This is a genomic window from Halomonas sp. AOP22-C1-8 (genome assembly GCF_052378905.1).
Lineage (GTDB): Bacteria > Pseudomonadota > Gammaproteobacteria > Pseudomonadales > Halomonadaceae > Vreelandella > Vreelandella citrativorans.
On record NZ_JBQSYD010000005.1, the window covers coordinates 113986 to 160306 of the forward strand.

The following is a 46321-nucleotide window of genomic DNA, read 5'->3' on the forward strand; positions in this document are numbered from 1 at the left end:
AAAATGCGTATGGAGTAGTGTTGTGTCTGAATCCCCGTTGATTATCGCGCTTGATTACCCGTCACTTGACGCCGCCTTGTGCATGGCGGACCAGCTAGACCCCGCCCGGTGTCGTTTAAAAGTAGGTAAAGAGCTTTATACCCGCAGCGGCCCGGCTATCCTTGAAGCGCTGCATGGGCGCGGGTTCGACGTGTTCCTTGACCTCAAGTTTCATGATATTCCCAATACGGTGGCGGGGGCTGTTCAGGCCGCAGCAGAGCAAGGCGTCTGGATGGTGAATGTGCACGCCAGCGGTGGCCGCAAGATGATGGAGGCAGCCGCCGAGCGTTTGGTTAGCCAAGGTTTAGACACGCACCTTATCGCTGTGACCGTATTAACCAGCCTCCAGGAAAGCGACCTGTGTGAAGTGGGGTTAAACGTTTCGCCCGCCGAACAGGTGGAGCGCTTGGCGCAGTTGACCCAACAAAGCGGCCTGCACGGCGTTGTATGTTCAGCCCAAGAGGCGTCACATTTAAAGGCCGTGTGTGGTGAGTCGTTTTTAAAAGTAACGCCCGGTATTCGGCCGAGTTTTGCCGCCGTTAACGATCAGCAGCGTATTATGACGCCGAGCGAAGCGATGCAGGCAGGGAGTACACATTTGGTGATAGGGCGGCCTGTTACTCAGGCGTCTGACCCCATGGCGGCGCTGGCGGCTATCGAAGCAGAGCTTCAGTAGCACGATATGTGTGCGGGTTTGTTTACTCGCCCTCTACGCCGGTAATCGGCTTGGTAGTGCCCCAGCGGCGGCAGCTGGGGCATTGCCAGGCAAGGGCATCACTCGTAAAACCACAGCGCCTGCATTGATGGCGTGGACGATCTTTTAAAAGCGCATCCGTGTGGTATTTCAGCAGTGATAAGCGAGTGTCCGGCGCCGCTCTTCCACTTAGCTTCTGGCTTTCGACATACAGATCCAGCAGATAGTCCAACCCGCCAAGGCTCGGCGCATCACGTAGCCAGTTTCCGGTTAACTCAATGGCGGTATCCACGCCATCCCGCTGGTGAATAAGCTCGCCAAGCATCACGATAACGCTGGTGTAAGGTGCCTGGCCCAGTAGACGGTATAAGTGCTTCTCCAGACCTGCTATATCGTCGTTACGCGCATAGGCCCGCTGAAGGGTTGGCAGCATGGTTGGGATATGCGCGGCATCCTGCTCAGGAATATGGTCAAGACGTTCTATCGCGCGGCCATAGTGGCCGTTATCCATCTCAAGATCCGCCAACAGTAGTGTGGCGCGAATGCAACGTTCATCCAGCAGTAAGGCTTTTTTTAGATGCTTTTTCGCGAGCGCACGGCTGGACTGTTGGATCTCTTCTATGGCCAGCTCGCATAGCCAGTGTGACGCTGGGCGTCGCATACCTGGGTGCTGCTTTAGCAGGGGTTGGATTACCTCTAAAGCGGTTTGCCACTCCTTTTCGCGCTCCAGAAGATCCACCAGTAGCTGCTTGGCAGCATAGCGGCGATCATCGTCGGTGGATTGCTCAAGCAGCGAGTGCAGCAGTCTCTGGGCACGGTCATGAACACCTAGCGCTATAAAATCGCGCGCAAGCTCAAGCTGGATGCGCTCGTTGGTGCCATGCGATAGGGCCGGGCGTGCAAGCAGGTTTTGGTGAATACTGACGGCTTTGTCTGCCTCGCCACGCGTGCGAAAGAGTTTACCCAGCGCGATATGGGTATCTACCGTATCGCTATTAACATCAAGTGCACTGATAAACGTGTTAATGGCTTCATCGGGTTGCTCATTCAGCAGGTAATTTAACCCAACGAAATATTCGCGCGACAGTTGAGAAGGCGGCGCTGTTGGCGCTTGCCGGTGGCGCCGGGCGGCGTATCGAATACCTAGCCCGAAGCCTATGGCAATCGCTACCAATAGTAGCCCTAGCAGCATGACATCATGCATTTACGCTAGTTCCTTAAACTCCTGGGTGCGTAAACGATCAAGCTCTTTGCGCTGCTGTTTGTTATGGCGCTCGCTGCGTGCAAGACGTGCTTTCAATCGTACGTATACCCCCATCATTGCGAGCATGCCGAGTATGACGCCAAACGTTAATGTCGCCAGCAGCCATACCGAGAGTGTGATGGGGGGGAGTTCAACCCAGATCAGATTCAAGGCAATGGTTTGCTGATTGTTGACGGCAAACAAGATGCCTACCAGTAAAACAACCAGCAAAATAATGGCGAGAATCAGCCCTTTAATCCAACGCATGAGAGTTTCCTAGTCAGTGACGTTCGCAGTATGACCCTATTGTGTATGAGTCTTGGCGCGACGTCATCCCACAGTCACAGATTATCAAAGTATGGCGGCTTCGGGCTCTGTGTTAGTAACCCAGCGCACGGCTGGCATCTACCTGTTCGCGCAGCTCTTTGCCGGGCTTAAAGTGCGGTACATATTTACCGTCCAGCTCGACCGGGTCGCCCGTTTTGGGGTTGCGGCCAGTACGCGGCTCACGGAAATGCAGTGAGAAACTGCCAAAGCCACGTATTTCTACACGACCGCCGCTGGAAAGAGCGTCCGTCATATCATCCAGTATAATACGTACCGCCGTCTCGACGTCTTTGGCGGATAGCTCCGGTTGACGCATCGCGATTTGTTCGATTAGTTCAGATTTTGTCATCGGTTGGCTCCCTGTAAACGGTGAAGGCTGCCGTTAATAATAGCGGCTGACCTTGATAACCTCGAATTCAGCATACTGTGCAAATTGATATTAAACAATTCAGATAAAACAAGGTACTAGACTGAATAACAGCATAGGCGAAGCTTGGCGCTGGCGCGACCCTTTAGCTTAGGTATACTGACGCTTCATTTTTACCAATGAAAGAGGCTGACCTTGAACGACGATACATCCCCAGCAGCCGTGCTACGTAAGCGACTCTACTGGCATTCGCGTCGCGGTATGTGGGAGCTTGATCTGTTGCTGATCCCGTTTTTAGAAAAACGCTTTGACACACTGAGCGAAGAGGAGCAGTTGACTTATCAGCGCCTAATTGAAGAAGAAGACCAAGACTTGTTTGTTTGGCTCATGCACCGTGAATGGCCTGAAGACCCAGCGTTAAAGCATATGGTGAAAATGATCGTTGAGCATGCAGAAAACACCGATAATTCTGCCTATCGTACCCTCTAAAACGGCAGGCCTGCTTCACTCGGGTTTGGCGATGGGGCTCTGTTCGTTGAGCTACTGGGTATTGGGGCTTTGGGTAGGCAGCGGCATTACCTTTGTCATCAGCCTTTTGCTATGGCGTACTCTCCATAGGCAAGTCCATGGCGTGCTTTATCTAAGCAAGCGTGATACGGCTATTTATGGCCGTTGGCGAAAGCCCTATGGAGAGCTGAGCGATGAAGTGGTGGTTCGCTGTGATTACCTGGGGCCTTGGTTGGTGGGCTTGTGGGTGGGGCCACAGCGGCTCTGGCTGTGGCCCGATAGTTTCTCTCGTCATCATCACCGTTTGTTGCGCCGCTTATACCACCGTGCCGGGCATTAAATCCGCCAGCGTTAAACAAGAAACCGCAGGGGCGGGAAGGTGAGATGGCCAATCCATAGAGTAATGTAACCCGCGTGATTCATGCCGTTTCGATGCAGCGATAACGGTTAGTTGAGCCAGCCTGATTGCTTGACGTAACTGCATGTACTCAGGTTGAAACTGGCCGGCTCCTAAGCGTTCCAAACGCTTATCCAATAACGCCAACTGCTCATGGGCGGCAGCTAATCCTGAGTTGCTGCGTACAATCGACACCTGTTGGCTCATCGTGGTTCGTAGCTCGTGGCGCCATTGAGCCAGTAGGTCCTGCTCTTCAACGCTTAATAACCGGGCGGACGGTGGTAGGGGCGTAATGGGCGGCGTGTGCCATTCGTTGAGATGTTGTTCTCGAAGTGCGCTTGCACAGCTACGCGCATACACCAGGCACTCCAATAGTGAGTTGCTGGCCATGCGGTTGGCACCATGTAGGCCGGTACAGGCAGCTTCACCGACTGCATAAAGCCCCGGTATGCCTGTCGCGCCCTGATGATCGGTGGCAATGCCCCCGCAGCTATAATGGGCGGCGGGGACGACAGGGATGGGTTGTTGGGTGATATCAACCCCGCGCGAGGCGCAGTGTGCCAAAATGGTTGGGAAGTGGTGGTGAATAGCTTTTTCACCAAGGTGGCGGATATCCAGCCATACGTGCCCTTGGGTGCCTTGCTGAATTTGAGCATCGATGGCTCGCGCAACAACGTCCCTGGGAGCAAGTTCTGCGCGAGGATCAATGGCTGGCATAAACCGCTCACCGGCTTCATTGAGCAAGTAACCACCTTCGCCACGTACCGCTTCGCTAATTAAAAACGCGGGGCCGTCAGGATCATACAGGCTGGTCGGGTGAAACTGCTGGAACTCCAGGTTCATTAATCGCGCGCCAAGCTCCGCAGCCATCATCATGCCTTCGCCGCTACCGGGGGTAGGGGTTGTGGTATGGCGATAAAGGCCGCTAGCGCCACCGGTGGCTAGCGTGGTGTAAGTCGCGGTGAGTGTTTGCCGTTGTCGCTCTGTATCGACGCCATAGGCACCTGTGCAGTGCCCGTGGCAGTTTTGGAGTAACCCTAAAATAGTGATATCGCGGCGCAGGGTAATATTGGCATGCGCGGCGACTTTGTCTTGCAGGGTGTCTACCACAGCGCGCCCCGTGGCGTCGTCGGCATGAATAATACGCCGGGCGTTATGGCCGCCTTCACGGGTCAGGTGATACGGATAGCAAGCGTCAGGGGCGGGGTCCGGGGTAAAGTGTACCCCTTGATCAATTAACCATTGGATGGCCGCCGGGCCGTGGGTAACGGTAAAACGTACAGCCTGCTCATCACATAACCCGTCACCAGCGACAAGTGTGTCACGAATATGCGCTCCTAGGTTGTCTTCGGGGGAGAGCACCGCTGCAATGCCACCCTGGGCCCATCGACTGGCGCCTTTATCATTGTGGGCTGGATTTACCAGTGTCACCGACAGGTGGTCGGCAATGTCCAGGGCGAGGGTTAACCCGGCGACGCCGCCGCCAATAATTAATACATCCGTTGTTGGCGTGCTCATGCGGCCCGCTCCTTGTTTTTGCTATCTGGCGCTATGGCGCATAAAAGGTAAGTGCATCGCGTAGTCATTAGCCGTTGACGATGTATAGACGCAAAAAAATCCGCGTCGATCAAAATGATCTCGCAGATAATAAAGTCATAGGGGGAGATAAAAACAATGGTGCCCGGAGCCGGACTTGAACCGGCACGGAGTTACCTCCGAGAGATTTTAAGTCTCTTGCGTCTACCAATTTCGCCATCCGGGCAGTGCAATTGGTGTATCGTTGCACTTAACACAAAAGTGGAGGCTGGAGTCGGAATCGAACCGGCGTACACGGAGTTGCAGTCCGCTGCATAACCACTCTGCCATCCAGCCTAAAGAGTCGATGGAGTGGGAAGATAGATTCGACCGGGCTGGCGTTCCAGCTCTCGACCTAACCTGCTTGCCGCACAATCCAAGTTGGAGCGGGAAAAGAGATTCGAACTCTCGACCCTCGCCTTGGCAAGGCGATGCTCTACCACTGAGCTATTCCCGCTCGACTCGAGGGCGAATTATACGCATCGTTGAGCGGTTGTCAATCATCAATGATGCAAACATCCCCTTCGAGGAATCAACTGCTTACATGGAGCGGCTAAGGTGCGGCCAGGCAGCCTTTAAATATTGGATCATGGACCAAAGCGTTAAGGCCGCAGCGACGTACAGCACTACCACACCCAGTAGGGCGATCTCGTGTGTGGGCGGCAGCGCCAAAAGGATCAGCAGGGCCACCATCTGGAGCGTGGTTTTAAGCTTGCCTATCCAGGAAACCGCGACCAAACCCCGCTTGCCCATTTCTGCCATCCATTCGCGCAGGGCCGATATGACGATTTCACGGCCAATAATGACAAGCGCAGGCAAGGTCAGAATGAGTGTGTCGTAGCGCTCAATCAGCAGCGCGAGTGCCACAACGACCATTAGTTTGTCGGCCACTGGGTCTAAGAAAGCGCCAAAGGGTGTTGACTGATTCCAGCGGCGGGCCAAATAGCCATCTAGCCAATCGGTCATCGAGGCTAGCGCAAAAAGGCCAGCCGCCAGCGGCATGCTCCAATTAAAAGGCAAGTAGAACAGCACAACGAGCAAGGGAATAAAGGCAACTCTTGCCAGTGTAAGTACGTTGGGTATATTCATCGCGACTGGCGATCCTTACCGGAGAGTCATTAAATTCGAAATGTAGTAAAGGCTATTCTATCCGCCTTAGCGACTAGCATCTATGCCCAATGGTGGTTTATCCATTCAGGGCCAAATAAATACTCTCTGCAAGTGCGGCGCTAATGCCAGGGACTCTTGCCAGCTCGGCGCGGCTCGCTTTCTGCACACCTTGCAATCCGCCAAAAAAACGTAACAACTCACGGCGCCGTTTAGGACCAATGCCGGGAATGTCTTGCAGAGTAGAAGTGCGCCTGGCCTTGTCGCGCTGGGCTCGGTGGCCTGCAATTGCAAAACGGTGCGATTCATCCCGGATATGCTGAATTAAGTGCAGAGCAGGGGACGCGGGATCCAAGGGAAGTGGGTTATCCGATGTTTCCAAAAAGAGTGTCTCAAGCCCGGCTTTGCGTGTGGTGCCTTTGGCAACGCCTAGCAAAATGATCGTGGTAATGCCGAGTTGGTTGAGCACCTCTCGGGCCATATTAAGCTGACCTTTGCCGCCATCGACAATCAAAATATCCGGGGCGATGGCTTCGCCGCTTTCTACGCGTTTCAGCCTTCGCGTCAGCGCTTGCTGCATGGCGGCGTAATCATCGCCCGCCGCCACGCCTTCTATGCGGAAATGGCGATAGTCGCTCTTGCGCGGTCCTTGATGGTCAAAGACCACGCAGGAGGCCACGGTGGCTTCACCCTGGCTATGGCTGATATCGAAACACTCAAGCCGTTCGGGCATGGATTCAAGGCCCAGTGCTTTCTGAAGCGCTGCAAAGCGTTGGGTGAGCTGCGTATGGTTCGCCAATTGAGACGCTAACTGCTGCTCAGCATTGGTCATCGCCAGTTGCTGCCACTGGGCGCGATGCCCGCGTACCTGGCTTGTCACACGAATACGCTTGCCCGCTTGCTGTGTGAGCGCCTCGGCAATCAGGTCGCTGTCATCCAGCGCATGGCTGGTAATGACTTCACTGGGCACGTTATGCGGCTGGCCAAAATAGTACTGGCTCACCACCTCGGTCAGTAGGGTTTCTGGGGAAAGGTCTAGACCGTTTTTGGGCGCATGGTGGCGGGCGCCGAGCATGCGCCCATCGCGAACGCTTAACACCGAAACGCCTAGCGCGCCTGGCCGTTGGGCGAGCGCGAAAATATCGGCATCGCCGTTCTGGTTATCGACAAACTGGCGCTGCTGTAGCTGGCGTAATTGCTGTATCTGGTCACGGAAGCGGGCAGCCTCCTCAAAATCCAGGTCTTGGCTGGCGGCTTCCATCGCCTCGGTCAGCGCTTGGGTTACGTGCTCACTTTTGCCTTCCAGACACATAACGGCGTGTTCAACGTCGCGGCGGTAATCCTCTTCTGCAATGTAGTCTACGCAAGGAGCGCTACAGCGCTGGATTTGATGCTGTAGGCACGGACGAGAGCGATGGGCAAAAACACTGTCTTCGCAGTTGCGAATGCGGAAGATTTTTTGCATGAGTGACAGGCTTTCGCGTACCGCGCCGCTGCTGGGATAGGGGCCCAAATAGCGGCCGTCGTCACGCCGTTGACGTGCGCGTTTATATTCAAGTCTGGGATAGTTGTGGCGGTCGGTGACGAAGATAAACGGGTAGGACTTATCATCCCGTAATAAAATATTGTAGGGTGGGCGAAGCTCCTTGATCAGGGTTTGCTCAAGGAGCAGTGCCTCGGTTTCGCTGCGGGTTACGGTGATTTGAATATCCGCAATCCGTGCCACCATCGCCTGCGTTTTAGTGTTCAGCTGGCCACGAAAATAGCTGGCAAGGCGGGCTTTTAAGCGTTTCGCTTTGCCTACATAGAGCGTATCGCTGTGTTCATCAAGCATACGGTAAACGCCGGGGGAGGTGCTTACCGAGCTTAAAAACTGTTTTGCATTAAATGTCATTGCACCGTATCGAACGCCGAGGAGTGGCTAAGGATGTTAGGTTTATCCCTGACTGGCGTCAAAGCCATCCACTAGCCCATGACGTAGTGCCAGGTGTGTCAGTTCGACATCGGTGGCCACCTGAAGTTTATCAAATAGCCGATAGCGGTATGTATTCACGGTTTTGGGACTCAAATGCAAGCGGTCAGAAATATCCTGAACGCGCTGACAGTTGACGATCATTAATGCAATTTGTAGCTCGCGATGGGAGAGATGGCTAAACGGGTTGTCTTCGTTAGTAAAGTGAGACAAGGCCAAGCGCTGGGCTATCTCTTGGCTGACGTAGCGACGACCATGAAATACCTGGCGGATCGCATCGGTCATTTCTGTTGCGCCGGCGCCCTTGCTTAAAAACCCTGATGCGCCAGCCTCCAACATGCGGCGTAGTACGCTGTCTTCCATGTGCGCCGTTAAGATCAGTACCTTGATATCTTCCATCGTACGATGGATGCGGCGCGTTGCTTCCAGCCCGCCTATCCCCGGCATGCGTATGTCCATCAGGACAATGTCCGGTTTTAAATGACGGCACTGGGTGACTGCGCTTTCGCCATCGTCGACCTCACCGACAATTTTGATATCGCTCTCTTCATTTAGCAGATGAGCAATACTGGTTCTTACCAGATGATGATCATCGGCGATTAGAACGTTGATCAAGGGGGCTGGCTCCTGCGTGGAAACATAGTGGGCTCAGAAGGTAGCCTCTGACGCTGACCCATAGAGTGCCACAGCTGACTATAAAGTAGAATTAGCAAATGCGTATTTGAATGGGTTCTTGACCTTGGTCCGGTTTCATAATAGCATGCGCCTCGCTTAGTCCGTAAGGGCGACGGCATTGGGGCCTTAGCTCAGCTGGGAGAGCGCAACACTGGCAGTGTTGAGGTCAGCGGTTCGATCCCGCTAGGCTCCACCAGAATTAATCGAAAAAGCCTCGCTATTCATAGCGAGGCTTTTTCGTATGTGTGTATCAATGGCTCTTGGGTGATAGTTGCCTAAAACTCGCCATCTGATGCAAAACATCAATATCAATAGCCACCAAACAGGGTTCTTTGGTGGCTATTGATGCGGGTTTATTCGCTAACCTGGCCAAGCAGTAAAAACTCGATTAACGCCTTTTGCGCGTGCAAGCGGTTTCCAGCTTCTTGCCACACCACTGCGCGGGGGTCATCAAGCAGCGTATGGCTGATCTCTTCGCCACGGTGTGCAGGCAGACAGTGTAAGAACAGTACATCGCTTTGCGCCTGATCCAGCATGGTTTCTGTGACCTGGAAGCCGGAAAAATCCGCTTCACGCTTGGCCTGCTCTTCCTCTTGACCCATGGACGCCCAAACATCGGTGGTCACCAGGTCTACGCCCTGAATGGCTGCCTGCGGGTCGTGCATTAGTGTGACATGATCCCCAGCGGCCTCCATGATGTCGGCGCGTGGTTCGTAGCCTTTCGGGCAGCAAATGCGAAGATGGAAATCAAACTGGCGCGCCGCGTTAATCCACGAGTGACACATGTTGTTGCCGTCGCCAATCCAGACGGCGGTGCGGCCCTTAACGCTTCCGCGTAGCTCGGTCCAGGTCATCACATCGGCCAGTAGCTGGCAGGGGTGATAGTCATCGCTTAACGCGTTAATGACGGGAACGCTGCTGGCGCTGGCATAGGTTTCAAGGCCCGCATGAGAGAAGGTGCGGATCATAACGGCATCGACCATCTCGGAAAGCACGCGAGCGGTGTCTTCGATTGGCTCGCCGCGCCCTAACTGAGTGTCGCGCGGAGATAAGAACAGCGCGTGCCCGCCAAATTGCGCCATGCCGGTTTCAAACGATACGCGTGTACGTGTCGACGATTTTTCAAAGATCATCGCCAGCGTTCGGTTCGCCAGCGGCGCATACTCCGGCCCGTTGGCTTTAAGATCTGTTTTAATTTTAATGGCACGCTGAATCAAATAACTCAGTTCATCAGGCGTCAAATCCAGCAGGGTAAGGAAATGGCGTGTCGCCATGGTTGCTTCTCTCCGCGTAAAAACACCATCCTAGCGAGGCGGCGGGGGATGCGCAACGCGAACGGCACGCGTAGAATGGCCTCCAAAGATTAAGGCCGAGTACCGTACTCAGGTATTAAGGCAGGCGTCAGGCGCCTGGGTGATCTACGGTTTATTTCGTGCGTATACTGACCTTCGTTGCGCTAGTTCTTTACTTAAGGAGTACTTTTATGAGCACAACAGCCGAAAATATTCAGCGTCAAATTAGCGAAAATCCCATTTTGCTTTACATGAAAGGCTCGCCTCAGCTGCCGCAGTGTGGCTTCTCAGCCCAGACGGTCCAGGCCTTGATGAACTGCGGTGAGCGCTTTGCGTTCGTTAATATTTTGGATAACCCGGATATCCGTGCTGAGCTGCCTAAAATCGCCAATTGGCCTACTTTCCCGCAGCTGTGGGTTGAAGGTGAGCTGGTCGGTGGCTGCGATATCGTCGTGGAAATGCATCAAAACGGCGAGCTCGAAAAGCTGGTTAAAGAAGCTGCCCAGCGGGCAGGTGCGGAAGACGGTGCAGATAACGCCTAACGATAACGCCCGAGTTCCCCGCTCGGGCGGTTGGCGGGCTGCGGCGTAGCCGCTAGAATGGCGTTTTATCACGCATTGTGGCACCTGCTGTTATTGAAAGATGCATCATCAGGACAGCCCGCCGAAGGAAGTATTGCTCAATGAGCTATCAGGTTCTGGCCCGCAAGTGGCGACCACGTACATTCCACGAACTCGTGGGTCAGGCCCATGTTCAGCGCGCCTTGGTCAATGCGCTTGACCAGGGGCGTCTTCACCACGCCTATTTATTTACCGGCACCCGCGGTGTCGGTAAAACCACACTTGCCCGCATATTGGCCAAATGCTTGAACTGCACAGCTAACGGGCGCGGCGATGAGGGCATTACCTCAACACCGTGTGGTCAGTGCGATAGCTGCGTAGCCATTGATGAAGGGCGTTTTGTCGACTTGATCGAAGTCGATGCGGCGTCGCGCACCAAGGTAGAAGATACCCGCGAATTACTGGATAACGTGCAGTACGCGCCCACCCAAGGGCGTTACAAGGTGTACCTGATTGATGAGGTGCACATGCTTTCAACCAGCAGTTTTAACGCGCTATTGAAAACGCTGGAAGAGCCGCCTCCTCACGTTAAGTTTCTGCTTGCCACTACTGATCCGCAAAAGCTGCCTGCAACGGTGCTGTCGCGCTGCCTTCAGTTCACGCTTAAACACATGCCGCCTGAGCGAGTTGTTGAGCATCTCACCTATGTACTGGGTGAAGAGGGCGTGGCCTTCGATGAAAGCGCGCTATGGCTATTAGGCAAAGCAGCTGAAGGCTCAATGCGTGATGCCATGAGCCTGACCGACCAGGCGATTGCCTTTGGGCAGGGCGCCGTCCGTCATGCCGATGTAGCGGCGATGCTGGGAACCCTGGATCACCGGCATATTTTAGCGCTGGTAAGCGCGCTGGCGGATGTAGATGTGCAGCAACTGCTGGCTGAAGTAGCACAGTTGGCAGAACAGGGCCCTGATTTTGCTGCCGTGCTAGACGAGCTGTCGGCTATTTTGCACCGTCTCGCCGTTGCCCAAATGGTGCCGGACGCCGTGAATAACAGTCATGGTGATCGAGAGGCTATTTTACAGCTCGCCAGCCGCTTTACCGCTGAAGATATTCAGCTCTACTACCAGATAGGGCTTCAAGGCCGAGGCGATATGGCACACGCGCCTGACTTGCGCAGTGCGCTGGAAATGACGCTACTGCGCATGCTGGCGTTCCGGCCGCAGGGCGTGCCCAAGCCGCCCCGCACGCCGCTACCGCTGCGTGCTGAGCCAACAGGGTCGGAGGGCAGTCAAAGCATGGGGCAGGGCGCAGCGCCAGCCAGTACGGCGCCTCAGCCACCTGCTTCAGCCTCGGCCAGCAATTATGTTCAACCAGCGCCCGAAACGTCTGCCGCGTCTGCGGTTAGCTCTTTACCCGCTGCTCCCGTACCAGGGACTGGGGATCAGCCAAAGGCAGACACAGACTATATAGACACGCCGCAAGCAGAGCTCGAAAAAAAACATGCCCAGCAGCCAGCGTCTGATACACGTGTTGAAGGGGAAGCACCTGGCGATAGTCCTGCTATGCAAATGGATTCAACGGGCTTTAAGGTAGGCGGTAACGAGGTGCCTTCTGCGGATAGCCCAATGCCGCCGCCATGGTCGCTTGATGACGTAGAGCAAGCCGAAGCACATGAAAGCGGCCAAGCGGAAGTGCCTTCGCCAAGTGTTCGCAAAGCACCCGCTTCAGAGGCTGTGTTGGCTTCAGCGCCGGTATCAACCTCTGAGTCAGAAGCCGTGCCAGCCCCTGGGCAGACAGCGCCCATCGCTGACGTCGGCAATGAAGTGCTGGACCATGCAAAATGGCTGCTATGCTTTGATTCTTTAGGCTTGGGCGGCTTAACGCGCAGTTTGGCGGCGAACTGTCTGCTGGAGAGCGACGATGGCAATACGTTGACGCTGCGCCTGGATCCAAGTCAGGCGGCCATGCAGGCAGAGATTCATAAAACGCGCATCGAGCGCGCATTAAGTGAACAAGGGGTGCCGCGCCGGGTCGAATTCGTGGTGGCCGAGCTGTCGACACAGAGTGAGACACCGCGTCAGCGTGAAGAGCGGTTGAATCAAGAGCAGCATGCGCAGGCTGTTGATCTCTTGAACCACGATCCCAATATACAGAAGTTACAGCAGGCGTTTGGTGCGACGCTGATAGAATCAACCGTCAAGCCCGCGGCCGCCAAGCGTTAGCATTGCACCGGATACTCGTTTTTTAACAACCCCGTCTTTAATTAGCCAGGAGAGCACACCATGTTGAAAGGTGGAATGGGCAACTTGATGAAGCAAGCCCAAGAGATGCAGGAAAAAATGCAGCGCATTCAGGAAGAAGCCGCTCAGTCAGAAGTATACGGTGAAGCCGGCGCAGGCATGGTTAAAGTCACCATGAACGGACGCCATGACGTGAGTCAGGTCAGCATCGATCCAAGCGTAATGGAAGAAGATAAAGAGCTGCTTGAAGATCTTTTAGCCGCCGCGGTGAATGATGCTGTACGTAAAGTTGAAACAAACTCTAAAGCTCGGATGGAAGAAGCAACGGCTGGATTGAACCTGCCGCCTGGTTTCAAGATGCCGTTCTAAGTAATGCGATTTTCTCCTCTTATTGAACAACTGATGGATGCGTTTCGTGTGTTGCCAGGGGTTGGGCCGAAGACGGCCCAGCGTATGGCAATGCATTTGCTTGAGCGTGAGCGGGCAGGCGGTCAGCGTCTTGCTTCGGTCATTCAAAAAGCGATTGACGAGGTCGGCTACTGTCAGCGCTGTCGCACGCTGACCGAAGCTGATATTTGCGCGATATGCGAAACGCCTCGCCGCGACGATGCCTTATTGTGTGTGGTTGAGTCACCCGCTGATCAGCTGGCGATTGAGGAAGCGGGTGGCTTTCAGGGCCGCTATTTTGTGCTTCATGGGCACTTGTCGCCTTTGGATGGTATCGGTCCTGACGCGATTGGGCTTGAGCAGTTGGAAACGCGTGTAGCAGAAGGCCATATCGAAGAAATTGTACTGGCGACCAACCCAACCGTCGAAGGTGAAGCAACCGCGCACTATATCGCCGCTCAATTGGCCCACTACGGCGTGAAGTTTTCACGTTTAGCTTATGGTGTGCCTATGGGTGGTGAGCTTGAGTATGTCGATGGCGGTACCTTAAGCCGTGCGTTTAATGGCCGACAGCCCTTTACCAGCGATTAACCCATCAACATTGCAAGCGCAATCGCGGTTGTAGCAACCTGGAAGTATGCTTTGTCTTCTCTAGCCTCCCCCGTATACCAGTGGATTGACAGCCCCGAGGCGCTTGACGCGGCCTGCGCACAAGTGGCCAACGCCCCTGTCATCGCGCTGGATACAGAGTTTTTCCGTGAAAACACGTTTTTCCCCGTCCCTGCATTAATTCAATTTGCTGCCGGGGACGTTGCGTACTTGGTTGACCCGCTGGCCACGTCCTGCACGCCTGCCTTTCGGCAGTTACTGCAAAATAGCGCCATTAAACTGCTGCATGCGTGTAGTGAAGATTTAGAAGTTTTTCAGCATTGGGCCGGGGTGTTACCAACGCCATTGGTGGATACGCAGGTTGCTCAAGGGTTTCTCGGTGAAGTGCCCTCGATGGGGTATCAAAAGCTGGTGGAGTTTTGGATAGGCGAAACGCTGCCCAAAGAGGAGACGCGCTCCAACTGGCTAGAGCGGCCTTTGACGCCCTCTCAGTGTGACTATGCGGCGTTGGATGTTATTTACCTGCTTCAAGTATGGGCGCATCAGGCTGAACGACTGGAAGGGTTAGGCCGCGGCCAATGGCTGCATGAAGAGTGTGCCAGTTTGATCGAACAGGCCGGGCGCAGCGTTGAAGCGGATGGCCAGTGGTACGCCCGTCACCGTCAGCTATGGCGGCTTGATCCGCGCCAATTAGAGGCTTATCGGCTGATGACCATTTGGCGGGAAGGCGAAACACGGCGGCGTAATTTGCCGCGCAATTGGCTTATTAGTGACAAGTTGCTGTTTGCAGCTGCTGACGCCATGCCGAAAAATCGCTATGAGTTGGCCGAGGTGGAAGGCTTTAAGCCAGCGTTGGTCAAAAAAGAGGGCGACACGCTATTGGCAATGGTTAAAAAGGCCCAGCACTGCGACGAAAATGAGCTGTTGGCGCGCTGGCCGGACCCGATGCAGCCCGCCTTTAAACAACGTTTCAAAGCCCTAAAATCCGTTATTAACACGAAAGCGGCCGGGCTTGGCATGGCGTCTGAAGTGTTGATGCGCCGCCGTGATATTGAGGCGTTGGTCATGCAGGACATGGCAAGCCAGCCGTTAACTCTGCCACAAGGATGGCGGGGCGAATGTTTGGCCGATGAGCTTGAGCAGGCATTAAAGGAGTTGTCTAAATGAGTGACAAGCTGCTTTGTGAGATTTTTAAAAGCTCGCGAAAAGATGAAATGTATTTATACGTTGATAAGCGCAAAGGGCTCACGCCCGTTCCTGAGGCGCTGCTCGCAACGTTTGGAAAGCCCGTCGCGGTATTCACCATGATTCTCACCGCCGATAAAAAACTGGCCCGAGTAAATGTGGATGACGTTATAGCCGCTATTGATGAGCAGGGCTTTTATCTGCAGATGCCGCCTGCAAAAGAGGATTACTTGCTTGATGTACATCGCGCGCAATTAAACGCGCGCGATGCGGCGCAGTAGCCGCTACCGTGAATTTCCTGGCCCATGCCTGGCTTGCCTGTGAAGGGAGTGATGATTTTCTTTACGGCAACCTGATTGCCGATGGTGTTAAAGGTAGCCATCTGGGTGATTGGCCAGCGGATGTCGCGAGCGGCATACAGCATCACCGTAAAGTGGATGCCTGGGTCGACCAGCATCCAAGCGTGCTAAATGCGAAACATCGGGCGCCTGCAGATAAGCGACGCTACGCTGGTATTGCGCTGGATATTGTGTGGGATCATTTTTTAGCGCGAGATAAGGCCGGCTTGCTTGAGCAGCAGCAAATGGTAGAGCGCTGTTATCGCCTGTTGTCAGCGAGACCGGCGCCCAATCGGCTGGAGGCGATGATGCCCTTTATGATCAAGCACGATTGGCTAAGAAATTACGCCGATTTTGATTTTACCTGCAAGGCAGTTGCGGGTCTTGGTCAGCGCTTGTCAGGACCAAATCGGCTTGCTGAACTCATCCCTTGGCTGCAAAGCGACTATCGTTTACTGGAAGCGGATTATCATTCGCTATGGCCAGCGTTAAGCGCCACGTTAAGCAGCGATGGGGCTGTAAATTACGCGTATAACCCGCAAGAGGAGTAAGGATGGAAACCGGAATGCGCGAGCGCTTTTGGGAGCGTTACACGCTGGAAGAGCTTACCCCGCAAGAGTGGGAGGCACTTTGCGATGGCTGCGGGCAGTGTTGCCTGTTAAAGCTACATGATGATGAAACGCAGGAGCTGGCTGTCTTGAACGTCGCCTGCCGCCTGCTGGATATTCAAAGCTGCCAATGCAGTGATTACCCGAATCGCTTTGATAGTGTGCCTGACTGCACCCAACTGACGCCTGCACTGGTAAAAGAGTTTACCTGGCTGCCCGCTTCGTGCGCGTATCGCCGAGTATCCGAAGGGCGGAAATTAGCTGGCTGGCATCCGTTGCTGAGTAATGATGCCGAGCGCGTGCACCGTAAAGGCATCAGCGTGCGTAGCTTTGCGGTCTCTCAGGATGATGTGCCTGAACGAGAACTTGAATCCCACATTATTGCTGTACTGCCCATGTAAGTAACCATCCTGCAAGTGGCAGCCCCAGCCCTCTCCTTTTTGACGACATTAAGCCGGTCCACACAAATATCCAGCCTGACGTGATCGTTAGGCGACGGGCTTGTGCTTGGCTATATTTCTTAAGGCAAGCATTATGCCTTTGAACAAGGATGGTTGAGCCGCTGTGTTTTTAGCTGCTCTGTTTTTATTCGGCTTGGCGGACGGTTGCTTAAGCGGCATGTCCCAAATGGTTGGGAAGTGGTCCTGGTGCTTCATTGCTTGCTCCAATAGTAAAGATAAAAGCATTCGACTAAAGTTGAGTATGAAGCAAAATGGTTTTTGTGGAAAGTATTTTCAAAAAAATAAAAGGCAGCGCGAAGGCTGCCTAACGGTGGGAGGTTTAAAGCAGTGGGCTGCTTAGATGGCGCTATCCTTGAAATCGGCGGCTAACCCCAATGCCCAAAGGATAAACGCGTCCTGCCTAGCGGTATCTTGCCACGCTTTAAATCGGCCGGATGCACCGCCATGCCCGCTGCTCATATCGGTATGCATCAAAACAGGGGCGCTGCCTAGCTGCTGTTGGGTGACTTGCGCGTAATATTTGGCAGGCTCCCAGTAGCTCACCCGTGTATCAAACCAACTGCCTTCAATCCAAAGCGCGGGATACTCTTGGGCCGTTATATTGTCCATGGGCGAGTAGTGACGAATGCGTTCGGCCACTTCGGGTGTTTCGGGGTTTCCCCATTCGCTGTACTCAGCGGTGGTTAGGGGAAGTTCGGGGTTTTGCATCGTGCGTAAGACATCCAAAAACGGCACATCAAGCACAGCGGCACAAAAAGCCCTGGGAGCACGATTAACACACGTGCCGACCAATAAACCGCCAGCGCTGGCGCCGTAAGCGACTACTCGCGCAGGATCACTTACTCCGCACTCCACCAGCGCATCCCGCGCGGCCAGAAAGTCGTTAAAGCTATTCTCCTTATGCGCCATTTTACCCTGCAAGTACCAGGGTTCACCCCGCTCGCCACCGCCGCGCACATGGGCAACTGCAAACGCGGCGCCGCGTTCAAGCAACTCCAGGCGGGCAATAGAAAACCACGGGTCAAGCGCTTCCCCGTAAGCACCGTAGCCATAAAGTAGCGTGGGTAATGGCTCGCCGACCAGGTCCGCACGCATTACGATAGAGACCGGTACTTGCTCGCCATCTGCGCTGGTGGCCCATATTCGGCGGCTTACCAACTGCTCCGGTGTTAAACCACCATAAACGGGAACGCGCTTAAGGAGTGTTCGCTCGCCACTGGCAAGATCAAGCGCAAACCAGCTGGGGGGCTGTGTAAAGGACTCCTCGCGTAAGCGTAATTCCTGGGTGTCAAAATGCGGCGCATCTTCAAGTGATTGGGAACAAGGTTGCTCTGGCAGGCTAAGGTAGTCGTCAACCAAGCGATGATGCTGTGCATCCAACACCCAGCGACGCAGCACTACCTGCGCTTGGGTATGGTCGCGCTCTGCGATAATCAGCCCCCAGGAAAACGCATCAATACCTTCCAGTGTGGTGTCATCGCGCGGCGCAATAAGCGGCTGCCAGCGTGCTTCAGGGTTGCCCAGGGCTGGTTCGTCCAGGAAGTCGAGCTGAAAATGCGCGCTTGTCTGGTTATGGACGCGGTAAAAGGTGCCTGGCCGGTGATCAATCGTGTACTCAACGCCGGATTGACGGGGCTGCACACAGAGTGGCACGGCCGATGGCCGATGCGCGGGCAGCGCGTAAATCTCGTTGGTATCTTTCGAGCCGCTTTCGATCAGTAACCACTGGCGCGAGCGGGTTTTGCCAATGCCCAGCCAAAACTCAGGGTCCTTTTCACGCAGCACCAGAGTAGGCGCTGAGTGCTGTGCAGGTGCGTTAAAAGGGAGCGATACTTGCCAAATACTGTCAGGGCGTTGGGTTGCATCAAATCGAGTAAAAAAGAGAGTTGCCGAGCTTGCTGTCTGGTCTTCAGCCCAACATAAGCCCGCACCAATATCGCTGAGCAGAGAGACAGGCTCGCCGCTGGGCAGCGATTTTATCCAAAGCGTGTAGCGCTCGTCTCCTTGTGTGTCCTCTGTCCAGGCGAGCCACTGCTCGTCAGGAGAGAGTGCCATATCGCCCATGTCATAAAATTCTTCATCCGCAGCACGGGCTTGAACATCAAAAAAACATTCACGCTGTGCCGGTTGCCCGTTTGGGAAACGCCACCAGTGAGGGTAATCATCGTCGGCGCCGGTCTCGCTCCAGAACGTAAAGTGGTCAAGCGCTGTCTCAAGGCTGGTGACGGCAAGCTCACGGCGCGCAAGATGGCTTTTATAGAGCGTTTCGGCCAGCGGAGCCAGCGGTGCAAACCATTGGGCCTGCTGCTGGTTGGCGGCTTCTAAAAATGCGCTAACATCAGGCGAATCTCGTGCTTCCAACCAGTGCCATTTGGGATCATTAGCGCGATAATAGCGCGCGACGGGTGAGCCTGCGAGCGTGTCTGGCTGTGCTTTCATAAATTGATAGGTACCATAGCGGGAAATTAACGTCGGGTGCATGCACCCACATGAGGGGTATTATGCTGTTTACAGGTTCAATGTCACAGCTGTGGCTAAGTTATTACGGTATTTCGCTGCTGGTCGTCATTGCCATCTATTTTGCGGTGGCGTTTCTACCGCGTTTGCCGCGCCTGGTGGTGACGTGGGGAATGGCGGGCGCCATGTGGATGCCAGCGATGTTTCGTCTACCGCTAGTAGAAGAGGGTGAGTTCTATACCGGTTGGGCGCCTGCGGCGATGGTGGCCGCGGTTGGTTTTCTTGAGCATAACGTTAATGCGCTGCGTGGCAGCCTGTTGTGCCTGGTCGCTGGGATTGCTATCGGCGCAGCGATAGGCATCGCTCTCTGGTGGTGGCGTCGGCCGCCAAGTGCGCCGCCCGCCAAGCGCGTGAAACAGGAGGAAGCTGAAGACCCACAGCCTACGCGTCGTCGCGAACCGGTTATTGGTTAATGCAGATAATGAAAAGCGGAAGGAGGCGCGGTTATGTGTGAGCTGTTGGGGATGAGCGCTAACGTCCCGACCGATATCTGCTTTAGTTTTTCAGGCTTTTTACATCGTGGTGGCGGCACTGGGCCGCACCGCGACGGGTGGGGTATCGCTTTTTATGAAGAGGGCGGGTACCGCGAGTTTCGTGACCCGCATCCTTCTGTCAACTCGCCCATCGCACGGCTAATCTGCGACTACCCGATTAAATCAAACGTAGTGATTAGCCATATCCGCCAAGCAAACGTTGGCGGTGTGCGCCTGGCGAATACTCACCCTTTTACGCGTGAAATGTGGGGCCGCCCTTGGTGCTATGCGCACAATGGTCAGCTAAGCGAATGGCAGCGCTTACCGTTGGGGGTGTACACGCCGGTTGGCAATACCGATAGCGAACATGCTTTTTGTTGGCTAATGGGTCAACTGCGAGACGCTTTTCCAACGGCCCCGGCATCGCCTGAATCTTTATGGGAGACGCTGCATGCACGATGTGAACAGCTACGTGCTTTGGGCGTGTTTAACTTGTTGCTGTCCGATGGTCAGTATCTCTATACCTACTGCTCGACGAAGCTTGCGCATATTACCCGGCGAGCACCCTTTGGTGATGCCGAGCTTTCTGATGCCGAACTTACGGTTAATTTTGCCGAGCACACGACACCCAATGATGTGGTTTCTGTTATAGCCACCGAGCCGCTAACCCACAATGAAGCCTGGTGCACCATGGTGCCCGGCGAGCTTTTAGTGTGGCGTGAAGGAGAAATCGAGGCGCGTTACTGTCCATAAGGGCTTGTCCATAAGAACTGGCCATAAGAACTGTCTATAAGAACTGTCCATAAGAACTGCCCATTACGCTACATTGTTACGTAGACATTTAGAAAAGATGGGAGGAAGGTTAGGAGGAAAGTTAAGAGCTCGGCCCTTTATCGGCTAAAGTTGAAACACAAGTTTCAATCGATCGTTTTACAGCATGTCTGGGGTCGTATATCGTTGGCCCTCTTGCCTCGCGACAATAACAAGGTCGGTTATAACATCGACATGGATAGCGGAGATTGCCCATGAGCGAACACGCCACAGCGCCTATTTTACGCGGCCCAGCGCTTGAAGGGTTGGATAAGTACAACTCTGTCACAGATGTTTTTCACGCGGCAGTAAGCCGGTATCAGCAAAAGCCTGCTTTTAGCTGCATGGGCAAAACGCTTACTTTTGCTGATCTTGACCGTCTTTCAGCAGACTTTGCCGCTTGGCTTCAGCACGAGACTGATTTGAAGCCGGGCGACCGGATCGCCATTCAACTGCCCAATGTCTTGCAATTCCCCGTGGCGGTGTTTGGCGCCATGCGGGCAGGTCTGGTCGTGGTAAATACCAACCCGCTTTACACCGAGCGGGAGATGACCCACCAGTTTAAGGATTCTGGTGCCAAGGCTGTGTTGATATTAGCCAATATGGCTAAAAAGCTTGAAAACGTCGTTGATAAAACCGATATCAAACATGTGCTGGTCACCGAGTTGGGAGACCTGCACGGCCTGCCCAAACGGTGGTTGATTAATGCGGTCGTGAAGCATGTGAAAAAGATGGTGCCTGCCTACTCGCTGCCCACCGCGTTAAGCTTTCGTGATGTTTTGAAGAAGGGCGCTTCTTTAAATCACACTGAGGTAAGCCGAGAACAGGATGATTTGGCCGCGCTGCAGTACACCGGCGGTACAACCGGCCTGCCAAAAGGGGCGATGCTAACCCACCGTAACTTGATTGCTAATATGCTGCAGGCGCGTGCCGCTATTGGTACGCATCTAAACGTGGCCGAGGAGTTAGTAATAGCGCCGCTGCCGGTTTACCATATCTACACCTTTACAGTTAACTGCCTGTTTTTAATGGAGTCGGGCAATCATTCGCTGCTGATTACCAACCCCCGTGATCTGGACAGCTTTATAAAAGAGCTTAAAGGGCTAAAGTTCACAGCGTTTATTGGCTTAAATACGCTGTTCAATGCGCTGTGTAATCGTGACGACTTTAAGCAGCTCGATTTTTCCCATTTAAAGCTGACTATTTCTGGTGGTATGGCGCTAACCAAGGCAGCCGCCCAGCGTTGGGAGCAAACGACGGGTTGCCCAGTTGCTGAGGGGTATGGATTGACAGAAACCTCGCCAATTGTGAGCTTTAACCCAACCGATGCTATTCAACTGGGTACGATCGGTAAGCCCGTTGCAGGCACCTCGGTAAAAGTAGTGGATGCTGATGGCAATGATGTGGCTCTGGGCGAGCCGGGCGAGCTTTGCGTGCAGGGCCCTCAAGTGATGAAGGGATACTGGCAGCGCGACGATGAAACCCGTAACTCCATCGATGAGGGCGGCTGGTTCCATACCGGTGATATCGCCGTGCTTCAGGATGACGGCTACATCCGCATCGTTGACCGCAAGAAGGATATGATTCTGGTGTCGGGCTTTAACGTCTACCCCAATGAGGTGGAAGACGTGGTCGCCGCCCATCCGGATATTATCGAAGCGGCGGTAGTCGGTGTGCCGGACGACGACGCAGGTGAAGTCATCAAGCTGTTTGTCGTCTCCAAAAACAGTCAGTTGGATGCCGAAACGCTGCGCAGCTGGTGCAAAAAAGAGCTAACCGGCTATAAAGTGCCCAGGTTCATCGAGTTTCGTGATGAACTGCCCAAAACCAATGTGGGCAAAGTATTGCGTCGTGAACTGCGCGATGAAAATAAGCCTGCGGCCAGTGAGGCAGATAGTTAGAGGAAGCGTCTATAGTGACGAAAATAGATAACGCACTGATGAGCGATTACGCCACTGGTTAGGCGTCGCGTTGGTGAAAGCGTTACAATATTCGGCCCGCTCGCGTAGCGGGCCGAATAGTTATTTGCCCTACCGATATCCATTGGTACATCTGCTCTTCAATAACGAATGGAAACTGAGTCTAACGTGACCACCGATATGCCCTCTGATCTTACCGATAATCAACGCCTGGCTAAGCTTAATGAAACCATAAGCAACGTTATGCTGCGTGATGCCCAGCGTCTTGAGCGGCGCGTAGCAGGGCTGGCGCGTCGCCTGCGCGACAACAAGCCGATTGGTCACGGTTTGCACGAGGTGGAGCGCGATATTCACCGGGCACAGCAAGTGTTTAACCAGCGCGAGGCGTTGAAAGTGACCTTTAACTATCCGGCTGAGTTGCCGGTGGTTGAGCGTCGGGAAGATATTTTAAACGCCCTTCGTGACCATCAGGTGGTGGTAGTGGCGGGGGAGACCGGGTCGGGCAAAACGACTCAGCTCCCCAAAATGTGCCTGGAGTTAGGCCGTGGACGTAAAGGACTTATTGGTCATACACAGCCGCGGCGTTTAGCGGCGCGCAGTGTTGCCGGGCGGCTGGCCGAAGAGCTTGAGGTGCCGCTTGGCGAGCAGGTGGGCTATCAGGTACGTTTTACGGATCAAAGTAGCTCCACCACGCTAGTGAAGCTAATGACCGATGGTATCTTGCTGGCTGAAACCCAACACGATCCCTTGTTGCTGCGCTACGACACCATCATTATTGATGAGGCTCACGAGCGCAGCCTGAACATCGATTTTCTGCTGGGCTATTTAAAAAGGCTGTTGCCTAAACGTCCTGACCTTAAAGTGATTATTACCTCGGCAACCATTGATGTTGATCGTTTTGCCGCGCATTTCGGTACGCCTAAAGCACCCGCGCCCGTCGTTGAGGTATCAGGACGTACGTATCCGGTCGACGTGCATTATCGCCCTTTGGTGCGTGATGAAGAAGATGAAGAGGATCGCACCTTACAAGAAGGGATTTTGCACGCCGTTCTCGAAATCGAAGCCATCGAGCGCGAAAAAGGCTGGTTACATGGCCCCCGGGATGTTCTGGTATTTTTGCCAGGCGAGCGAGAAATTCGTGAAACAGCCGATACGTTACGCCGGGCTGATTTGCAAGGGACGGAAATTCTGCCGCTGTACGCACGTCTCTCTAATGAGGAGCAGAACCGGGTTTTTTCTGCCCACCGTGGAAGGCGCATTGTGTTGGCCACTAACGTTGCGGAAACCTCGTTGACGGTGCCTGGCATTCGTTATGTGGTGGACCCGGGGCTTGTCCGGATTAGCCGCTACAGCTATCGGGCAAAAATTCAGCGCCTACCGATTGAGCCGGTAAGCCAGGCCAGTGCCAATCAGCGCAAGGGGCGCTGCGGTAGGGTGGCAGAAGGGGTGTGTATTCGTCTTTACGACGAAGAGGACTTCGTCTCGCGTCCAGCCTTTACTGATCCTGAAATTCAGCGGACCAATTTAGCCTCGGTCATTCTGTCGATGCTGGCGCTAAAACTGGGTGATATTGAAGCCTTCCCCTTTGTAGACCCACCGGACAGCCGCTTTGTAAAAGATGGTTTTCGGCTACTGTTTGAGCTGGGCGCGGTCAACGAAAAGCATCACCTTAGCGAGTTGGGACGAAAGTTAGCGAAACTGCCCATCGACCCGCGCTTGGCACGGATGGTGTTAGCAGGTGCGGAGCGCGGTAGCCTGCGTGATGTTCTGGTGGTGGTGTCCGCGCTTGCCATTCAGGACCCGCGAGACCGTCCGGCCGATAAACGCCAGGCTGCCGATCAGGCGCACCAGCGTTGGCACGACCCGGATTCGGATTTTGTCGCGCTGCTCAACTTGTGGCATGGCATTGAGAATGCCCGCGAAGCATTATCCGGCAATCAGCTGCGCCGCTGGTGTCGTGAGCACTATATTAATTATCTGCGCATGCGTGAATGGCACGATACGTTCCGTCAGCTTAGGCAGTTGCTGCGCGATATGCAGATCGATGTTCCTGCGCCGCTACCGCGCAATGACGAGGAGAGCGAAGAGCAGGCACGTCAGGCCAGACGCAAGACCTCAGGCAAGTTACACCAGGCGCTTCTTTCAGGCCTTTTGTCTAACCTGGGCACGGTAGTGGAAAATCGCGAGTACCTGGGCGCGCGTAACCGCAAGTTTATGATTCATCCGGGGTCTGGGCTCGCCAAAAAATCGCCCAAATGGCTAATGGCATTTGAGCTGATTGAAACCACAAAGCTCTATGCACGCACCGTTGCCAAGATCGATCCCCAGTGGATCGAGCCTCAGGCTCAGCACTTGGTGAAACGCAGCTATAGCGAACCTCATTGGGAACAAAAGCGTGCGCAGGTTGTGGCTTTCGAGCAGGTGACGCTGTTTGGCTTGCCTATTGTCGCACGCCGACGTGTGCACTATGGGCCGATTGCCCCCAAGGAATCGCGCGAGCTGTTTATTCGTCGTGCGCTGGTGGAAGGCGAATTTACGACCCAGGGCGTGTTTTTTGCTCATAACCGCGCACTCATTGACGAAGTGGAGGCGCTTGAAGACCGCGCCCGCCGCCGCGATATTCTGGTCGATGAAGAGGCGTTGTTTGCGTTTTACGACGCGCGTATTCCAGATGACATTGTCAATGGTAAAGGCTTCGAGCACTGGCGCAAGCAGGCTGAACGCCAGACGCCTGCGCTGTTGAATTTTGATCTGGATGCGCTGAAAGCGCGTGACGCCGCCGATGTCACCCAAGCGCAGTACCCTGACCATTTAACACTTGCCGGGGTGGCTTATCCGGTGAGTTATCACTTTGATCCTAACGCAGACGATGATGGCGTTACATTGACCGTACCTGCCGCCATGCTGCCTCAATTGCCTGTGCACGCATTAGAGTGGTTGGTGCCTGGGCTTTTAAGAGAAAAGTGCATTGCGCTTTTAAAGTCGCTGCCTAAAAGCATTCGCCGCCAGGTGGTACCCATTCCTGATTGGGTCGATGCAGCGTTGGAAACCTTGGTGCCCGATCAGCGCCCGCTCACAGAAGCATTGGGCGAATTTATACGTCGACGTACCGCAACGCGTGTTCACCCAGATGACTGGCGGCTGGATTTACTCGATGCCCACCTGATTATGAACATTCGAGTCGTCAATCATGCTGGTGAGCTGCTGGGTCAAGGGCGCGATGTCAGAGCGCTGGAGCAGCGCTTTGAAGCGGCGGCCAGTGCCGGTGCCCAGGCGCTGGCCGAGCAGGCAAACCAGGCGCCTACGCTTGACGGCCTGCCTGAGGAGCCATTGCCTGATTCGCGTGTGACTACGCAGGCGGGTATTCGTGTCGAGGCCTACCCGGCGTTGGTCGCTGAAGCCAGTGAGTTTAAGGTCGCACTTTTTGATCATCCGGCAAAGGCATTGGCGGCGCATCAAGAGGGGGTTGCCCGGCTGGCAATTGCCAAACAGCCTGACCAGGTAAAAGCGATTAAGCGCCTACCCGGTGTTGAAAAATGCGCGCTGCTGTTTGCCAAAGTGGGCAGCAAGCAAGCGTTGCTGGATGACCTGATGTTAGCCGTCTTTACTCAAGTCGTTGCCCAGCACCCTTTGCCGCGTTCATCGGTCGAATTGAGTGCTCGTCTGGACGCTACCAAAGCAGAGTTGATTGATTACGCGACTTCCCTGCTTGAGCAGGTCGAGGCGGCGCTAAAAGGTCACTTGGCAGTGAGTAAAGTGCTTAAAGGCAAGCTCAATTTTGCGCTTGCCCTAGTGTATAACGATATCAGCGTACAGATGCAGCGGCTGGTCTACCCGGGGTTCATTCGTGATGCAGGCCAATGGCTGACAGAGTATCCTCGTTACACCGAAGCCGCGCTCATCCGCCTTGAAAAAGCTGCACGTGAGCGCGGGCGTGACCAGATGCTGATGCATGACGTTCAGGCCCTTGAAACTCGCTTTGATGCGCGGCGTAAAAGCGAGCGTCGGGGGCGTGTTGAAGATCCCGAGTTGGTGGAATTTGGCTGGTGGATACAGGAGCTTCGCGTTTCCCTTTTTGCTCAGCAGTTGGGAACGCTGATGCCTGTATCGGCAAAGCGCCTTGAAAAGCGTTGGCAAGAAATAATTAGCGTTTAAAAGATGACTGGTAAACCCTGCAAATAACGCACACAGTAATATTAAGCGCGAGCCTTGGGCCTGAGTCTAAACAGCAAGCAATAGGGGCAAAAGCCGCTTAGAGGAGATAGGCATGACAAACGTGGTGATAACCGGGACAGGGCTTTATACACCGGAACACGCCATTGATAATGCGGCGCTGGTGGCTGCATTTAATACGTGGGTGGATAACGAAAATGCGTGTCATGCGGATGCGATTGCACGGGGTGAGCGTGAGCCGCTAGCCCACTCCAGCAGTGAGTTCATCGAAAAAGCCTCTGGTATTAAAAGTCGTTACGTATTGGATGCTTCAGGTATTTTAGATCCTGAGCGGATGTGTCCTCGGCTGCCATTACGTCAAAATGACGAGCCCTCTATTCAGTGTGACATGGCCGTCTCTGCCGCACGCCAAGCGCTGGAAAAGGCCCAGGTAGCACCTGGTGACATCGAACTGGTGATTGTGGCTTGCTCCAATATGGAGCGTGCCTATCCTGCGTTAGCGGTAGAAGTGCAGCAGATGCTGGGTGCCAAGGGTTATGGATTTGATATGAACGTGGCTTGCAGCTCTGCTACGTTCGCCCTTGAATCGGCCGCTAATGCTATTGCGTCCGGCAGTATTAAGCGCGCCCTGGTAGTGAACCCGGAAATCTGTTCGGCACATTTAAACTTTCGAGACCGTGACAGCCACTTTATTTTCGGCGATGCTTGCACCGCTGTGGTCCTGGAAAATAGTGTCGATGCAGTGGCCGATGAGCGCTTTGAAATTATAGGTACGCGGCTTGTTACCCAGTTTTCCAATGCCATTCGCAATAATGCCGGCTTTTTAAACCGTGTGACGGACAGTGATCCGTTAGCAATTGATAAGCTCTTTGTGCAAGAAGGGCGGCGAGTTTTCAAAGAAGTATGTCCCATGGTAGCCCAGTTGATTACAGATCACTTGACCTCGTTGGAGCTATCGGGAAGTGATCTCAAAAAAATGTGGCTGCATCAGGCTAACCGCCATATGAACGATCTTATCGCTCGCAGGGTATTGGGTTTTGAGCCCAGTGAGGCGCAAGCGCCCATCATTTTAGACCGCTATGCAAACACAAGCTCCGCTGGTTCCATTATTGCCTTTCATTTACATCATGAGGATATGGTGGAGGGCGACATTGGTGTGATTTGCTCCTTTGGAGCAGGCTACAGCGCAGGTAGCGTCGTAGTTCGACGTCAGTAACAGTACGACGTCAGTGACAGTACGTTAGTTTTTGAAGAGGAATAACCATGCTGCGGTTGTTAGCCAGGCAAGCCACCACTTTTTCACTGCGTAACGCAGCCCTACCAGCTGTGCTGCTTATCACCATGGCGGCTAGCGGTTGTGCCAGCACGCAAATGGCTCAAGATGCGAATCCGGATGATCCGTGGGAGGGCTTTAATCGCCGCGTTTTTGCCTTTAACGATGTCGTTGATCAGTATACGTTGAAGCCGGTAGCCCAAGGGTATCGCACGATTACGCCGAGCCCTGTACAAACCGGTGTCAGCAACTTTTTCTCCAACCTTGGCGAAATTCGTACGACCATAAATAGTCTTCTTCAAGGAAAACCGGCGAACGCTGGGTTGGCAACATCCCGTTTTTTGATCAACACAACGGTGGGTATCGGTGGGTTGCTTGATTACGCGACGTTGATGGAGATTAACGCAAGCGACGAGGATTTCGGGCAAACGCTGGCGGCCTGGGGGTGGGATGACTCACGCTACCTTGTCTTGCCGTTTTTGGGGCCCAGTACGTTACGTGATGCTACGGGTCGGCCTGCTGATATCATGACCTATCCCATCGTTTACGTGGATGATAACACCACCGAGCTTGTATTAAGCGCGCTCAATATTATTGATCGACGCGCCGCATTACTAGATCGGGAAAACTTGATTAGTGGTGATCGCTACAGCTTTGTGCGCGACGCTTATTTGCAGAGCCGCCAGTTTGAAATTAGTGACGGCGAGTTAGGCGATGACCCGTTTGCAATGGATGATTTTGACTTTAACGACAGCGATTTCAATGACAGTGATTTCGACGACAGCGATGCTAGTGACGACGATTTCGCCGATTGAGGCTTGATATGGATCATTCCAGGCAACTGGTTGCGGTAATTGACGCGCCCGGTCCGGAGCGCGATGCGCTGGCAGAAGCCATCACGTGTGACGGTATGGGCGTATATGCTGCAGATAATATCGACTATCTTCCAGCAGAAACCGCTTTGATTGTTGCGCATGCGCACTCGGTGCCTCAGCAGCAGTGGTCGCAGTTGACGCGTCGCTTACCCACGTTGGTGGTAAGCGACTCACGTCAGGATGCGGACCTGATCAAGGCGATTGACATAGGGTTGGTGGACTATATCGTTCATCCTCTACGCCATGCTGAACTGCTGCGACGAATGATTCGTAAGGCTATTGAGCTCAATGAGTTAGCCATTGAGCGAGACCGTGATAGAGAAAGACTCGCTGAATTAAACGAGAGCCTGGAGACACATCTGGCGCTGCTGCGCATGGACCAGCAAAGTGGGGGGCATATTCAGCGTCGGTTATTGCCTGCTCACCCCAAAGTGGTGAACGGCGTTTACTATGATTATTGGTTTGCGCCCTCGCTTTATCTATCCGGCGACTTTCTGGATTATCAGCGTTACAACGACCGTTACAGTGCGTTTTATTTTGCAGACGTTTCTGGGCACGGCGCATCCTCGGCGTTTGTGACCGTGCTGTTAAAGTATTTATGCAACCGTTGGCTGAATGAGTGGGACGGCCAAAAGCCCGAGTGCTTGGCGCCGGACTGGTTGGCCGCTATGAATCGAGAGTTGCAGGGGACCGATATCGGTAAACATGCAACGTTGTTTGTAGGTGTTATTGACCATCACTCTCATACTCTTCACTATTCGCTCGGTGCACAGCTACCGATGCCTTTTTTGGTTGCGGGCGGTAAGCTCTCCCGGCTTGAAGGAGAGGGGATGCCAGTAGGCCTTTTCCCTGATATAGAGTATCCTTCGCTGAGCTGTGCCTTGCCGGCCGAATTTCGATTATGGCTGTGTTCAGATGGTGTATTGGAATGCTTGCCGGGTAAAACGCTCGACACGCGGCTCAAGGAGCTTGAGCAATTAGTAAGCGAAAGTGTCACGCTTGAGCAGTTGCGCGAACGGCTAGCCAAAACAAGTGTCCTGCTGGCAGCAGGGGAGACGGGTGAGGCGAACCAGGAACGCGGTGCTTTACCCGATGATCTAACAATCATGATGGTGAGCGGATTTGGTCATGCTGATTGATGAAGGCCGTATTAAAGCGGCGTTCGAGTCCGGTGTTTTTGTCTTAAAACTCTGTGGCGATGTGCGGTTAACGCTTTGTGCCACGCTGGATACCCAGGCACAACATCTGGCTGAAACGCCTGGGTTACGTGCGGTAATGATTGACTTGCGTGAAGCGACCAATGTCGATTCAACGGCATTGGGTTTTCTTGCAAAGGTGGCGATGGCTGTAAAAGGGCGCTTGGCTCACCCGCCTACTATCATTGCGGATAATCCTGATGTTCGTAAAATGCTCGATGTTATGGGCTTTGCGCGTTTTTTTACCTTGATGGAGGCGCCGCTTCAACAGCCGCCAGCGCTTAGCGATGCGCTTGTTGAGCTGCCTGAAGAGCCTGCGGATGAAGATGGGCTGCGCGAGCGAATTCTTGAAGCGCATCGTATTTTAATGCACATGAATGAGCATAATCGCGAGCAGTTCCAGCCGTTGGTTGAGATGTTGGAAGCGCAGAATACAGAACCCCACCATTAAAAAAGCCTCCCTGATAAAGAAAGGGAAGCTCCGACGACTGACAACCCCCCACTTTTGTGGGGGGTTGTCGTTTAAGCGTGGCGCAATTTAATAACTTATGACTTTCGCAGTGTGCCGAGTAATGTTTCCAGCTCACGCTGGTCGGCCATAAACTTGCGAATACCTTCCGCTAGTTTATCAGACGCCATTTCATCTTCATTCATGGCCCAACGGAAATCGCTTTGCGTTAATGGCTCGTCCGCTGAGCTACTCGCGCCCATCGGCGTTAGCTGGCGAGTTAGTTCACCCTGCTGTTCATCCAACTCGGTAAGCAACTTGGGCGAAATGGTCAGGCGGTCACAGCCTGCCAGAGATACAATCTCGCCGATATTGCGAAAGCTTGCGCCCATTACGATGGTGGCGTAGTTATGGCCCTTGTAGTAGCTGTAAATCTGTTTGACAGACTGTACGCCTGGGTCATTGTTACCGTTAAAATCGGCTTCAGGCTGACGAGATTTATGCCAATCGAGGATGCGCCCGACAAACGGCGAAATCAAAGTGACGCCTGCATCGGCACATGCTTGAGCCTGAGCAAAACCAAACAGCAGCGTGAGGTTGGTACGGATGCCTTCACGTTCAAGCTGCTGCGCTGCCTGAATACCCTCCCAAGTGGAGGCCATCTTGATTAGTATGCGCTCAGGACCCACGCCCTTTTGGGCGTACCGCTCGATCAATGAATGCGCACGCGCAATAGTGGCATCACGGTCAAATGAAAGCCGAGCACTTACTTCGGTGGATACGTAGCCGGGCACCAGTTCACTAATTTCACTGCCAATCTCGACAGCCACGCGGTCAACCGCATCATCAATGTCCTTGCTTTCCTTGGCAATAGCGGCCAAGTGGGCGCGGCGCTGCTCTTGCTGAGCGGCTTGTAGGATGAGCGAAGGGTTCGTCGTTGCATCTTGTGGCGCAAAACGTCGGATGGCTTCAAGGTCGCCGGTATCGGCGACTACCGAGGTCATTTCTTTAAGCTGTGTTAGCAGGCTAGTGGCCATTCATTACTCCTTGCGTCGTTAGTCCTTTACTGTAGCAAGGCAGGCGCTCGCTGAATATTATCCGATGTGGGGGTATTGGATAAGTCAGGTGTTGGCGGAGAGGCTTGCCAAATAAAATCATCGCTGGATATCTCTCCGATTTTAAAGCGTGCGGCTTGTTCACGCATCCTTTCAGCTGCGGCTTCAAGCGACATTGCATCCTGGGCGGTGGTTTCAACCTGCTTGGTATTGGCCCGATTCACCTGGGTCTGTTCGTGTAGTGTTGAATTCAGATGTTCAATGTGGCGGTGCTGCTCATTAGCCGCATCAGCGATTTGAAGCATGATGCTATTGGCTTGTTCGGTCGTTTCAACAATCGCGTTCATGCCGTGGCTGGCCTTGTTGGATAAGGTATGGCCACGCTCAATACTGTTGCCTGATGCGACAAGCAAGGTTTGGATTTGGCGCGCAGCTTCAGCGCTGCGTGAGGCTAGTTGGCGTACTTCGCCCGCCACTACGGCAAAGCCTCGGCCTTGTTCGCCAGCGCGAGCGGCCTCTACAGAGGCGTTTAACGCAAGAATATTGGTTTGAAAAGCGATGGAATCAATAACGTTAACAATCTCATCGACTTCTTTTGAGCGTGCGTGAATCTCCTCCATGGTGGTCAGGAAGTTGGTCATTATCTGGCTACCGTCTTGGGTTTGTGATGCCGCCGTAGACGTTAGCTGGGTTGCATCGGCGGCAAAACCAGCGGTGGTGGCAACGTTCTCTGTCAGCTCATCCAGGTTAGCTGCGGTCGTTTCGTGGGATGCGTTTTGCTGGCGCGTTCGGATAGCAAGGTCTTCATTGCCTAGCGCCAGGCGTTGAGCGCTATCGAAAATATGGCGGCTATTACTATGAAGCTCTGACACGGTTTCAATGAGTGCACGCTGCATATTATCCAGCTCTTGGTAGAGCTGGCCTATTTCATTATTGCCTTGAGCCGGGACCTTAACGCTTAAATCACCCTCGGCCATTGTACGAAAGTGTGCGACCAAGCGGTTAATAGGTAATAGAATATGACGCTGTCCAATCCAGGCCATTAAACCTAGCAGTGCCAAGGCAATAGCAATGCCTCCTGACAGCAATTGACCAATCAACTGACCGCGGCGTTGAGCGTTAGTCATTAGCTCTGTACCCTGACGGTCAGCCAGTTGATAAAAGCTACGTGCCTCTTCGGTTAGGGCTTGGCTATGTGCTAACGCATCAAGCGTCAATTGCCGGTAGCCGCCGCGGTCACCTGTCTGAACGGCGTTTAATTGTTCATTCATCGTGCCAATAAGCGCTGTTGCCTGCTGCTCTATAGCGTCTCGAAGTGTCGGGTGAGGTGTTTCAGCGGTTGCTTCCAAAAACGTTGCCAGTGCTACTGCCATTTCAGAGAGCTCATTTTCGACCGCTTGAAGTGCCTCTGTCGGGTCTCCTAGCGAGGGGCGCAATTGGCGTTCAAGCGCTCTGTCCAAACGGTGCAACCCCTCAAGGCCCGCTATATGAAGCCGGTTTAGCGATGACGACTGTTGAACATTAACCTGTTCAAGAAGCGCTAAATCGTTCTGGCTCTGCTGCATCATTTTCCATGTCAGTAGGGCAAACATGAGCACACACAGTGCGACAAGCAGTAAGGCGGATAGGCTTAGCCAGCGTAGTGGGATATTTTTCAGCGCTCTAAAATTCATAGTGCTTCCATGAGTTGGTCTTGGAAAAGGCTTATGAATCCTAGGCTAAGCAGTTTATGTTTCAGTTTTTCGGGGCTGCGGTGCTTAATTTTCATCACCGCGTTACTATTAGCGGCCTATCGATTGCTGCCGTGCTTGATGGTGGCTAATTAATTCAGGGAGTCCTATGGAACTTAACCCACGACGGGTTGCTTTGCTGGTTGCTGCCAACACAGCGCTTGCCCCTTTTGCGATTGACGCCTATTTGCCTGCGATTGGTGTGTTAGCGGAATCTGTTAATGCCAGCATTCATCACGCGGAGCTTTCGATTAGTGTGTTCCTGTTTGGTTTTGCCATTGGCCAACTTGTCTTTGGACCGCTTTCTGACCGGATAGGACGCAAGCCGGTACTCATGGGTGGTTTAGTCGTATTTATGCTGGCAAGCCTGATGATTACCACGGCTGATAGCCTCAACTCGCTTTTGTTTTGGCGATTTATCCAGGCACTGGGTGGCGGAGCCTGCGTGGTAAACTCTGCCGCCATTGTACGCGACTGCTTTAGCGGCCGAGAGGCTGCCAAAGTGATGTCGACCATGGCCATGATCATGATGTTGGCTCCCCTGGTGGCACCGGCGGTGGGGAGTATGCTGCTGCATGTGGCAGGCTGGTGGCTGATTTTTGTTTTTCTTGCGGCATATGCTGGTTTTTTGCTTTGGCTGCTGGGGACGCGGTTACCCGAAACCCGTGATATGACACTGCCTGCAGCGTCGCCTCGTCAGGTGCTCGGCAATTATGTAAGCGTGCTGCGGCATAAAGAAGGCATGGGGTATATCTGTGCAGTGGCCGCCTCTTTTGCCGGTCTTTTCGCCTTTGTAACAGCATCGCCCTTTGTCTATCTTGATTATTTTGGTCTCTCACCGGGGATGTATCCGCTGATTTTCGGGGTTAACGTCGTTGTTATTGCGCTCTCCAACCGCGTTAATATTTATATGCTGCGTCAACGCACACCCCAACAAAACCTGCGCCTGGGGTTAATGATCCAGATGATCGCGGGCTTGGGCTTGGTGATCGTTACAGCGCTGGATATGGTCACGCTATATACCATTGTGCCTCTGGTGATGGTATTTACTGGCATGATTGGCTTGATCACTCCGAATGCCATCTCGTCACTGCTGGATCACTTTGGGCATATCAGTGCGACCGCAACGGCGTTGCTGGGTGGCATCCAGTTTAGCTGTGGCGCGCTTGCCGGGGTGTTGGTCGGGGCGTTTGAAGTCGCCCACCTGTGGCCCATGGTATTGACCATGCTGGGGGCGTCATTGTTGGGCAATATTGGCGTGCGGATGCTGACCGACAATTCAGAACAGAGTCGCTAGTCGTTTTATCCTGTCGTAGTGTTCTCATTTGCTATACGACGTTTTGCGTATTTAACGATTTAGAGATTGTCATATTTCTGCAATGATACGTGTGCAAACTCTCCTTTGTGAAAGGCCAGAAGGCCAACTCTTCCGGTAAGCATCAGCTGGCCGGATATCAAACCAGAGGGGAACACGACGTGAAAAAGCATACGCTAAGTGTTGCAGTAGTAGCCGGTCTAGCGGTAGGTGTTTCAAGCGCTGCCATGGCTCGCGACACAATCCAAATTGCGGGCTCTTCTACTGTACTGCCGTTTGCAGGTATCGTGGCTGAAGAGTTTGGTAATACGTATTCTCAGTTTAATACGCCGGTAGTTGGTTCTGGTGGTTCAAGTGGCGGCCTTCGTCAGTTCTGCCAGGGCGTTGGTGAAAACACCATCGATATCGCTAACGCTTCTCGCTCAATTCGTAGCGGTGAGGTTGAGAGCTGTGCCGAAAACGGTGTTAACGAAATTATTGAAATCCAATTCGGCTACGACGGCATTGTATTTGCCTCGCGCCTTGATCGTGGCGAGTTTGCCCTAACGCCTGAGCATGTTTTCAAAGCGGCGGCTGCTCAACTGCCGCAAAACGGCGAACTGGTTGATAACCCCTACACCCGCTGGTCTGAAATCGACAGCAACCTGCCTGACCAGGAAATCGTACTGGTTATCCCGGCTTCCAACCACGGTACGCGTGAAGTCTTTGAAGAGAAAGTCGTTCACCCGGGTTGTGACACTGTTGCTGAAGTAGAAGGCGATGCTTGCATCAACCTGCGTGGCGATGGCCGTATCGTTGAAATTGCCGGCGATTACACCGAAACCCTGGCGCGCCTGGATGCTCAGGAAGATGCAGTAGGTGTCTTCGGTCTTAGCTTCTACGATCAAAACCGTGACCGCTTGCAAGTGGCGACCGTTGATGGTGTAACACCTAGCCTGGAAACGATTGGCTCTGGTGAGTATCCGGTTTCTCGTCCGCTGTTCTTCTACGTGAAAGGCGAGCACATTGACGTGATTCCTGGCCTGGCGGAATACACGGAGTTCTTCCTGAACGAAATGACCTCTGGCTATGGCAGCCCGCTGGAAGACGCTGGTCTGATCCCGATGGATGAGAGCGAGCGTAGCCAAGTGCTTGAGCAGTTCGAATCCCGTACGGTCGTAAGCGTCGACTAAGTGCGGCAATGCTTCAGATTCGGTGTACCTTATTAAGTTTGTTTTTGCGCCAGCATCATGCAGTTGATGCTGGCGCTTAAACGTAGCAAGTCAAAGGCGGAAAGATAATGAGCAACTTTGCCTTGATAGCCACGCTGTTGGTGTTGATGGCCTTGGCATACCATTTAGGCTTGACGCGCAGCCGTGCGGTTGCGGCAACTCAAGATGTACGAATGCATTCGCGGCCGGGCTATTACGGTACGCTTGTGGCGCTTTGGTGCGGCTTGCCTGCACTCGCTATATTTTTGTTATGGTCATTTTTAGCCCCTCAGTTAATCGACATGCTGGTTATTCAGCAGTTGCCTACTGACATGGTTGCCAGTATGAGCGACCGTGAAATGCAAACGTTTCTGGATCGTGTAACTGCCTTGGCAAATGAACGTGGCGTAGCGGGTGGTGGTAGTCCTGAAGAGTGGGCCGCTGCGGCACATATGGCAAGGCTTCAAACGTTTGAAAATTTTAGCCTGGTGGCATTAGTCGCCGTGCTATCTGTGGCGGGCCTGGTCATTGCACGGCGGCGTATCACGCCCCAGTGGCGCGCCCGTAACCAGGTTGAACGGGTTATTATGTTTGCGCTAGCCGCAAGCTCGGCTGTTGCTATATTTACAACGATTGGCATTGTGCTCTCCATGCTGGGCGAGGCAATGAGGTTCTTTAGTTTTATTAGTCCCGCCGACTTCTTTTTTGGCACTACCTGGAACCCTCGATTTAGCACCTCTGGTACCTCTGACCAAGGGGAGTTTGGTTTATTACCCCTCCTCTGGGGCACCATAATGGTCAGTGGCATTGCACTGTTGGTAGCGATTCCTGTTGGGTTAATGACCGCAATCTACATGGCAGAGTACGCGCCGCCCTGGTTGCGCAATGTGGCCAAGCCGGTGATTGAGATTTTGGCGGGTATCCCGACCATTGTTTATGGCTTTTTCGCGCTGATGGTTGTGGGCCCCTTTCTCTCCGCTTTTGGTGATCTGATTGGCATTAATATTCGCACAACCAGCGCGATAACAGCGGGCCTGGTCATGGGGATCATGATCATTCCTTTTGTCTCCTCGCTGTCTGACGACATTATTACCCAAGTGCCTAAGTCGCTGCGGGATGGCGCGCTGGGTTTGGGTGCCACCAAGTCAGAAACGATTCGGCAGGTAGTATTGCCCGCCGCACTTCCCGGCATCGTGGGTGCTTTCTTGCTGGCAGCTAGCCGTGCGATTGGGGAAACCATGATTGTGGTATTGGCCGCTGGTAATAATCCTGTACTGCATGCCAACCCTTTCGAGGCGGTCTCGACTATTACCGTAACGATTGTTAACCAACTGACCGGGGATATGGATTTTGCAAGCCCCCAGTCACTGGTTGCGTTTGCCCTTGGTCTTACCCTGTTTGTGATCACCTTAGGCCTAAACGTCATCGCACTGGTTGTCGTGCGTAAATATCGCCAGCAATACGAGTAAGTGACTATGTCCATAACGATTGAGCAGCGTCGGCAACATCGGCTGATGACGATTGAAAAGTCGCTGGCGAAACGGCATCGCAAAGAGAACGGCTTCCGGCGGATGGGTCTCGCCGCTGTTATCACCGGTATGGCGCTGGTCGCCATCCTGTTTATCAGTATCCTGATGCGTGGTGTGCCTGCGTTTTGGCAAGCCACCATGTATATGGATGTGTATTTCGACCCTGAGATTATCCAGCTTGAGCCCAAGCCTGAACGCGCTAGTGGCGAGAGCCAGTTTGAGTTTGAAGAGCGTTTTTTACAGTGGGAAACACAAGCAGGGCTGGCCAATTGGCAATCCTTAATTGATAACGCTCTGGAAGAGGCGTTGGGGGTAGAGGTAGAGGGGCCGCCGTTACGTGATCTGCGTGCGCTTGTCACCTCTGGCGAGCGCTACGCGTTGCGTGATCGGTTTATTGAAGATCCTTCGCTGTTGGGGCAAACCGTCGAACTCAAGATGCTGGCGAGTGCGAACGTGGATGTCTGGATCAAAGGCAATATTGATCGTGATTTGCCGGATGCACGCCAACAGCTAAGTGCTCAAACGCGCGCCTGGGCTGACCAGCTTGAAGCGTCTGGCGTCATTCGTAACGCGTTTAGTACCTCGTTATTTTTAAATACTGACTCACGCAGCTCTTTGGCATCAGCGGGCCTGGCCGGTGCCTTTATGGGTTCGCTGTTTATGATGATCATCGTCATCGCGCTGTCTGTGCCGTTAGGGGTATCAAGCGCTATTTATCTGGAAGAGTTTGCGCCCAAGAATCGCTTAACCGATCTAATTGAAATCAATATCAATAACCTGGCAGCGGTTCCTTCCATTGTGTTTGGTTTGCTGGGCGCATCTATCTTTATTGGCTATTTAAGATTGCCTATTTCAGCGCCGCTGGTAGGGGGGCTGGTGCTTACGTTGATGACGTTACCGACCATTATTATCGCTACGCGGGCATCGTTACGCTCAATTCCGCCCTCTATTCGTCAAGCGGCGTTGGGGATCGGGGCATCGCGAGTGCAGACGGTATTTCACCACGTATTGCCCTTGGCGCTTCCCGGTATTTTGACAGGCTCTATTTTGGGTGTTGCTCAAGCATTGGGGGAAACAGCGCCCTTGCTTCTGATCGGTATGAACGCGTTTGTCGCGAGTGTGCCAGCAACACCGTTGGATCAATCAACCGCGCTGCCAGTACAGATCTATCTATGGCAAGGCAATGAGCTGCGTAATTTCTTCGAAGCACGCACGTCTGCGGCCATCATTGTATTGCTGGGACTAATGTTAAGCTTGAATGCATTGGCGATTTGGTTGCGTAAAAAATTCGAGACGAGGTGGTAAGTGAATACTTCAACAGAGCCGATGACAACAACCCCCATGGTTAGCGTCGGGGGCGGTGAAAGCCGCACTAGCAAGGCGAAAGATAAGGTCAAAATGAGTGCCGAAGCCGTTAAGGTGTTTTACGGTGACTCTCAGGCAATTAACGGTATTGACCTGGATATCTACGAAAACGAAGTGCTGGCCTTTATTGGGCCTTCCGGTTGCGGTAAATCGACATTTTTACGCTGCTTAAACCGCATGAACGACACCATCGATATCTGTCGTGTTGAAGGCAAAATTACATTAGATCAAAACGATATTTATGCGGCTAACCGTGATGTAGTATTGCTGCGCGCTCAGGTGGGGATTGTGTTCCAAAAGCCGAACCCCTTCCCGAAATCCATCTACGAAAATATTGCATATGGGCCGCGCTTGCACGGCTTGGCGCGGCGTAAGGCCGAGCTTGACGATATTGTAGAAAGCAGCTTGCGCCGCGCAGGGCTTTGGGAAGAGGTAAAAGACCGTCTTGATCAGCCAGGTACCGGGTTGTCAGGTGGTCAGCAGCAGCGTTTGTGTATTGCACGAACGGTAGCGGTAAGTCCGGATGTCATTTTGATGGATGAGCCGTGCTCCGCACTTGACCCGATTGCCACTGCCAAAGTAGAGCAGCTGATTGATGAGCTAAGTGAGAGCTATACCATCGTCATGGTTACCCACAATATGCAGCAGGCCGCTCGTGTGGCAGACCGCACCGCGTTCTTCCATATGGGTGACCTGGTAGAAGTGGACACCACTGATCAGATATTCACTAACCCCCAGGACCAGCGTACTCACGACTACATTACCGGGCGGTTTGGTTAGGCAACGACCTGCTATCGTGAGCGGGAGAAGGGCGCGGGGCTAACGCTGAAAAGCGTTGGCCCCGCGTCGTTTATGTCAGTCGATAAGCTCAACGGCAACCGCCGTGGCCTCGCCGCCGCCAATACACAGGCTGGCAATGCCACGTTTGCCGCCTTGAGTACGTAGGGCGTGAATAAGCGTGGCAATGATGCGTGAGCCGGTAGAGCCGACAGGGTGCCCTTGGGCGCAGGCGCCGCCAAAAATATTGACCTTGCTGTGTGGCAAGCCCAAATCGTCCATTGCCATTAGCGTCACTACGGCAAAGGCTTCGTTAATCTCAAATAAATCAACATCGTTGACACTCCAGCCAAGCTTTTTCATCAGGCTTTCTATGGCGCCTACTGGTGCAATCGTAAACTCGCTGGGGTGGCGAGCGTGGGTTGCATGCCCCAGCATTCTGGCTAATGGCTTCACGCCGTGGCGTTCGGCTGCTTCTGCGCTGGCCACAATAAGCGCTGAAGCGCCATCGGAGATAGAGCTGGCGTTTGCTGCGGTGATGGTGCCGTCTTTAGAAAAGGCTGGTCGCATGTGGCGAATTTTGTCGAGTTTGGCTTGAAACGGCTGTTCATCATGTTCAATAAGCGTGTCGCCTTGGCGCGTAGATACGGTGGCAGGCGCCATTTCAGCTGTTAGTTGCCCGCCGTTGGAAGCCGCGATAGCGCGCTCGAGCGAGGCAATGGCAAAATCATCCAAACGCTCCCGCGTGTAGCCTCGCCGTGAAGCGATATCCTGAGCGAAAACGCCCATTAATGTGCCCGTTTCAGCATCTTCAAGGCCATCCAGAAACATGTGGTCTTTGAGCTCGCCGTGGCCCAATCGATAACCGCCGCGGGCTTTGGTCAGCACGTAGGGTGCGTTGGACATGGACTCCATGCCACCCGCCAGTAGAATTTTTCCACTACCCGCTTTAATCACGTCGTGGGCGAGCATGGCGGCCTTCATACCCGAACCACATAGCTTGTTAATCGTCATTGCGCCGCACGCATCTGGTATACCGGCCTGACGCATGGCTTGGCGAGCGGGGCCTTGTTTGACACCACCTGGAAGCACGCAGCCCATAATGCCTTCATCAATTGCATCGGGCTCAATACCCGCACGTTGAATCGCCGCACGAATAGCAACCGCGCCCAGTTCAGGGGCGCTCATGCTCGATAAGCTGCCCATCATGCCTCCCATCGGGGTGCGTGCAGCGGATAGAAATACGATATCGGTTGCAGTATTCATTGGCTAACTCCTTAGGATTTATTGTGATTATTCTGCTGGGCAATAAGCGATGCGTTGACCCATTGGCGGGGCTGTGGTTTTCTCGTGGATAACCAAGCAAGCGCTAGTGTGAGTGAAATGAATGTAATAAATACATCTGTGCGTCGCAAGGAATTGACGCGTTTAGCGGCTCAGCTTTTTGTTCAGGAGGGCTTTGATCGTACCACTGTACGTATGCTGGCGCAGGAAATGGGTATCAAGTCCGGCAGCCTGTTTCATCACTTTAAAGACAAACAGGAAATCCTTGCTGCGGTGATCGAGGAAGGAATGCAGAATGCGTTAACGATTGCTCGCCAATCAATTGAGCACTGCTCGTCTGATCCTGAAGCGCGGCTGCGCGCGATGGCACGTGCTCATCTGGAAACACTTTTTACCGACCGCAATGCCCATGTGGTGGCCCTGTTTGAATGGCGGCGCTTGGACCCTGTCGCTAGTGCCCATTTAAGCCATTTGCGCGATGCGTATGAGGCCTTGTGGGTGCAGGTTATAGACGATGCACTGGAAGCGAAGCTTATCCGTGGGGATCGCTTTCTGGTTTCGCGATTTATATTGGGCGCTTTGAACTGGACCGTGCGCTGGTATGACCCAGGTGGCCCACGTACGCCAGATGACCTTGCGGATGAGCTGGTGGCGATGATCATGGCGCGCTAAGCGCTAATTTTTTAAGCAACCAGCCAGACGCCCTCAGTGCTTTTTTCTAGCAGTAGTAAATAGGCACTTGCTGCCAGCGACTCGTCTGTGTATTTCCTCGACCAACGTATAACCCTTTAATGCGGTAGATAGCTTGCGCTTCCTGCGGATTGCTTTTAGCGTTGAGGTTATCTGTGGGATTACGTTAACGTAAACTGAAAGCAATGCACGCATGACTTAAAACGTTACCCCGCCTGTTGCAAGACTGCTCATTACCAACAACATAAGAGAGCCATCATGACAGCGACACCACTCCCCGATTATTCGGGTTATCTTGAGCATTTCTCAATCGACCAGATGGTTGCCCGTCTGGATGATTATCAGGACGGCCAGCTCAATGCTTTTGAAGCGTGCTGCGGACGCCATGTGCGAGCGGGGCGCGGAGAAGTGCTGGCGCTGATTCATGAGGATACCCAAGGTGTAACGCACACCCTGACGTATGCCGAGCTGGACGAACAGAGTGGCAAGCTGGCGGGTTGGTTGGTGGCGCAAGGCCTAAAAGAGGGAGACCGCATTGCCTGTATGCTGCCTCGGTCAGAGGCATTACTGATAGCTGTGCTGGCTACCTGGCGGATAGGTGGTGTGTATCAGCCGCTATTTACAGCCTTTGGGCCTGATGCAGTGGATTACCGTTTAGGCCGGGCAGATACCAAGCTGGTGATCACCGATCACGCCAACCGCGATAAATTTGACGGCTTGAGTCAGTGCCCGTCAATACTGACGGTAGGAGGGGCGAGCCGCGAACATCCAAATGATCTGGATTGGCAGGCTGCCTTGGCGCATGCGTCGATGACGACCCAGCCGCCTCGCCTTGATCCTACCCAGCCTTTTTTGCAAATGTTCACCTCGGGTACCGTGGGCAAGCCCAAGGGTGTGGCCGTGCCGCTTTCGGCAATGACCGCCTTTGCGCTGTATATGGAACTTGCCGTTGACCTGCGTGATGATGACTGCTTCTGGAATATGGCGGACCCTGGGTGGGCGTATGGCCTTTACTACGCCATTACCGGACCGCTGCTGTTAGGTGTGACCACGCATTTCTGCGAAGCCGGGTTTAGTGCCGAAGGGGCGCTTGACTTTATGAAACGTCACCGGATCACCAATTTTGCGGCAGCCCCCACGGCCTATCGTTTAATGAAGGCGTCAGGGTTGTTCGATGATGCCTATCAAACGTTATCGCTGCGCGCTGCGAGCTCGGCAGGCGAGCCGTTAAATACTGAAGTGGTCAACTGGGTCGAAAAATCGCTTGGCTGTTCAGTGATGGACCACTACGGGCAAACCGAAACGGGCATGACCTGCAACAATCATCACACCCTTGATCACCCCAAGCATGTAGGTGGCATGGGCGTACCTTTGCCGGGCTATCGGCTGGCCATTCTGGATGCAGAGTATAATGAGTTGCCAGCGGGAGAGCCGGGCGTATTGGCCGTGGATATTGAACATTCACCGGCGCATTTTTTCCAAGGGTATACGTGGCAAGAGAAAAACCCCTTTGTGAAAGGCTATTATCTGACCGGCGATGTAGTGATCTGTAATGAGGATGGTTCGTTCCAGTTTGCAGGCCGTGATGATGACATCATTACCACCGCTGGCTACCGGGTAGGACCTACCGATGTGGAGAATAGTGTCATGATGCATCCTGCCGTGGCGGAATCTGCGGCGGTCGGGCAGCCTGATGAAATTCGCGGCGAGGTGATCAAGTCCTATATTGTGCTTCGCGAAGGATACGAGCCAAGCAATGAGCTGGCTGAGGCGATTCGCCAGCAGGTGCGTGAACGTCTATCTGCCCATGCGTTCCCTCGGGTCATTGAATTCGTCGAGGAGTTGCCTAAAACGCCTAGCGGCAAGATCCAACGCTTCAAGCTACGTGCGCAAGCGGTTGAACAAGCCGGCCATAACAATTAATCAATCCAGGGAGAGCCATTATGCAGGTAAAGGAGAGCACGTTTTTAATTACCGGGGCGGCGTCTGGGTTGGGCGCAGCAACGGCTGAGCGGTTAGTGGCCGCTGGCGCCAAGGTGGTGCTGTGTGATGTAAAAGACAGTATTCGCTGTCATGCTGCCCAACTAGGAGAGCGCGCAAAAGCCTGTATGGCCGATATTACCTCTTCAGAACAGATGCAGCAGGCGTTCGAGGTCGCTGCCAAATTGAGCGAAGAAAAAGGGCTCGCGGGTGTTATTCACTGTGCTGGCGTGATTAGCGTGGCCAAGCTAGTGGATCGGGAGGGCAATCCGGCTGACCTGGATGCCTATGCCAAAACAATCCATATCAATCTGGTAGGCACCTTCAACGTCATGCGCTTGGCAGCGGCGGCCATGGCAAAAAACACGCCCAATCAGGATGGCGAGCGTGGCGTGATTATTAACACGGCATCTATAGCCGCCTTCGATGGCCAAGTGGGGCAGTGCGCTTACAGCGCCTCTAAAGCAGGCGTAGTGGGGATGAGTTTGCCTGCCGCTAGAGAGCTTTCTCGGCATGCTATTCGTGTCATGGCGATTGCGCCGGGCGTGTTTGAAACGCCGATGATGGGCGACATACCTGATGAAGCCGCCCAAGCGCTTGCCGCCTCTGTTCCTTTTCCCAAGCGGTTAGGCAGGGCAGAGGAGTTTGCCCAGCTAGCCGAGCATATTATTGTTAATTCCATGCTTAATGGTGAGGTGATTCGGTTGGACGGTGGTATTCGGATGCAGTGAAAGCGCATCCGTTGCTTAGACATCAACTCGCCAGCAATTCGGCTGGCGAGTTTTTTTGCGTTTAGCCGATCAATTCTCAATGCTTCGACCAAAAGACTAGCGTTAATGTGGCTTTAATTCAAACGCTCGCTTGACTCGCTTTGCGGTGCGCGCTAGCTTTCAAACATGTGTTTGAAAGCTGTTTTTTTGAAATCCAGCGCTGCTTTCAACTCCCCGTTTAGGAGAAGTGCTATGCCAAGTTATCAGGCCCCTCTGCGTGATATGCGTTTCGTCATGGACGAAATGCTTGATTACCCTACTCACTACGCTGCATTGCCAGAAGGTGATGACGCTTCACCCGACGTAGTGGCCGCCATTCTGGAAGAGGGCGCGCGCTTTTCTCGTGATGTTCTCCTGCCAATTAATCAAAGCGGCGATGAAGAGGGTTGTGTGCTAGAGGGCGGTGAGGTGAAAGCGCCTCAAGGCTTCAAGGAGGCGTACCAGCAGTACGTAGAAGGCGGCTGGCCAAGTCTGGCGGCTGATCCCGAGCACGGTGGGCAAGGGTTGCCGCCTTCGCTTGCTATGGTGCTTTCGGAAATGATCTGCGCGACCAATTTAGCCTGGGGTATGTATCCAGGGCTTTCTCATGGTGCCGCTGACGCGCTGCGCCATCATGGCACCGACGAGCAGAAAGCGACGTATCTTACCAAGCTGGTGGAAGGCGTTTGGACGGGCACCATGTGCTTAACAGAGCCTCACTGTGGTACCGATCTTGGGTTAATCAAGACTCGCGCCGTGCCAGCCGCTGGGGAGGCTTATACCATTACCGGCACCAAAATATTTATCTCCGCTGGTGAGCATGATCTGGCCGAAAATATTGTCCATCTGGTGCTCGCCAAACTGCCTGATGCGCCAGAAGGGTCAAAAGGTATTTCACTCTTTGTCGTGCCTAAGTTTTTACCTAATGCGGATGGCAATCCCGGTGAGCGCAATGGGGTAACCTGCGGCTCCCTAGAACATAAAATGGGCATTCATGGTAACGCGACGTGCGTTATGAACTTTGATGGTGCCACTGGTTATCTGGTTGGGCCGCCTAATAAAGGCCTGGCGTGCATGTTTACCATGATGAATGCTGCGCGCCTTGGCGTGGGTATCCAGGGGCTTGGTCTCATTGAAGCCAGTTTTCAAAATTCGTTGAATTACGCCCGTGACCGCCTACAGATGCGTGGTTTGTCAGGCAAGCAGGCGCCCGAAAAACCTGCCGACCCGATTATCGTTCATCCGGATGTGCGCCGGATGCTGCTAACGCAAAAAGCGTTTGCCGAAGGTGGGCGCATGCTGGTGCTTTACGCCGCCCAGTTGCTGGACACCGTTGAGCTTGGTCAGCCTGGTGAAGAAAAAGAGCGTGCTGAAACCTTGCTGGGACTGCTTACGCCGATCGTTAAAGCGTTCCTAACGGAAGTTGGTTTTGAGAGTACTAATGAAGGCGTACAAATTTTTGGTGGTCACGGCTTTATTAAAGAGTGGGGAATGGAGCAGTTAGTGCGTGATGCACGTATTACGCGGCTCTATGAAGGCACTACCGGCATTCAGGCACTCGACCTGTTGGGGCGAAAAGTGCTGATGAGCCAAGGGGAGTCGCTCAAGGTCTTTACCAAAGAGATTCATAAATTCTGTAAAGCCGAGGCTGATAACCCTGCGCTTAAAGAGTTTGTTAAGCCGCTGTCTAAGCTCAACGCAGAGTGGGGTGAGCTGACGATGGGGGTTGGCATGAAAGCGATGCAGGATCGTGAGGAAGTTGGGGCGGCAAGTGTCGACTACCTGATGTATTCCGGCTATGTCGCGCTTGCTTATCTGTTTGCGCGAGCGGCTAAACAAGCATCTGTTGCGCTTGAAGGTGATGATAAGGCGTTTTATGCCGCCAAGCTTAATACTGCGCGATTCTACTATCAGCGGCTACTGCCGCGTACGAAAGCGCATGCGCAGATGATCCAGGTCGGTGCTGGCAGCTTAATGGCTATCTCCAGCGAAGATTTTGGTCTGGGCTTTGAGATCTAACATGTAGTGTGTGCAGGCACGCTTTGGTTATTCGCCAAACGTTTTTATCAGTACTGTGTTCGGTGGTTTGCGGCAGTCTCTTGTTATGGAGCATATCCATCAAGCAGACCTGCCGCTTTTTTTATAGGGCGCTGGATCTTTTTAAAGATAGTGCTTGCCAAACGTCCGGCGAATCCGTAAAGTACGCATCCGCTGCCGGGGACGCCCAGCGTTACCAGCGGCGAAGAAGGTGAAAACCTTCGGTTTGTCAGGAAGTTAGCGAAGTTTTAATCGCTCGCTTCATTCGCTGAAAACAGCGGTTGACAAACATCAGGAAGTGCGTAGAATGCGCCTTCCTCGCTGAGGCAAGCGGCTCCGGTCATCGAGTCGAA

At 53.6% G+C, this 46321-nt stretch carries 40 protein-coding genes and 4 tRNA genes; 29 read left to right on the forward strand and 15 right to left on the reverse strand.

What is annotated here, in order from left to right:
* Positions 1-22: 22 nt before the first annotated feature.
* Positions 23-715 (forward strand): orotidine-5'-phosphate decarboxylase, encoded by a 693-nt coding sequence (gene pyrF, locus ACT3TY_RS04505; protein ID WP_441678769.1) that lies wholly within the window; start codon positions 23-25, stop codon positions 713-715.
* Positions 716-737: 22 nt separating this feature from the next.
* Here the strand turns inward: pyrF and lapB are convergent, their stop codons facing one another.
* The 3 genes from lapB to ACT3TY_RS04520 form a co-directional block, all read right to left on the reverse strand.
* Positions 738-1937 (reverse strand): lipopolysaccharide assembly protein LapB, encoded by a 1200-nt coding sequence (gene lapB, locus ACT3TY_RS04510; protein ID WP_444627469.1) that lies wholly within the window; start codon positions 1935-1937, stop codon positions 738-740.
* Positions 1938-2243, reverse strand: coding sequence for a lipopolysaccharide assembly protein LapA domain-containing protein (locus ACT3TY_RS04515; protein ID WP_087106669.1), 306 nt, complete (start codon positions 2241-2243; stop codon positions 1938-1940).
* A 112-nt stretch (positions 2244-2355) separates the two neighbouring features.
* Positions 2356-2652, reverse strand: coding sequence for an integration host factor subunit beta (locus ACT3TY_RS04520; RefSeq protein ID WP_087106667.1), 297 nt, complete (start codon positions 2650-2652; stop codon positions 2356-2358).
* Positions 2653-2865: 213 nt separating this feature from the next.
* Between ACT3TY_RS04520 and ACT3TY_RS04525 the strand changes: the two genes are divergently transcribed.
* Positions 2866-3159 (forward strand): FAD assembly factor SdhE, encoded by a 294-nt coding sequence (locus ACT3TY_RS04525; RefSeq protein ID WP_087106665.1) that lies wholly within the window; start codon positions 2866-2868, stop codon positions 3157-3159.
* Positions 3119-3517, forward strand: a complete 399-nt coding sequence (locus tag ACT3TY_RS04530) for a hypothetical protein (RefSeq protein ID WP_226912177.1) — start codon at positions 3119-3121, stop codon at positions 3515-3517. The genes ACT3TY_RS04525 and ACT3TY_RS04530 overlap by 41 nt, the downstream gene beginning before the upstream one ends.
* Here ACT3TY_RS04530 and nadB read toward each other — a convergent pair.
* From nadB to uvrY, 7 genes are all read right to left on the reverse strand, one after another.
* Complete coding sequence (gene nadB, locus ACT3TY_RS04535; RefSeq protein ID WP_444627470.1) at positions 3494-5092, reverse strand: L-aspartate oxidase; 1599 nt, start codon at positions 5090-5092, stop codon at positions 3494-3496. The genes ACT3TY_RS04530 and nadB overlap by 24 nt on opposite strands.
* A 157-nt stretch (positions 5093-5249) precedes the next feature.
* Positions 5250-5336, reverse strand: a tRNA-Leu gene (locus ACT3TY_RS04540).
* Between the two features lie 36 nt (positions 5337-5372).
* Positions 5373-5446: transfer RNA gene (locus tag ACT3TY_RS04545), tRNA-Cys, on the reverse strand.
* A gap of 85 nt (positions 5447-5531) precedes the next feature.
* Positions 5532-5606 (reverse strand) — tRNA-Gly (locus ACT3TY_RS04550).
* 83 nt (positions 5607-5689) lie between these two features.
* Positions 5690-6238, reverse strand: a complete 549-nt coding sequence (gene pgsA, locus ACT3TY_RS04555) for a CDP-diacylglycerol--glycerol-3-phosphate 3-phosphatidyltransferase (RefSeq protein ID WP_087106661.1) — start codon at positions 6236-6238, stop codon at positions 5690-5692.
* A 97-nt stretch (positions 6239-6335) separates the two neighbouring features.
* Positions 6336-8150 (reverse strand): excinuclease ABC subunit UvrC, encoded by a 1815-nt coding sequence (gene uvrC / locus ACT3TY_RS04560; protein ID WP_441678761.1) that lies wholly within the window; start codon positions 8148-8150, stop codon positions 6336-6338.
* Between the two features lie 42 nt (positions 8151-8192).
* A complete protein-coding gene (gene uvrY / locus ACT3TY_RS04565; RefSeq protein WP_087106657.1) occupies positions 8193-8843 on the reverse strand; it encodes a UvrY/SirA/GacA family response regulator transcription factor in 651 nt (216 codons plus the stop codon).
* A 180-nt stretch (positions 8844-9023) separates the two neighbouring features.
* Here uvrY and ACT3TY_RS04570 point away from each other — a divergent pair.
* Positions 9024-9099, forward strand: a tRNA-Ala gene (locus ACT3TY_RS04570).
* A gap of 157 nt (positions 9100-9256) precedes the next feature.
* Here the strand turns inward: ACT3TY_RS04570 and argF are convergent.
* Entirely contained in the window at positions 9257-10177 is a 921-nt protein-coding gene (gene argF, locus ACT3TY_RS04575; protein WP_193057110.1) for an ornithine carbamoyltransferase, read from the reverse strand.
* Between the two features lie 209 nt (positions 10178-10386).
* On the opposite strand from argF, the gene grxD reads away from it, so the two are divergent.
* The 8 genes from grxD to ACT3TY_RS04615 all read left to right on the forward strand — a co-directional run bounded on the left by grxD (position 10387) and on the right by ACT3TY_RS04615 (position 16523).
* Complete coding sequence (gene grxD, locus ACT3TY_RS04580) at positions 10387-10737, forward strand: Grx4 family monothiol glutaredoxin (RefSeq protein WP_172117071.1); 351 nt, start codon at positions 10387-10389, stop codon at positions 10735-10737.
* Between the two features lie 140 nt (positions 10738-10877).
* On the forward strand, positions 10878-12977 hold the full coding sequence (dnaX, locus tag ACT3TY_RS04585; protein ID WP_444627471.1) for a DNA polymerase III subunit gamma/tau: 2100 nt from the start codon (positions 10878-10880) through the stop codon (positions 12975-12977).
* Positions 12978-13037: 60 nt separating this feature from the next.
* Positions 13038-13364: a YbaB/EbfC family nucleoid-associated protein gene (locus tag ACT3TY_RS04590; protein ID WP_172117069.1), complete on the forward strand. Its 327-nt coding sequence runs from the start codon at positions 13038-13040 to the stop codon at positions 13362-13364.
* A gap of 3 nt (positions 13365-13367) precedes the next feature.
* Positions 13368-13973 (forward strand): recombination mediator RecR, encoded by a 606-nt coding sequence (gene recR / locus ACT3TY_RS04595; protein WP_172117068.1) that lies wholly within the window; start codon positions 13368-13370, stop codon positions 13971-13973.
* A 51-nt stretch (positions 13974-14024) separates the two neighbouring features.
* Entirely contained in the window at positions 14025-15158 is a 1134-nt protein-coding gene (rnd, locus tag ACT3TY_RS04600; RefSeq protein ID WP_172117067.1) for a ribonuclease D, read from the forward strand.
* The gene (locus ACT3TY_RS04605) at positions 15155-15457 is read left to right on the forward strand and encodes a YcgL domain-containing protein (protein ID WP_193057112.1); all 303 of its coding nucleotides are present in this window, start codon (positions 15155-15157) and stop codon (positions 15455-15457) included. Before rnd ends, ACT3TY_RS04605 begins: the two co-directional genes overlap by 4 nt.
* A gap of 8 nt (positions 15458-15465) precedes the next feature.
* A complete protein-coding gene (locus ACT3TY_RS04610; RefSeq protein ID WP_441678753.1) occupies positions 15466-16065 on the forward strand; it encodes an ACP phosphodiesterase in 600 nt (199 codons plus the stop codon).
* A gap of 2 nt (positions 16066-16067) precedes the next feature.
* A complete protein-coding gene (locus tag ACT3TY_RS04615) occupies positions 16068-16523 on the forward strand; it encodes a YcgN family cysteine cluster protein (RefSeq protein WP_172117064.1) in 456 nt (151 codons plus the stop codon).
* Between the two features lie 396 nt (positions 16524-16919).
* Here the strand turns inward: ACT3TY_RS04615 and ACT3TY_RS04620 are convergent, their stop codons facing one another.
* Positions 16920-19022, reverse strand: coding sequence for a S9 family peptidase (locus ACT3TY_RS04620; protein ID WP_444627488.1), 2103 nt, complete (start codon positions 19020-19022; stop codon positions 16920-16922).
* Between the two features lie 62 nt (positions 19023-19084).
* On the opposite strand from ACT3TY_RS04620, the gene ACT3TY_RS04625 reads away from it, so the two are divergent.
* The 8 genes from ACT3TY_RS04625 (at position 19085) to ACT3TY_RS04660 (ending at position 30270) form a co-directional block, all read left to right on the forward strand.
* Positions 19085-19513, forward strand: a complete 429-nt coding sequence (locus ACT3TY_RS04625) for a hypothetical protein (protein WP_444627472.1) — start codon at positions 19085-19087, stop codon at positions 19511-19513.
* Between the two features lie 33 nt (positions 19514-19546).
* On the forward strand, positions 19547-20326 hold the full coding sequence (locus ACT3TY_RS04630; protein ID WP_444627473.1) for a class II glutamine amidotransferase: 780 nt from the start codon (positions 19547-19549) through the stop codon (positions 20324-20326).
* 272 nt (positions 20327-20598) lie between these two features.
* Complete coding sequence (locus ACT3TY_RS04635; RefSeq protein WP_444627474.1) at positions 20599-22284, forward strand: AMP-binding protein; 1686 nt, start codon at positions 20599-20601, stop codon at positions 22282-22284.
* 168 nt (positions 22285-22452) lie between these two features.
* Positions 22453-26457: an ATP-dependent RNA helicase HrpA gene (gene hrpA / locus ACT3TY_RS04640; RefSeq protein WP_444627475.1), complete on the forward strand. Its 4005-nt coding sequence runs from the start codon at positions 22453-22455 to the stop codon at positions 26455-26457.
* Between the two features lie 112 nt (positions 26458-26569).
* A complete protein-coding gene (locus ACT3TY_RS04645; RefSeq protein ID WP_441678743.1) occupies positions 26570-27691 on the forward strand; it encodes a beta-ketoacyl-ACP synthase III in 1122 nt (373 codons plus the stop codon).
* Positions 27692-27738: 47 nt separating this feature from the next.
* Positions 27739-28563: an MlaA family lipoprotein gene (locus ACT3TY_RS04650; RefSeq protein WP_193057116.1), complete on the forward strand. Its 825-nt coding sequence runs from the start codon at positions 27739-27741 to the stop codon at positions 28561-28563.
* 8 nt (positions 28564-28571) lie between these two features.
* Positions 28572-29762 (forward strand): PP2C family protein-serine/threonine phosphatase, encoded by a 1191-nt coding sequence (locus ACT3TY_RS04655; protein ID WP_172117057.1) that lies wholly within the window; start codon positions 28572-28574, stop codon positions 29760-29762.
* Entirely contained in the window at positions 29752-30270 is a 519-nt protein-coding gene (locus ACT3TY_RS04660; protein WP_441678739.1) for an STAS domain-containing protein, read from the forward strand. The genes ACT3TY_RS04655 and ACT3TY_RS04660 overlap by 11 nt, the downstream gene beginning before the upstream one ends.
* 95 nt (positions 30271-30365) lie before the next feature.
* Here ACT3TY_RS04660 and tal read toward each other — a convergent pair whose 3' ends face one another.
* Both tal and ACT3TY_RS04670 read right to left on the reverse strand, forming a co-directional pair.
* Positions 30366-31304, reverse strand: coding sequence for a transaldolase (gene tal, locus ACT3TY_RS04665; protein WP_087106620.1), 939 nt, complete (start codon positions 31302-31304; stop codon positions 30366-30368).
* A 26-nt stretch (positions 31305-31330) separates the two neighbouring features.
* On the reverse strand, positions 31331-32995 hold the full coding sequence (locus ACT3TY_RS04670; protein WP_444627478.1) for a methyl-accepting chemotaxis protein: 1665 nt from the start codon (positions 32993-32995) through the stop codon (positions 31331-31333).
* A 166-nt stretch (positions 32996-33161) separates the two neighbouring features.
* On the opposite strand from ACT3TY_RS04670, the gene ACT3TY_RS04675 reads away from it, so the two are divergent.
* The 5 genes from ACT3TY_RS04675 to pstB all read left to right on the forward strand — a co-directional run bounded on the left by ACT3TY_RS04675 (position 33162) and on the right by pstB (position 39231).
* Entirely contained in the window at positions 33162-34349 is a 1188-nt protein-coding gene (locus ACT3TY_RS04675) for a multidrug effflux MFS transporter (RefSeq protein WP_444627479.1), read from the forward strand.
* Between the two features lie 179 nt (positions 34350-34528).
* On the forward strand, positions 34529-35539 hold the full coding sequence (locus ACT3TY_RS04680) for a substrate-binding domain-containing protein (RefSeq protein ID WP_172117052.1): 1011 nt from the start codon (positions 34529-34531) through the stop codon (positions 35537-35539).
* A 107-nt stretch (positions 35540-35646) separates the two neighbouring features.
* Positions 35647-37026, forward strand: coding sequence for a phosphate ABC transporter permease subunit PstC (gene pstC / locus ACT3TY_RS04685; RefSeq protein ID WP_444627480.1), 1380 nt, complete (start codon positions 35647-35649; stop codon positions 37024-37026).
* 6 nt (positions 37027-37032) lie between these two features.
* A complete protein-coding gene (pstA, locus tag ACT3TY_RS04690) occupies positions 37033-38391 on the forward strand; it encodes a phosphate ABC transporter permease PstA (RefSeq protein WP_444627481.1) in 1359 nt (452 codons plus the stop codon).
* A 36-nt stretch (positions 38392-38427) separates the two neighbouring features.
* Positions 38428-39231, forward strand: a complete 804-nt coding sequence (pstB, locus tag ACT3TY_RS04695; protein ID WP_192527557.1) for a phosphate ABC transporter ATP-binding protein PstB — start codon at positions 38428-38430, stop codon at positions 39229-39231.
* Between the two features lie 75 nt (positions 39232-39306).
* Here the strand turns inward: pstB and ACT3TY_RS04700 are convergent, their stop codons facing one another.
* On the reverse strand, positions 39307-40494 hold the full coding sequence (locus ACT3TY_RS04700) for an acetyl-CoA C-acyltransferase (protein WP_087106607.1): 1188 nt from the start codon (positions 40492-40494) through the stop codon (positions 39307-39309).
* A gap of 117 nt (positions 40495-40611) precedes the next feature.
* Here ACT3TY_RS04700 and ACT3TY_RS04705 point away from each other — a divergent pair, with 117 nt between their 5' ends.
* From ACT3TY_RS04705 to ACT3TY_RS04720, 4 genes are all read left to right on the forward strand, one after another.
* Positions 40612-41184: a TetR/AcrR family transcriptional regulator gene (locus ACT3TY_RS04705; RefSeq protein ID WP_444627482.1), complete on the forward strand. Its 573-nt coding sequence runs from the start codon at positions 40612-40614 to the stop codon at positions 41182-41184.
* A 276-nt stretch (positions 41185-41460) separates the two neighbouring features.
* Complete coding sequence (locus ACT3TY_RS04710) at positions 41461-43125, forward strand: AMP-binding protein (RefSeq protein WP_441678726.1); 1665 nt, start codon at positions 41461-41463, stop codon at positions 43123-43125.
* A 20-nt stretch (positions 43126-43145) separates the two neighbouring features.
* On the forward strand, positions 43146-43913 hold the full coding sequence (locus ACT3TY_RS04715; RefSeq protein ID WP_193054906.1) for an SDR family NAD(P)-dependent oxidoreductase: 768 nt from the start codon (positions 43146-43148) through the stop codon (positions 43911-43913).
* 231 nt (positions 43914-44144) lie between these two features.
* Positions 44145-45950, forward strand: a complete 1806-nt coding sequence (locus ACT3TY_RS04720) for an acyl-CoA dehydrogenase C-terminal domain-containing protein (RefSeq protein ID WP_441678724.1) — start codon at positions 44145-44147, stop codon at positions 45948-45950.
* Positions 45951-46321 lie beyond the last annotated feature (371 nt).

Bases quoted from the DNA above. Each gene is read 5' to 3' on its own strand.
- ACT3TY_RS04705 (WP_444627482.1), top strand. From the start codon at position 40,612: ATGAATGTAATAAATACATCTGTGCGTCGCAAGGAATTGACGCGTTTA.
- nadB (WP_444627470.1), bottom strand. From the start codon at position 5,092: ATGAGCACGCCAACAACGGATGTATTAATTATTGGCGGCGGCGTCGCC.
- ACT3TY_RS04520 (WP_087106667.1), bottom strand. From the start codon at position 2,652: ATGACAAAATCTGAACTAATCGAACAAATCGCGATGCGTCAACCGGAG.
- recR (WP_172117068.1), top strand. From the start codon at position 13,368: ATGCGATTTTCTCCTCTTATTGAACAACTGATGGATGCGTTTCGTGTG.
- ACT3TY_RS04630 (WP_444627473.1), top strand. From the start codon at position 19,547: ATGTGTGAGCTGTTGGGGATGAGCGCTAACGTCCCGACCGATATCTGC.
- grxD (WP_172117071.1), top strand. From the start codon at position 10,387: ATGAGCACAACAGCCGAAAATATTCAGCGTCAAATTAGCGAAAATCCC.
- dnaX (WP_444627471.1), top strand. From the start codon at position 10,878: ATGAGCTATCAGGTTCTGGCCCGCAAGTGGCGACCACGTACATTCCAC.
- ACT3TY_RS04700 (WP_087106607.1), bottom strand. From the start codon at position 40,494: ATGAATACTGCAACCGATATCGTATTTCTATCCGCTGCACGCACCCCG.
- ACT3TY_RS04625 (WP_444627472.1), top strand. From the start codon at position 19,085: ATGCTGTTTACAGGTTCAATGTCACAGCTGTGGCTAAGTTATTACGGT.
- ACT3TY_RS04635 (WP_444627474.1), top strand. From the start codon at position 20,599: ATGAGCGAACACGCCACAGCGCCTATTTTACGCGGCCCAGCGCTTGAA.
- ACT3TY_RS04660 (WP_441678739.1), top strand. From the start codon at position 29,752: ATGCTGATTGATGAAGGCCGTATTAAAGCGGCGTTCGAGTCCGGTGTT.
- uvrC (WP_441678761.1), bottom strand. From the start codon at position 8,150: ATGACATTTAATGCAAAACAGTTTTTAAGCTCGGTAAGCACCTCCCCC.
- ACT3TY_RS04650 (WP_193057116.1), top strand. From the start codon at position 27,739: ATGCTGCGGTTGTTAGCCAGGCAAGCCACCACTTTTTCACTGCGTAAC.
- ACT3TY_RS04590 (WP_172117069.1), top strand. From the start codon at position 13,038: ATGTTGAAAGGTGGAATGGGCAACTTGATGAAGCAAGCCCAAGAGATG.
- tal (WP_087106620.1), bottom strand. From the start codon at position 31,304: ATGGCCACTAGCCTGCTAACACAGCTTAAAGAAATGACCTCGGTAGTC.
- ACT3TY_RS04720 (WP_441678724.1), top strand. From the start codon at position 44,145: ATGCCAAGTTATCAGGCCCCTCTGCGTGATATGCGTTTCGTCATGGAC.
- ACT3TY_RS04605 (WP_193057112.1), top strand. From the start codon at position 15,155: ATGAGTGACAAGCTGCTTTGTGAGATTTTTAAAAGCTCGCGAAAAGAT.
- ACT3TY_RS04670 (WP_444627478.1), bottom strand. From the start codon at position 32,995: ATGAATTTTAGAGCGCTGAAAAATATCCCACTACGCTGGCTAAGCCTA.
- argF (WP_193057110.1), bottom strand. From the start codon at position 10,177: ATGGCGACACGCCATTTCCTTACCCTGCTGGATTTGACGCCTGATGAA.
- lapB (WP_444627469.1), bottom strand. From the start codon at position 1,937: ATGCATGATGTCATGCTGCTAGGGCTACTATTGGTAGCGATTGCCATA.
- ACT3TY_RS04530 (WP_226912177.1), top strand. From the start codon at position 3,119: ATGCAGAAAACACCGATAATTCTGCCTATCGTACCCTCTAAAACGGCA.
- ACT3TY_RS04675 (WP_444627479.1), top strand. From the start codon at position 33,162: ATGGAACTTAACCCACGACGGGTTGCTTTGCTGGTTGCTGCCAACACA.
- ACT3TY_RS04620 (WP_444627488.1), bottom strand. From the start codon at position 19,022: ATGAAAGCACAGCCAGACACGCTCGCAGGCTCACCCGTCGCGCGCTAT.
- pstB (WP_192527557.1), top strand. From the start codon at position 38,428: ATGGTTAGCGTCGGGGGCGGTGAAAGCCGCACTAGCAAGGCGAAAGAT.
- hrpA (WP_444627475.1), top strand. From the start codon at position 22,453: ATGGAAACTGAGTCTAACGTGACCACCGATATGCCCTCTGATCTTACC.
- ACT3TY_RS04515 (WP_087106669.1), bottom strand. From the start codon at position 2,243: ATGCGTTGGATTAAAGGGCTGATTCTCGCCATTATTTTGCTGGTTGTT.
- pgsA (WP_087106661.1), bottom strand. From the start codon at position 6,238: ATGAATATACCCAACGTACTTACACTGGCAAGAGTTGCCTTTATTCCC.
- ACT3TY_RS04645 (WP_441678743.1), top strand. From the start codon at position 26,570: ATGACAAACGTGGTGATAACCGGGACAGGGCTTTATACACCGGAACAC.
- ACT3TY_RS04715 (WP_193054906.1), top strand. From the start codon at position 43,146: ATGCAGGTAAAGGAGAGCACGTTTTTAATTACCGGGGCGGCGTCTGGG.
- ACT3TY_RS04655 (WP_172117057.1), top strand. From the start codon at position 28,572: ATGGATCATTCCAGGCAACTGGTTGCGGTAATTGACGCGCCCGGTCCG.
- ACT3TY_RS04710 (WP_441678726.1), top strand. From the start codon at position 41,461: ATGACAGCGACACCACTCCCCGATTATTCGGGTTATCTTGAGCATTTC.
- pstA (WP_444627481.1), top strand. From the start codon at position 37,033: ATGTCCATAACGATTGAGCAGCGTCGGCAACATCGGCTGATGACGATT.
- ACT3TY_RS04615 (WP_172117064.1), top strand. From the start codon at position 16,068: ATGGAAACCGGAATGCGCGAGCGCTTTTGGGAGCGTTACACGCTGGAA.
- pstC (WP_444627480.1), top strand. From the start codon at position 35,647: ATGAGCAACTTTGCCTTGATAGCCACGCTGTTGGTGTTGATGGCCTTG.